The sequence below is a fragment of the Archangium sp. Cb G35 genome (assembly GCF_001896145.1).
GTDB lineage: Bacteria > Myxococcota > Myxococcia > Myxococcales > Myxococcaceae > Archangium > Archangium violaceum.
This window is the reverse complement of record NZ_MPOI01000013.1, coordinates 1-56347: the sequence shown is the minus strand read 5'-3', so window position 1 is coordinate 56347 and position 56347 is coordinate 1. Positions and strand designations below refer to the sequence as shown.

Below are 56347 nucleotides of genomic sequence, written 5' to 3'. Positions count from 1 at the left end.
GCTCATCTACATGGTGGGGGTGCCCTACACGGACTTCCACCTGCACCCGGTGCTGATGCGCCGCACGCTGGACGCGGCCATCGCCGAGGGCGTGGAGCGCCTGGTGATGATCAGCACGGTGTACCCGTTCGGACGCCCGCGCACCGAGCGGGTGACGGAGGATCATCCGCGCGAGCCCCACACCTTCAAGGGGCGGATGCGCAAGGAGCAGGAGGACCTGGTGCTCGAAGCGGGGGCCTCGGGTGCCATCCAGACCACCCTCCTCCGGCTGCCGGACTTCTACGGGCCGGGCGTGGAGCGCAGCTTCCTCTACCGGGCCTTCCGCGCCGCGCTCGATGGCAAGCGGGCGCAGCTCATCGGGCCCATCGACACCCCGCATGAGTTCGTCTTCGTGCCGGACGTGGGGCCGGTGGTGACGGCGCTCATGGACGAGCCCCGTGCCTACGGACGGGCGTGGAACCTCGCGGGGGCGGGCGTCACCTCGCAGAAGGAGCTCGTCGAGCGCATCTACGCCGAGGTGGGCCGCCGTCCGAAGGTGATGGCGCTCCACCGCCCCCTGATGCGCGTGCTGGGCCTGTTCGACCCCATGCTGCGCGAGTTCGTGGAGATGGACTACCTGCACACCACGCCCGTCATCATGGACGACTCGGCGCTGCGCGGGCTCATCGAGGTGCGCAAGACGCCCTATGCCGAGGGCATCCGCCAGACGCTGGAGGCGATGCGCGCGAGCGACGCGGCCTCGCAGGTGCGTCCCGCCCTGGCTTCGTGAGGGGCGCCGCGCTTCGAGGGGGGTTGGTCTGCCCGGCCGGTTCCGGCCTATGATCGGGGCCCCACCGTCCCCCCTTGGAGGAGCGCCATGGCTGGCAGAGACCCCAATCGCCGCATCTACGGTACGCAGCCCCTGCGCCGCGTGGGTACGGGCCAGGACCGCTTCGACAAGGAGGCGCTGGAGGGCGCTCCGGAGTCTCCCGTCTCCACCGTGCGTGAGCAGCGTCAGATGAACGCGCCGCTCAACCCCGAGCGCAAGAGCTTCGCCGCGGCCCTCGAGCGGCTGGGCACCCCCGCCAAGAAGAAGTAGCCCGATGCTCGGCCTGCTCCTGCTCGTGCTCGCTGGACGCGCGGGGGCCGAGGCACCCACGCCCGACTCTCCCCCGCGCGCGCTGGCGTGCCTGGCGAAGTGGTACCCGGTGGAGCCGGTGAAGGTGGACGGCGCGTGGCACGCCCGGCTGGCGGGGACCACGCACCCGTGGGACGACGGGAAGACGAAGTCCTTCGAGCAGAAGCTCGAGTCTCCGGACCTGGAGGACATGTTCTCCATTCCGTACACCCCTGGCCCCATCCAGCCCGTGGTGCGCGAGAACGAGGACCCGGGGCGCATCCGCTTCGATGCGCTCTTCCACGCGGCCTACGGCGCCACCCAGGCCCGGGTGGACGTGGTGGACATCGACATCCTCGGGCAGACGCTGAAGGTGAACCGCAAGGTGGCCCCGGCCTTCGAGCGTGTGGCGAAGCGGCTCGACGCCGAGGTGGAGAAGGCGCCGTCCCTGCGGCCGTACCTGAAGAACCTGGGCGGCACCTTCGCGTGGCGGAAGATCGCCAACACGCACCGTCAGAGCGCGCACTCGTACGGGGTGTCCATCGACGTGAACGTGAAGCGCTCGCACTACTGGGAGTGGGCGAAGCCGAAGGCACCGGTGCGCTGGGCCAACCAGATTCCCCAGGCCATCGTGGATGCCTTCGAGGCCGAGGGCTTCATCTGGGGCGGGCGCTGGTACCACTACGACACGATGCACTTCGAATACCGGCCGGAGTTGTTGGATTCGTCATGCAGGTGACCAATCCATCGTCCGGCCGTCTGGTTTTGCTCTCTTGAATTCGTTTCTCCGGCTGGTGCTGTCCCGGCCGGAGTCTTATCCACTGGGCATGGCCATCCAGGATACGTGGAGGGGAGGGAATCCCGAGCTCGAGCGCCGCGTCCGGCAGTTGGAGGCGGAGCTCCGGCAATCCGAGGAGCGGCTCGAGCGCCGGGAGCGGCAGGTGGAGCTGCTGACGCACGCGGCCAGGCACTTCAACTCGGGGCTCGATGACCTGGACGTCATCCGGAAGCTCGTCTGGACGGCCATGGAGCTGGTGGATGCCACCGAGGGCGTCTGGGGCCGGGTGGTGGATGGCCGCATGGTCATCATGGAGTCCCTGTGGCGGGAGGGGCGGGACATCGAACCGCGCAACGTCTCCTTCGAGCCGGGCGAGGGAGTTCCCGGCCACGTGCTGCTCACCGGCGAGCCGTACATCTCGAACGACGCGGCCCATGATGAGCACGTCCTGCAGTGGCTGCGCGAGCTCCGGGGCTTCCAGAACCTGATCGACCTGCCCCTCTTCGACCGCTCCGGGGTGATGGTGGGGTGCTTCGAGCTGCACGACAAGAAGGGCCACCAGCCCTTCACCGAGGAGGACCTGCGGATGCTGGAGTCGCTCCGGGCCCTGGCCGAGGTGGCGCTGGAGAACGTGCGCCTCCAGGACAGGGTCCAGGCCGAGCGCAGGAGCCTCGCGGAGAGCGAGAACAAGTTCCGGCGGCTCTTCGAGTCCAACCTGATCGGCATCGTCTTTGGCGACATCCACGGCGCCCTCTACGACGTGAACGAGTACTACGCCCGGTTGCTGGGGGTGAGCCGGGAGGACGTCCTCGCGGGGAAGGTCCGCTGGGATGCCATCACGCCCGCGGAGGAGCTGGAGAAGGACCAGGCCGCGGCGAAGGAGATGCTCGAATCCCCCGAGGGCGTCTGCACGCCCTACGAGAAGCGCTACATCCTCCCGGATGGCCGCGTCGTCTGGATCCTGCTGGGGTGTGCCTTCATCGACGAGGGCCGATCCAGGAATGTCGCGTTCGTGCTCGACATCACCCAGGGCAAGGAGTCCGAGGAGCTGTTCGCGAGGTTCCTCAACAGCGAGCAGCTGGCCCGGGAAGACGCGGAGACCACCCTGTCGCAACTGCGGCTCGAGCGGGAGCTGCGAGATCAATTCGTCTCGGCCCTCAGCCATGATCTCCGCACGCCGCTGACCGCGGCGAAGATGAGCGCCCAGCTCATTCCCCGCCAGCCCAACCTGCCCGACAAGGTCTACTCGCTCGCGGCCCGGGTGCGGCAGAACATCGACCGCGCGGACCAGATGATCACCGACCTGCTGGACTCCAACCGCATCCGCGCGGGCCAGGGGCTGCCCATCGAGGTGGCCGATTGCGAGCTGCGGCAGGTGGTGGCCGACGCGCTGGAGGAGCTCTCGAGCGTCCATGGGGAGCGCTTCCACCTCCGGGGCGAGATGCGGATGGAGGGCCGCTGGGATGCGCGGGCCCTGCGCAGGCTCCTCGATAACCTCTGCGGCAATGCCATCAAGTACGGCGATGCGACGCGGCAGGTGACCGTGAGCCTGGAGCAGCACGGCGAAGAGGTGGAGCTCGCCGTCCACAACTGGGGAAACCCCATCCCCCCCGAGGAGCAGCGGACGCTCTTCCAGTACCTCGCCCGCGCCAGGAGCGCGGAGGTCAGTGGAAAGAAGGGCTGGGGAATCGGGCTGACGCTGGTGAAGGGCGTCGCCGAGGCGCATGGAGGCAGCATCTGTGTGGAGAGCACCCCGGAGAAGGGAACGTCCTTCCTCGTGCGTCTGCCCAGGATGACGAAGCCTCCCGCGTGAAGCGCCTGGGGGCCCATTGTTCTCCTGGCGGAACACTGTTTCCGCCCGGCCAGCCTTGGGCCGCCCCCGTGCCGGTGGTTAGACAAGCACGATGAGTTTCTCTACCGCGCCCCGGCGGCGCGCCCTGTTGCTGTTCGTGCTGGGCACCCTGACGGCCTTCGGTCCGCTGTCCATCGACATGTACCTGCCGAGCCTGCCCACCATCCAGGCCGAGCTGGGGACGTCCGCCTCCCAGGTCCAGCTCACCCTGGCGGCGTTCATGGCGGGACTGGGTATCGGCCAGTTCATGTATGGCCCTCTCTCGGACCGGTTCGGCCGCCGGAAGCCGCTCCTCGCGGGCATCGTGCTCTACATCCTCGCGTCCGCCGCCTGTGCCTTCGCGCCGAGCGTCCAGTGGCTCATCGCCCTGCGCTTCCTCCAGGCGGTGGGCGGTGCCGCCGGCGCCGTCATCGCGCGTGCCATCGTGCGGGACCTCTACAGCGGCCGGGAGATTGCCCGCGTGCTCTCCGTGCTCATGCTCATCATGGGCGCGGCCCCCATCCTCGCCCCGCTCCTGGGCGGCCAGGTGCTCCGTGTCGCCGGCTGGCGGGCCATCTTCGGGGTGCTCACGGTGCTCGGCACCCTGGCCCTGGGGCTCGCACTGGTGGCCATTCCCGGCACCTCGTCTCCTTCCCGGCAGCCCGGCGCCGGCAGCTCGCTCGGGGCGAACCTGCGCGTCCTCTTCACGGACCGGCGCTTCCTCACCGCCACGTTCGCCGGTGGCTTCGCGCAGTCCGGCATGTTCGCCTATATCTCCGGCGCGCCCTTCGTGTTCATGGAGGTGCTCCATGTCTCGCCGGAGCGCTTCGCCTGGCTCTTCGCCGCGAATGCCCTGGGCTACATCTGCGTGGGCCAGCTCAACCGGCGGCTCCTGGTCCGCCGCTCGCCCGAGCGCCTCGCCCTCTCGGCGACGCTCTTCATGGTCCTCATGGGCATCGTCCTCCTGGTGCTGGCCGTGAGCGGGCTCGGACGCGTCTACACGCTCGCCCCCGCCCTGTTCCTGTTCATCGGCAGCCTCGGCTTCGTGATGCCCAACGCGGCCGCGCTGGCCATGGAGGAGCACGGCGCCCGGGCCGGTGTGGCCTCCGCCGTCCTCGGCTCGCTGCAGTTCGCCGTGTCCGCCGTGGCCTCGGCGGGCGTGGGGCTCCTCAACGACGGGAGCCTGCTGCCCATGGCGGCCGTGATGGCCGTGTGCGCGAGCGCCTCGTGCCTGTCGGCCTTGAGCGTGCCCTTGAGGAAGCAGGACGAGGAGCAGGAAGCCCCCGCCGCCTCCGCGGCCTGAGGGCGCGTCACCCGCCGCGGAACACCTTGCGGAAGTGCTCGGTCATGAAGTCGACGAACACGCGCACCCGCTGGGGCAGGTGCTTGCGCTGCGGGTAGACGAGGGAGATGACGAGCGGCTCGGGCGCGTACGCGTCGAGCACCGAGAGCAGCCGCCCCTCCCGCAGGTCCGCGACCACGAGCGAGCGCGGCAGCCGCGCCAGCCCCAGGCCCTCGAGCGCCGCCTCGCGCAGCACGGCGATGTCATCCACCACGAGCGTGCCCGACACGGGGACGACGGTGGTGTGGCCCTCCAGCCGGAAGTCCCACTTGCTGTCCTTCAGGCGCAGGCAGTTGTGCGAGGCCAGGTCGTGCGGCGTGTGGGGGGGAGCGCGCCGGGCGAAGTAGGACGGTGCCCCGCAGATGAGCCGCTTCTCCGTGCCGAGCCGGCGCTCGATGAGGGAGCGCTCGTGGGGACGGGGGAAGAAGCGCACCGCGACGTCGACGTTCTCGGTGAGCGGGTCCACCCGCCGGTCCGATGCGGACAGCTCCACCTGGACGCGGGGGTAGCGCTCGGCGAACTTCTCCAGCAGGGAGGGCAGCGGGTGCAGGGCGAGGCCCACCGGCGCCACGACGCGCACGGTGCCCTCGGGGAGCGTGCCCACGTTGCCCAGCAGGTCCGAGGCCTCGTCCGCCACCGAGAGCAGCTGCGCGCAGCGCTCGTAGAGCTGGGCGCCCTCGGGCGTGACGGACAGGCTGCGCGTGGTGCGTTGCAGCAACCTCACCCCGAGCCGGCGCTCGAGCCCGGCCACGCGGGTGCTCACCGCCGACTTGGACAGGCCGAGCCGGGCCGCCGCCCCCGAGAAGGAGTGCGCCTCCACGACGCGGGCGAACACCGTCATGGCCACCAGGTCATCGAGGGATGCGCCCACGATTGTTCTCCTGCCAGAACAGTGCGTGGGCGTCGTGCCGCCGCTCAGTACCCGTCTGGCTTCTTGCCAGGGTAGGCCGACCAGTAGCCGTCGGGAAGCGGATTGGTCCCGAGATCACTTCGCACGCCGTCGCCGTCCGGAATCTCGCCCACGCCTCCGCAGGCGGCTTCCTCCTCGGCCTCCTCCTCACAGCGCTTGTGGAAGTCGTCGGGGGGCTCGTGCCGGGGTATCTGGTGCGCGCCTTGTTGCTCGCGGGTGGGCTCCCGCTCTTCCTGTTCGTTCCGCACGTCCGTGGGGCGTCCGAACATGTCCTCGGCGGGCTGCGGGGGTGGCCGTCTGTCCTGGTTCGCCATGATGGAATACCTCCGAACCTAAACGGTCATGACGTGCCCGCCCGGCGGCAAGGAAGCAGCCGGGTCAGGCTGGGGGGCAGACGGGCGGTGAGGCGGTCGTGCCCCCGCGGGCTCTCAGCGAGCCATGGCGGGGGCGGCGGTTGAGTCGGCGGGCGCGGGCTCCGGCTCCGCCACGGGGGCGGCGATGCCCTCGGGGAGGAACTTGAGGAGCACGAGCGCCGGCAGCGCGAGCACCACCGTGAGGCCGAAGAAGCCGGCCCAGCCCATGCCCTCGGCGAGGAAGCCGGAGGTGGCGGTGAGCATGCGGCCGCCGAAGTTGGCCAGCGCGGACAGCAGCGCGAACTGGGTGGCGCTGAAGCGCTTGTTGCACAGCGACATGGTGAAGGCGCCGAAGGCCGTGGTGGCCATGCCGCCGCATACGTTGTCCGTGCAGATGGCCACCGCCAGCATGAGGTGGTTCTTGCCGATCAACGCGAGCGCCATGAAGGTCAGGTTGGTGAGGGCCTGGAGCGCGCCGAAGATGAAGAGGCTGCGCCGCATGCCCAGCTTCGCGAGCAACGCGCCCCCGAAGAGCGCGCCCACGATGGTGGCCGCCATGCCCACGCCCTTGCTGATGGTGCCGACCTCCAGGTTGGAGAAGCCCAGCTTGAGGAAGAAAGGCGTGGTCATTCCACCGGCCACGGCATCCCCCAGCTTGTAGAGGAGCAGGAAGAGCAGGGCGAGCAGGGCGCCATCGCGGCGGAAGTAGTCGACGAAGGGGACGACGGCGGCCTCGGTGAGGGTGCGCGGCGGACGCTGTCCCTGGGGCTCGGCGGCGAGCACCGTGGCCACCACGCCCACCAGCATGAACGAGGCCATGATCCAATACGTCTGGGACCAGCCGATGAACTGCGAGAGGCTGAGGGCCACGGCACCGGAGGCGATCATCCCGAAGCGGTAGCCCATGACGAAGGTGGCGACGCCGAAGCCGCGCTCGGCCTCGGAGAGGGTGTCGGTGCGCCACGCGTCGGAGACGACGTCCTGGCTGGCGGAGAGGAAGGATACCAGCAGGGCGAGGCTCGCCATGGTGAAGGGGTCGTCCTTCGGATTGACGAAGCCCATGGCGGCGATGGCGGCCATGAGGCCCAGCTGCGTGAGCATCATCCAGCCGCGGCGCCGGCCCATGAAGGGCGGGGCGAAGCGGTCCATCAACGGCGCCCAGATGAACTTGAAGGTGTAGGGCGAGGAGACGAGGGTGAAGATGCCAATCGTCTTGAGATTGACGCCCTCGTTGGTCATCCAGGCGGAGAGGGTGCCACCCACGAGGAGCAGGGGCAGACCGGAGGCGAAGCCGAGCGCCACGAGGAGCCAGGCACGCGGGCTGCGGAGGACCTGGAAGATGGAGGGCTTGGACATGGGCAGGGGCACACAATACCGGTCCCCGGGCGGATTCCATCCTTTGTGTCGGGGCTCCAGCCGGGACAGTGTCCGCCCGGCTGCTGTCCGAGCCCGCGGGTGTCATCCTCCGGGCGCTCGGGGCCCTCGCCCGCCCGCCCGGGAGCCGGAGGCAGGAGGGCCCCGCTCATGGCTCGCGTCCGCTGGGGAGCTGGCGTATAGGGGGCCCCTCCCTTCCCCAGGAGAAACACCATGAAGCTCTACGAGCACCCGTTTTCCAGTGCCGCTTTCAAGTGCCGCGCCGTCGTCCACGAGCTCGGCCTGCCCGTCACCCTCGTCACCGTGGACCTGATGAAGGGCGAGCACAAGGCGCCCGAGTTCCTCGCGAAGAACCCCAACGGCAAGGTGCCCACGCTCGTCGATGACGACGGCTTCTGTGTCTGGGAGTCCAACGCCATCCTCTGTTACCTGGCCGCGAAGAAGCCCGAGAGCGGGCTGCTCCCCACCGACGCGCGCGGCATGGCCCAGGTGCAGCAGTGGCTCCAGTGGCAGGCCACCACCTTCGCCCTTTCCACCGGCGAGGTGATGAGCGAGACCATCTACGCGAAGTTCTTCAACCGCTCCAAGGACGAGGCGAAGTACGCCGCCGGCCTGGAGAAGGTCCGCAGGGATCTCGCCCTGCTGGAGACGACGCTCACGGGCAGGGAGTTCCTCGGCGGGAAGCTGACGCTCGCGGACTTCTCCATCGTGTCCGGCCTGTTCCTGCGCACCCCCATGGGCGTGGACCTCGAGGCCTTCCCGAACGTGAAGGCCTGGGTCAATCGCATGGAGTCCCGCGAGAGCGTCCGCAAGTCCCTGCCTCCTCTGTAGTGGGCAGGGGAGTCCGGGGTGGGGCTCACGGTTCCAACCTGGGAACCGGATACCCTCACCCCGACCCTCTCCCGAGGGGAGAGGGAGTGGTGCGTATTACCAGCCCCGGCGCGACTCGCGGCGGTCGTCGCGGCGGTCCTCGCGGCGCTCCCGGTGGTCCTCGCGCAGCTCCTGCTTCGTCTGCTGCACCTCCTGCCGGGCGATCTGCACGAGCTGCACGATGAGGTTGCGCTGGCGCTGCAGGTCCGAGTAGTTGCGGTTGCCCATCACCCAGTTCAGCTCCCGGGCGATCGCCATGCGCGTCTGCAGCGTGGCCGCCTCGACGCGCGCGTCCCGGACGTCGTCCCGGCGGTCGCGCCGGTCATCCGCTCCCCCACGGCCCCAGTTGCGGTCCCGGCGCACCTCGCGGTTGCTCCGGTGGATCTCGCGCTTGTCCTTCTCCAACTCGGCGCGGCTCTCGGACAGCTCCTTGCGCAGCAGCTCGCGCAGCCTCCCCTCCACCGCCGTCATCTCGCGATCGTCCTGCCGCGACCACGCCTGGTCGAAGCGCGCCAGCACGTTCTCCAGCTCGGCCACGTCACGGCGGTCGTCCCGGAGCTCCTGCCGGTCCGAGCGGACCTCGTGGCGGTTCTGGGCACGTTCGCCCCGGTTGTTGCCCCACTGCTGGGCCTGGGCGCTGCCGGCGAGAAGGAGGGAGGCGAGAAGGGCGGAGGAAATGCGGTTCATGGTGTTCATCCTTGGGTTTGTTTTGGGGTCGTTTTCGTCGACACCGCTTCAGACGGGGGCACGCGGGATTTATTCGAGCACGGTTGGCCCCCGGATTTCAGGGACTCCGGGTGGATGTAGGATGAGGCCATGAGTGCCTCGTACCGCGTGATGCTGCTGTTGATCCTCCCCCTCGTGATGGCCCCCGTGCTGGTGCTGGATGGGTGGATCCTCCACACCCTCGCGCGGCAGAGCCTCTCGGCGTTCCATCCCAGCGCTTCCGGCACCATCACGCACAGCGAGGTGGTGAGAGATGAGGACAGCTACGGCTTCGAGGCGCGCTACGCCTATGAGGTGGGGGGGCGGGCGTACGAGGGCTCCCGGTACAGGCACGGCGCGTGGAGCTCCTCGAACAGGGGCAGGGTGGAGGACCTGGCGCGGCGCTTTCCCGTGGGGGCCAGCGTCCCGGTGTTCTACGACCCGGAGTCGCCTGGGGACGGGGTGCTCATCACCGGCGTGGATGGGATGTATCTCTTCCTGCTGATGTTCATGACCCCGTTCAACATGGTGATGCTCATGGGGGTGCGGCATGTGCTGCGCGGCGGGGAGGAGGGCCGGTTGGGGGTATTCAAGCGCGCTGGCCGCGTGCACGTGCGGTTGACGGACGAGATGAGCCCGCTGGCCGTGGGAACCATTGCCGTGGGGTGTGCATCCTTCGTGTCGATGTTCGTGCTGGCGATCGTGATGTCGGTCTATCCGTCGCTGATGGTCGCGGTGCTCGCCTGGGTGGCGGTCATCGCCACGGGCGTGATCTTCGCGAAGAGGCAGCACTCGAAGCTGGCCGCGCTCGATCCCGATTTGATTCTCGACGAGCGGAACCAGATGCTCTCGGTGCCGTCGTGCGATGGCCGGAGGAATCGGCTCAGCGTGCCGTGGAGCAAGGTGAAGTCCGTCTTCCTCGACCAGCGCCCCTATGAGTACAGCGATGAGGGCACGATGACGGTGATGACGCTCTGGTGCCCCACCCTCGAGATCTCCGCGAAGCCGAACCAGACCCTCGCGCAGTGGAGCGATAAGCACAAGGCCGCGCTCCTGGTGAAGTGGCTGCAGGCGCGGCTTCCTCACGCCAAGGGTGTCGAGAAGGTGTGACTCCTCGCGTGAAATCAAGACTGGAGGGAGGCGCAGCCGCTATGGTGCGAGCATCCTGGCCGGTTGGTTCCACACGAGGCAGGGGGGCGACAGTCATGGCGGAGTGTCTCCTCAACATCGATCTGGGTGAGCTGCCCGAGGAAGACGAGCGGCTCTACGCGTCCGCGCAGGTGGCGAACATCGCCTGCGGCGGGCACGCGGGTGACGAGCGGTCCATGCGCCGGGCCCTGGAGGCCTGTGCCCGCAATGGGACCCGGGCCGGGGCGCATCCGTCCTTCGAGGACCGCGCGAACTTCGGCCGGCAGGAGCTCCAGGTGGCCCCGGAGGAGCTCCGCGCCCAGGTGGCCGCCCAGTGCGCCCGCCTGGTCGCCCTGGCCTCCGAGGTGGGCGTGCCCGTGCGCTACGCCAAGCCCCACGGCGCCCTGTACCACGCCGCCAACCGCGACCCCGCGCTCGCCCGCGCCGTCGTGGAGGGCGTCGTCGAGGCGCTCGGCCCCGGCATCACCTTCCTCGGACCGGGCGCGGGGGCGCTGCGCGAGGCCGCCCGGGCCGCGGGGCTCTCCTATGCGCGTGAGGGCTTCGCGGACCGTGGCACCCGGCCCGATGGTTCCCTCATTCCGCGGGGGCAGCCGGGGGCGGTGCTGAGCGACCCCTCGGTGGCCCGGGACAACGCGCTGCGGCTGGCGCTCGGTGGAACGGTGGACACCCTGTGCGTGCACGGGGATTCGCCGGGCGCGGTGGACATGGCCCGCGAGGTGCGCGCGGTGCTGGAGGTGCTGTCCCTGCGCTCCGAGTCCCTCGGCGAGGGCGCGTTGCGGCTCGTCCTGCCCGTGCGGCTGGAGCGGCGCGCGGTGCTGGAGTCCCTGAAGGCCGAGCCCGGGGTGGTGGACGTGGTGGTGGGCGAGGAGCACGCGTGCGTGTACTTCGACCCGGCGGCGCCTCCCGAGGATCCCCGGCGGGTGCTGGGCCGGTTGGCGGTGACGCCGGCGCTGAAGGAGGAGCCACCACTCGTCACCGTGCGCGTGCGCTACGACGGGCCGGACCTGGAGGCGGTGGCCGAGCGCGTGGGCCTCTCGGTGGACGACGTGGCGCTGCTGCACGCCTCGCATGAGTACACGGTGCGCAGCATGGGTTTCCTCCCCGGCTTCGCGTACCTGGGCGAGGTGGATGGGCGAATCGCCGTTCCCCGGCTGGCCACGCCGAGGCCCCGCGTGCCGGCCTTCTCGGTGGGGCTCGCCGGGCGCCGTACGGGCATCTACCCGTTCGCCTCGCCGGGCGGGTGGAACCTGATTGGCACCGCCGTGGACTTCACCGCCTTCCAGCCCGGCTCCGGTGCGCTGCTGCGCCTGGGGGACCGGATCCTCTTCGAGCGGGTGGACTGAATGGACGCGTGGCTGGAGGTGCTCGGCGCCGGTGGGCTGGTGATGGTGCAGGACGCGGGCCGCATGGGCCTCATGCACCAGGGTGTGCCACCGGGAGGCGCGCTGGTGCCCGAGTGGCTGGCGGCGGCGAACCGCGCGGTGGGCAACGTGTGGAGCGCGGCGGCGCTGGAGTGTTACGGGCGCGTGGAGCTGCGGCTGCATGGGCGCGGCGCGTGGGTCTCGGTGGGCGGCGAGGCCTTCCGGGTGGAGGCGGGTGGCCACTTCACCGTACCGGCGCCCGAGGCGGGTGTGGTGCGCTACGCCGCGGTGGACGGTGGATTCGATGTGCCCGAGGTGCTCGGAGGCCGGGGCACGCTGCCGGTGGCCCGGTTGGGAGGACTCGAGGGCCGGGTGTTGAAGGGCGGGGATGTGCTGCCGCTCGGTGCGGGAGGTGGCGCGCGCGAGGCACCGGGCCAGGAGCTGCCGCTGGAGTCCGAGGTGCGCGTAGTGCTGGGGCCGGACCTGGGGCGCTTCGGCGCGGACGCGGTGGAGGTGTTGCTGGAGGGAGACTTCACCGTGTCTCCCACGAGCGACCGCGTGGGCATGCGGCTGCGGGGGCCGGCGCTGTCCCAGGCGGATGAGGGCTCGGGACTCTCGGGGCCCATGGTGCGCGGGGCCCTCCAGGTGCCGGCCTCGGGTGAAATCATCGTGCTCGGGCCGGACCATCCCACCATGGGGGGCTATCCGGTGCTCGGTGTGGTCATCCGCGCGGATTGGGGCTCTCTGGCCGCTCGCCGGCCGGGCGCGCCCGTGCGGTTCCGCGCCGTGCGCGTGGAAGAGGCGCGTGAACTCTGGCGCCAGCATGCGCCGGTGTATGGTGCCGCGCCGGCTTCGTCCGGGTGACAAGGGGAGTGAATGAAGCGCGTGTTGAAGCGTGTGGGGCTGGGGTTGGTGGGGCTCGTGGTGGTGTTGACGGTGGTGGGCCTGTTCCTGCCGAGGCAGTGGAAGGTGGAGCGGTCGATCGTCATCAACGCCTCGCCCGAGCACATCCATCCGCTCGTGAATGACCTCAAGGCCTGGCAGTCGTGGGCCGCGTGGACCAAGGACATGGACCCCGAGGTGAAGAACGAGTACGGCGGTCCCGCCTCGGGCGTGGGCGCGTGGTGGGCGTGGCAGGGCCCGAAGATGGGGCTCGGGAAGATGACCATCACGAAGAGTGATGTGGCCTCGGGCGTGTGGGTGGACGAGATGATCGAGACGCGCGAGGAGGTCAACGCTCACGGCTCGCTCACGTGGACGCAGGAGGGCGGCGGGACGAAGGTGACGTGGGTGGACAGCGGCACGCTGCCTCCCATGGGCGGCTACTTCGTCGGGATGATCAACACCATGCTCGGCAACAACTTCGAGCAGGGCCTGAAGCACCTGAAGACCGAGGCCGAGAAGCGCCGGGCCGCGGAGCAGGAGGCCATGCAGGCCGCGCCCGCGGTGCCGTGAGCGGCTTCTAGAATCCGCTCGAGACGAGACGGCCCACGAGCCTCGTGCCCGTGGGCCGTTTCATTTCAAGCCGGGCCCGAGCTGTCACTGCATGGGGTCGGTGCTGCGCTCGGTGTCGTTCATGTCCTCATTCGGCACGGGCTGATTGGCCGGCGCGCCCGGGCCGAGCGGCTCATCGGTGGTCTCATCGCCGAGCGGGTCGTTCGCGCGGTCCATGGGCTCCGGCTCGAGGCCCGTGCCACCCGTGCCGGGCTGGGCGGGGATGTCATCGTGCACGCCGGGCTCCATCTCACGAGTGCCCTCCTGCGGAAGCGGATCCACCTCCTCGCGCTCGCGGTCCATGGGGTCCGCGCCCGCGCCGCCCGTGCCGGCATCCGTCGGCATGCTGGACGTGTCCGTGCCGGTATTCGTATTGGCGGCGCCCTTGTCCGTCTTGCACCCGGTCCCGAACGCCACCGCACCAGCCAGGAGACCCGCCAGCAGAAGCTTCGTCTTCGTCATGGTGTCTTCCCTCCCTTTGGGTGTTTCGTTTGCGGTCGGGAAGCTGAGGCGCGTTTCCGGTTCGTGCAGCGGGCGCTTGCCTGCCAGGCCGCTGGGCTCACGGGTCCCATAGAGAAAAAGAGAAGGCCTTTTCCCAGGGGGTTACGCGCATGGGCCAGGGTGGAGAGCACAGGGACCACGGCTTCCTGGAGGGCAGGCGTTACAGTGGCGGGCCATGACGACTCCGGACCTGCGCCTGGTTCCCGCCCTGCCCGAGCACCTGGACTTCTGGATGGCCCTGCGGGACGAGCCCGTGTCACGCAAGCTCGTGCCGATGGAGCCCTCCACGCGCGAATCCCTGCTCAAGCGCATCACGGAGGCGGCCAGCGACCTGTCGGACCCGAAGGCCACGAGCTTCCGGTGGATGGTGGAGCTCGACGGGCGCCTCGTCGGCACGGTGGCCGCGAAGGACTTGTCCCGATTCCATGGGCGCATCGAGATCGGCTACATGCTCTCCAGCGCCTACCACGGCCGGGGCATTGGCACGCGGGCGGTGGGGATGGTGCTGGAGCGGCTCTTCGAGTGGCCCTTCCTGCACCGGGTGTGGCTCACCACCGCGCCGGACAACCTCGCGTGCCAGGGACTGGCGAGGAAACTCGGCTTCACGCTGGAGGGCGTGATGCGCGAGCACTTCTTCGTCGACGGTCAGCGCAAGGACCAGCAGGTGTGGGGCCTGTTGCGCTCCACGTGGGAGGCGAGGCGGACCAGCTAGGGGTCAGGGCTGCGCTTCCTGATCTTCGGGACGGATGCGGCCCTGGCGGCGCATCTCTCGTTCCAGGAAGGGAGCGTGCTCTCTCAGGTGCCAGAGCGGTACGGGTTTGGAGGGCTCCTTGGGCAGCCAGTAACTGTTGAAGAACCTGATGCGCATGTTTCGGCACTCGCGGGAGTTGAGTCCCAGCCGATCGATGGTGTTCCGCACGCGCTCGGACAGCGGTTCATCGAGGCCCTGAGCGGGACGGACCTCGAACGTGCCCAGGTTGAGCTCGAACCAGCCATCCTCGACCTCGAATGGATCGAGTACGTCCTGGAAGTCTCTCTTCCTGGCGTTCATCAATGAAGAGGCAAGCCGGTAGTTATCCCATTCATAGGCCTGCCTCGGGTCGGCGCTCACCATGGCGGCGAAGTGATCGACGGTCGGTCCGCAGATGGGCGCGATGTAGAAGCATGAGTAGGCACAGATGCCCTGGTAGGCGTCGTGGAGCACATCCAGGGCCCGGGTCCAGTAGTCATACTGGCGAAGCACCGCGGGGCCGAGATCCTCGAGCCGCTGTGCCCTCTGCTGGATTCGAGGTCCGCGGCGGCGCAGGGTGGGCGGCTGGCCGGTCAACTCGGCCAACGCGCTCAACCCAGGCTGGCGTACCTCCTGGTCGAAGTCGAAGCCAGGTGGGCTCGGCTCGGGCTGCTTCTCGACGTGAATCATTCCTCGAGCCCTGCCTCCTGAGCCCAGAACCTCCACCGCAGCCAGAAGGGATCGACATCTGGCAGGCTGGCGCACAGCCCGTTCCGGACCCTTTCGTACTCCTCGAAGTCCACGAGCCGCTCCTGGCCCATCAGCGCCTCGGCATCGTGGATGGCCTGCTCCGCTTCCAGGGAGCGGGGCTCGCCCAGTTCGAAGACATCCGAGATGAGCCAGGAGTTGGCGTCACCGCGCCGGCGCCAGACTTCCCGTTCCAGGACGACCCTGTCGTTCTTCAGGTTCAGATGCCACAGCGCGTCCCTTTGCGCGTCGAACAGGGGTTCCAGGGACGCCAGGAGCAGCGGCGAGTGCGTCACGGCGAGCACCTGGACTTGCACGTCCCCGGTACCGGTGAGTGCCGACATGACACGGAGCAGTGAGCGCAAGACCGTGCGTTGCCACCGCGGGTGCAGGTGCGCTTCAACCTCATCAATCAAGAAGATGATGGAGCGGGTGACCTCCTGGTTCAGGAGGCGGCTTGCCTGGAGGTGCTCCTGCCACGTCCAGACGAGCAGATACGCGAGTGAGATGACGCGTTTGACACCCGCGGAGGCGTACACGACTGGCACCTCCTGGCCATACGGGGCCTTGAGCGTCGGCATGTCCCGCACGTCTTCCAGGCTGATGCGGGTGAGCTCCCCTGGCACGAGCGGCTCCTGCTCGGAGGGGGACAAGGCCTCGAGGGCCTGGAGGAGTTGATGGTAGGGCTCTCCGTTGCGGCCCTGCCAGGAGGCCCAGTCACGGATCAGTCCATTGCAGAGATACTTGCCGGCCTGTTCCAACCCGTCCCATACCTCCCGGGGCCCGAAATGATAGGCGGCGGGACGGTCTGGCGCGTCTACTCCCAGGGAGGGGGCGTTCCTCCAATAATTGCGCGCGGGGTCCCAGACGGAGAAAGAGCCATCCACCCGGGCATAGAGCACCATGCCTGGATTCGCGGGCCGCCCACCCTTCGAGGTCCATGCCTGGGCCTGGAAATCATAGGAGCTGGAGTAGCTGACAGGCTTCCGCTTGCCCTCGAACTGGACGGAGATGGCCGGTCGGATGCCTTGGCCCCGGTGGGGGGACGCGGGATGACTCACCCAGGTTCGCGTCAATGCCCACCAGGCAACGTCGAGGACGAAGGTCTTTCCTACTCCGTTGTCGCCCGTGACGAGGTTCAACCGAGGAGCAAAGTCGAAGATGAGCTCCGGGGCTGGCCCGACATGGTGGAGTTCCAGCCGTTCGAGCATCGTCTCCTCCGGGCGCGTTCAAGAGCGCCCAGCGGGTGGTATAGGACAGGTTGGATGCGTGGACAAATACGCGCCCGGGCCCATGAATGAGCCCGGGCTTCGTGCTCGGTGACTACTTCTTCGCCTGCTCGATGACCTCGCGGGCCACCTTCACCACGTTCTCCACGGTGAAGCCGAACTTCTGCTGCAGGGCCTTGAGCGGCGCCGAGGCACCGAAGCTGCGCATGCCAATCACCGCGCCGCGCAGCCCCACGAAGCGCTCCCAGCCGAACGTGGATGCCTTCTCCACCGCCACACGGGCGTGCACCGACGAGGGCAGCACCTGCTCGCGGTACGCCTCGTCCTGCTGCTCGAACAGCTCCCACGAGGGCATGCTCACCACGCGCGCCTTCACCCCCTGGCCCTCGAGCTGCTCCTGCGCCTGCAGGCACAGCGACACCTCGCTGCCCGTTCCAATCAGGATGACGTCCGGCGTGCCCTTGCTGTCCGACAGCACGTAGGCCCCCTTGGCCACGCCCGAGGCCGGCGCGTACTTCGTCCGGTCCAGCGTGGGCACCGCCTGCCGCGTGAGCACCAGCACCACCGGCTGGTGCCGCAGCGGGGCAATCACCTTCCACGCCTCCGTCACCTCGTTGGCGTCTCCCGGGCGCAGCACGATGAGGCCCGGAATCGAGCGCAGGCTCGGCAACTGCTCCACCGGCTGGTGCGTCGGGCCGTCCTCGCCCAGGCCAATCGAGTCATGCGTGAAGATGTGGATGGCCGGCAGCTCCATGATGGCCGACAGGCGGATGGGCGGCCGCTCGTACTCGCTGAAGATGAGGAAGGTGGCGCTGTAGGGGCGCACCTTGCTCAGCGCCAGGCCGTTGATGATGGAGCCCATGGCATGCTCGCGCACGCCGAAGTGGATGTTGCGCCCCGACTGGTCCCCCGGCTTCATCGCGCCCGAGAACGACAGGAACGTCTTCGTGGACGGATTCAGGTCCGCCGAGCCGCCCACCAGCCACGGGTAGTTCTTCGCCAGCGCGTTGAGCACCTTGCCGCTCGACTCGCGCGTGGCCACGCCCTTGGCGTCCGCCGGGAACACCGGCAGCTCCTTGTCCCAGCCCTCGGGCAGCTCGCGCTTCTGCATCCGCGTGAGGTGCTCCGCCAGCTCCGGGTGCTTCTTCTGGTACTCGGCGAACCTCGCCTCCCACTCCGTGCGCAGCTTGCGGCCCCGCTCTCCCACGCGCTGGGCGAAGCGCTCGCGCACGCCCTCGGGCACCAGGAACTGCGCGTCCTCGGGCCACCCGTACTTGCGCTTGGCGCCCTTGATTTCCTCCGCGCCCAGCGGCTCGCCGTGGGCCGAGGCACTTCCCTGCTTCTTGGGCGCGCCGTAGCCGATCTGCGTGGTGACGATGATGAGGGTGGGCAGGCCGCGGTCCTGCTTGAAGGTGCGGAAGGCCTGCGAGAGCGCGTCCAGGTCGTTGGCGTCGGCCACGTGGAGCACGCGCCAGCCATAGGCCTCGAAGCGCTTGCCCACGTCCTCGGTGAAGGCCAGGTCCGTGCTGCCGTCGATGCTGATGCGGTTGCTGTCGTAGACCCAGCACAGGTTGGGCAGCTTCAGGTGTCCGGCGAGCGACGCGGCCTCGCTGGCCACGCCCTCCATCAGATCTCCATCACCGCAGATGGCCCACACGTCGTAGTCGAACAGCTCGAAGCCGGGGCGGTTGAAGTACCCGGCGAGCCAGCGGCCGGCGATGGCCATGCCCACGGTGTTGGCCACGCCCTGGCCCAGCGGGCCGGTGGTGGTCTCCACGCCGCTCGTCCAGCGGTACTCGGGGTGGCCGGGAGTGGAACTGTCCAGCTGGCGGAACTTCTTGATGTCCTCCAGGGCGATGGCCACCTGGTCCTCGACGGTGTACTCCGAGGTGACGCGGCGCGAGCCGGCCAGGTGGAGCAGCGCGTAGAGGAGCATGGAGGCGTGCCCGTTGGAGAGCACGAACCGGTCCCGGTTGGGCCAGATGGGCTGGGTGGGGTCGTAGCGCAGCTCCTGTTGCCACAGCTGGTAGGCCACGGGCGCCAGCGCCATGGGCGCGCCCGGGTGGCCCGAGTGGGCCTGTTCCACCGCATCCATGGCGAGGGTGCGGATGGTGTTGATGCAAAGCCAGTCGGTCGGATCGTGAGTCATGTCTGGGAGTCCTCGTGCCCTCGGACGGTGCACCATGCCCCAAGCGGGGCGGGAGTGCCGCAGCATTCGGCATGGGATGCGAGGAGGTGGACGGAGGGGGGGACGTGGCCGGGTCGACAGAGAAGGGGTCCGAGGGACTGGCGGTAGGGCCTACTGAGTGGCATATGGTGCGCGCATGTCGATCGAAAAACCGTTGCGGGAGATGGTCCAGGCGGAGTTGAGGGGGCGGCTGGCTCCCATGCACAAGGCCATCACGCGAATGGATGAGCGGCTGGCGGTGGTCGAGGACCTGGTGGACATCCTCAAGAGCCTGGCGCCGTTGACGAAGCGGATGCAGTCGCTGCAGCTGGCGTTGCCGGGACTCGCGGCGCCGGCTGCCCCGAGGGGCCGGAGCGCGGTGGTGCCGGCGGCGCGGGGTGCTCAGGCGGCCGCGGTGGTGCCGGCGCGCCGGGGCCGTCCCCCGGCGATGGAGGGCAAGCGGTGCGCGGTCATCGGGTGCAAGAGGCCGTCGCGCTCGAAGGGGTACTGCTCGGCGCACTACCAGAAGCTGCGTTTGCTGGTGAAGTCGAACCGGCGGCCGGACAAGTGGGTGGACGACGCGTCGCCGCAGTCGGTGCCGGACGTGGTGTTGCCGAGGGGCCGCGCGGCGTCGAAGGCGCTGGCGGAGGCGGCGCCGAAGAGGCCGGAGCCGGCGGCACCGCCGAAGCCGAAGGCCTGGGTGCGCAAGAAGGGCGGCAAGGAGCGCGTCGAGCTGCGCTGAGGGGGGCCGGGAACCCCAGGTTCACTCCCGTGTGAATCCCCTCTCCCTCTGGGAGAGGGTCAGGGTGAGGGTCTACCCAAGAACGTTCCCCCCGTCCCCCGGTGCCTGTCCGCCCGGCGGACGGGTTGGCCGGAGCCTCCCAGCCCCGCGGAGTCGTTGACACGGTGGGGCGGGAGTGATTTCCGGCGGGGATGAGCGATCAGGGTTATCCGGTGACGGTGGCAGTGAGGCGCCCGGACGGGCGCGTGGAGCAGGTGCGGGTGGGGACGGCGGTCCGCAATGGGGACGGTTTCTCGCTGAAGCTGGGGGAGATGAGCATTGGCGCGACGCCGGACGCGGCGGCGGCGCCGAGGCGCGCGTCCTCCTCGAGCGGTGGCGGTGGCGGCGGGGGGGGCGGCGGCGGAGGAGAGGTGTTCCCCAACTACGGCCGCAGCAAGGGCGCGCCCATCCGCGGCGCGAGCATGGGAGACCTCGAGTTCTACGCGAATGGCGCGAGGCGTTCGCTGAACGATCCGAGCAAGTCGCGGTGGCACGACCGGGAGCGCCAGTTGCTGGCGGCCATCGAGGCGGAGATCGCCCGGCAGCGGGGCGGTGGCGACGGCGGTGGTGACGAGCCGCCTCCGCACGGCGACGACGACTACAGCGGCGGCGGGGACGACGAGGGCAACATCCCGTTCTGACGCGGGGCTCAGGCGGCGGAGCGGGAGGCCTCGGCCAGGGGCAGGAGGACGATGAAGGTCGTCCCCTGGCCCGGGGTGGAGTGCACCTCCACGGAGCCGTGGTGGGCCTCGACGATGCGCTGCACGATGGCGAGCCCCAGGCCGGTGCCCGAGGCCTTGGTGGTGTAGAAGGGCTCGAAGAGACGGGCCATGACCTCGGGAGGGATGCCCGGGCCCGAGTCGGTGATGGAGACGTGGGCCTGGGGCACGCCGCCGCGAGCCGGGACCTGGCCGAGCCCGATGTGCAGGGTGCCGCCCTGGGGCATGGCCTGCAGGGCGTTGGTGAAGAGGTTGCTGAGCGCCAGGTGGAGCAGTTGCGCGTCCAGCGGGGCGTCGGGCAGGGCCGCCTCCATGTCGCGCGTCACCTGAACGCGCGTGGCATGGGGCTGGGTGCGCGAGGCGGCCTCGAGGGCGCCGTCCACCACGGGGCCGAGCGGCTGCGGTAGCAGCCGGGGCACCTGGGGGCGGGCGAAGTCCAGCAGCCCGTTGATGAGGTGGTCCAACCGGGCGACCTCCTCGCCCATGACGCCGAGCAACTCCCAGGAAGTGCCGTGCGTGGGCTCCACCATGCGGGAGAGGGCGGCCACGGAGTTGGCGATGACGCCCAGGGGGTTGCGCACCTCGTGGGCGACGCTGGCGGACAGCTCGCCGAGGGCGGCCATGCGCTCGCGGCTCACCAGCTCCTGCTGGGCGGTGGCGAGCGCGTGCAGGGACTGGCGCAGCTCGCGGTTGAGGAGGGTGGCCCTGTCCTGGGCGCGGCGGCGCTCGTCGAGGGCGGCGGCCAGCAGCAGCCCGGTGACGCCCACGGCGGCCAGGAAGGACTGGAGGAAGACGAGGCGCGCGGTGCTGGAGCTGCCCGGGGGCCCGACGGCGAAGGGGCCATTGCCCGCGAGGGTGTGCTGGAGGGTGACGGCGGTGAGGGCGATCATGGCCGCCGAGGTGCCGCGGACCTCGAAGCGCAGGGCGGCCCAGAGGATGAAGGGGAAGGCGAGGTAGCTGACGGGGTGGTAGGCGTTGGCGGCGTCGGGGCCCACGTGGAAGACGAGGTCCACGGCGAGGACGAGCGCCCCCAGCAGCACGGCGAGCTCCACCTGGCGGGCGCGGCTCCAGCCCTCGAGGCCGCGGGTGGACCAGGAGAGCAGCGCGGGAGTCACGAGCAGCACGCCCATGGCATCACCCACCCAGTAGACGCGCCACTCGCCGCCCCAGTGCTGCCAGGGGATTTCGCCCTGGAGGGCCAGGAGGGTGACGCCGGGGGTGGCGCCGAGCATGGTGCTCGCCAGGGCGCCGAGCACCACCAGCAGGAGCACGTCACGCACGCGCTCCAGGGAGGGGCGGAAGCCGGCGTAGCGGCGCAGGAGCAAGGCGCCAGCGAGGGCCTCCAGGGCGCTGCCGGTGGACAGGAGGAAGCCTCCCAGGTCCGGCATGCGCCCCGGGAAGGAGACGAAGGGCTTGAGGAGGACGGCGGCGAGCAGGAGGGCGGGCCAGTCGCGGAAGCGGGAGAGCAGCAGCGCGGCGAGCAGCACGCCACTGGGCGGCCACAGGGTGGAGAAGTGCTCGTCCGGGGCGTTGAGCCGCATGCCCAGGGCGGTGCTGGCGCAATACACGAACGCGAACAGCCCCAGCCGTCCGAGCGGATGCCAGCGTTGGAGGATGTGCTTGGAGTCGGGCACGAGGGCTCGCCGAGGAGTCCACGGTGGCACGAAGCGAAGGGTGGCGGAAAGCCCCCCGGGTGGTGGGCGCGGGAGGCGCGTGTCGATGATATGACATGCGGCCATGTTTCCCTTGCGAGCGGATGCGCGGTGGGCCCGGAGGGGCGTGAGCCCGGCGGTGGCGCTGGCCCTGGTGCTGTGGATGGTGCCGATGACGTCGCGGGCGGCGCCGGAGTCGGCGCGGCTGTTGCCGGCGGGGATGATGACGGAGCAGCCGCTGAAGTGGATGGCGCTGGAGCTGGGCACGGGGGCGGGGGCGGCGGTGGTGGCGGTGCCTGCGACGCTGGCGCTGAGCGCGTGGGTGGGCTCGTTGTCGTCGGACCTGGTGCTGGCGGCGGCTCCGGCGATGGTGCTGCTGTTGGCGGTGCCTCCGCTGGCGGTGACGGGGGTGCAGTGGCTGGTGGGCAATGCGTTGCAACCGGGCAGCGTGCGCTTTCAACCGGCGGTCTGGGTGGCGCTCGGGGTGCACGTACTGGCGGTGACAGGGGCGGTGCTGCTCGGGGCGACAGTGGATGACCTGGGGGACGCGGCGTTGTTCACCCTGGTGGAGGCGCTGGTGTTGCCCACGGCGGTGACGTTGACGATGCGCGCGACGGCGCCGGTGCCGCCGCCCACGTTGTCGCGGGTCCCCGAGCGTCCGCGCTCCGTGGTGGAGGCGACCGCCTCGCGGGCCCTGGTGGTTCCCCTGTTCCGTCATGCGTTCTGATGTCGTCCCCTCTCCTTTGGGAGAGGGACTTCCCCGAGCTCCCATGCGTCGAATCCACAAGAAGCTCACCTTGCCGGCACTCGTGGCCATGGCGCTCTCTTCCGCGCTCCCGGCCCGTGCCGCTGACTGTTCCACCACCGGCTGGCCCACGGAGGACTGGCCCGATGCCCGCGCGGAGGTCGCCGCGGCGAGGGCGGCTGAAATCCAGGCGCTGGAGGACTACGCCTTCACGCTCCAGGGGAAGGACGAGGAGCGCAAGGGCCTGCGCACGGATGGAGTCGTCATCATCCACAAGGGCCGGGTGGTGTACGAGCGCTACGGGCGCGGCTTCGACGCGAGCAAGCGGCACCTGTCCTGGTCCATGTCGAAGAGCTTCACCAGCGCGCTGGTGGGCATCGCGGTGAAGGGGGGCGCCCTGTCGCTGGACGACTCCATCTGCGAACACGTGAAGTCCTCGCGGCAGGACAACTGCGCCATCACGGTGCGCCACCTGATGGAGTTCGCCTCGGGGCTGGACTGGCGCGAGGACTACGAGAACGGCGGCTCGTACCAGACGTCCTCGGTGCTGGCGATGCTGTACGGAGAGGGCCGCCAGGACATGGTGTCCTTCATCACCGCGCACGAGCGCAGTGACGCGCCGGGCACCTCGTGGAGGTACTCGTCCGGGGACGCGACGCTGCTGGCCGGGGTGCTGGACGCTGTGCTGCGGCCCGAGCTGGGCAGGGACTGGCCCTGGGTGTTGCTGCTCGACAAGCTGGGCATGAAGAGCGCCACGTGGGAGCGGGACGGCAAGGGCGTGGTGGTGGGCTCCTCGTACCTGCACGCCACGCCGAGGGACCTGGCGAGGTTCGGCTACTTCTACCTTCGCAACGGGTGCTGGGCGGGTGAGCAGATCCTCCCCGAGGACTGGGTGGCGCGGTCGACGCGGGTGTCCGAGCCCATCAAGCTCAAGTCCTACGAGCGGGGCCGGGACGACGTGCAGGGCTGGCAGTGGTGGCTCAACCGCCCCATCCCCGGGGTGCAGACGGAACTGCCCTTCCCCAGCGTGCCCGAGGGCGCCTTCGCGGCACGGGGGCACTGGGGCCAGTCCATGTCCATCATTCCTTCCAAGGAGCTCATCGTGGTGCGGACGGCGGATGACCGGGACGGCTCGTTCTCGTTGGACACCTTCCTGAAGCTGGCCATGGCGGTGGTGGAGGAGCAGCCATGAGCCCGAGCCGTGCGCTGGTGGTGCTCGCGTGTGCCGCGGCCCTCTCCTGCGGGAGGGGCGACACGGTGCAACGCCCCTACGACAACAACGACTTGCAGCTCGTCACCTCGTACACGGCGAAGGACTTCTGCTCCTGCGTCTTCGTGATGGAGATGAGCGAGGAGTATTGCCGGCGCTGGACGGCGGCGAGTCCGGCGGTGGCCACGGTGACGGTGGACTACGAGGAGCGAAGCGTGCAGACGGCCGCCGCGCTGCTGTGGGGCGAGAAAGCCCGCTTCGTCAGCGAGCGCGACGGCTGCGTGCTGGAGTAGCGCCCGTCAATTCCCCGCTCCCTCTTCATGCAGGGTCTCGTCCCGTCGCGGCCCGGCGTCACAAATAGCCGATCTCCGTCGGACCCTATGGGGACACCATGGGGGTGCCCCCCTGCGAACTCCATCAGGGGCGGTTCATATGCGGATGACGGAAACGGTTTGGACGGATGAATTCCTGGACAAGAAGCGCACCGAGTGCGACCCGGAGGCGGACGAGGCGGTCCGGAGCCTGACCGAGCGTGAGGTGACGCTGGCCAACGAGTTGATGACGCGGCTCATCATCAACGAGCAGCCGGTGCCCGAGGATCTACCCCCGTCCCTGCGCCGTTTCTTCGACGATACGGATACCCTGCCGCCCTGGGCGCAGAGGCCCCTCATCCTCGAGGGGCAGCGCTTCTTCAACCGCTGCGCTCCCCAGATGCTCCTCGCGCTCTTCTGCGCTTCGCTGCCGTCCTGCTACGCGGCCAGCAAGGGAGTGAAGGTGCTCCATCGCACCGGAAAGATGGGGCGTGATCCTGCCGCGAGGGCCCGGCAGCGTCTTTTCACGAGCCCGCGCCCGGGCCGTTCCGGGGGCCTGCTCCCGATTCTCGTGCACGCCCTCCAGGAGCGCTTCGGGGGCTTCATGCGCTCCAGCGCTGGACGCGGACTCCCCACCAACCTCTATCGCCGCATCCTGGAGACGGCGCAGATGGTGGTGGATGTCATGGCTCCGGACCAGGGACCCGGCAATCCGGCGGGACTCGAGCCGGGAGGGCGTGGCATCCGGACGGCGCAGAAGGTGCGCCTCATGCATGCCGTCGTGCGCCGCCTCTTCGCCCAGGAGGGCCGGTGGAGCCCGGCGCTGGGCCAGCCCATCAACCAGGAGGACATGGCGGCCACCATGTTGGCGTTCTCGGTCGTCACCCTGCGCGCCCTGCCCAAGCTGGGGTGCGATAGCTCGCCGCGCGAGCGGCAGGCCTACTATCACTCCTGGCGGGTGGTGGGGCACATCATGGGCATCCAGGGCGAGCTGCTGCCCGAACGCTACGAGGACGGCGAGCGTCTCTACGACAAGATCGCTCAGCGCCACTTCCACTGGAGCCGGGAAGGTGCGGAGATGACCGGGGCGCTGTTGGCGTTGTTGGATCATGTCACGCCCGGCAACCTCTTCGACGACCTGGGAGAGGTGCTCATCCACCACTTGTTGGGCGATGCCACGGCAACCGCCGCCGGCGTGCCCCGCAAGCGCGACTTGATGAGCGCCCTGGTCATGGGTCCGTTGATTGGCCTGGGGTGGGTGACCGATGAGACGAACGATCGGAACCTGTTCTCCGCGAGGCTGTGCGAGCTGCTCGGGCGCAAGCTGATGGAAGGCATCGTCTGGGCGGGCCGAGGGAAGAACCGCCGGCCCTTCCGGCTCCCCGACCAGTTGCGCGAGACGTGGGGAGTCCAGGGCTGGGAGCGTGCCCCGGAGCCCGAGGACGAGAAGGCTACGGCATAGCCCAGACGCATAGGATGCCCAGGGCCTGAAGCGCCAGTCCAATGGCCAGGTGATGCCGCCTGCGTTCCAGGAAGGCCAGCAGCTTCAGGCCCGCGTAGCCGAGCACCACGTACGGCACGAAGATCTCCCACGTGGAGAAGTGCTGCAGGTCGCCTCGGAAATAGAAGAAGAAGAAGGACTGGAAGAGGCCGAGCGAGAAGACGTTGACGCAGATCTCCAGCAGCATGGTGTCCACGGCGAGCAGCAGCACCTTGGGGCCCTCCCTGTCGAAGGGGCGCAGCCGGGGGTTGGCGCGCAGCGCCTGGTGCAGGAAGTAGAGGAAGCCCCCATAGAGGGGCCAGGTGAAGAGCCCGATGGCCGAGGTGTAGCCATGGTTCACCGGCCAGACGTGGTAGAGCCAGAGGGGCCGCTTCAGCAGCGCCACGGAGAGCGAGTCCGTGCCCACCTCGCCGAGCGTCGCGCACAAGCAGGTGGTGCCCATGTAGAGGACGAGCGTGTCCACGCGGGGGCGGAGGAAGCGCCGCGCCAGCGCGCAGGTGGAGAGGTACAGCACCGGCGCGAAGACGAGGAGCAGGCTCGTCAGCAGGAGGGCGTTGCGCCCGGTGGAGAGGGGCGTGGGGGTGATGTCGAGCACCTCCCAGAGCAGCCACCCGCCCGCGGCGCTGAGCGCCTTCAGCAGGACGTAGGCGAGGAGCAACCCGGATAGGATGCGTAGCACGAGCCGGGCGCGGAGCCAGGCGGCCGTGGGCCGGCGCACGGCTGGCTCCAGCCGGCGTGTGAGGGGGCGGATGAAGGGCGTCTCTCCTTGCGCTTCCCACCGGGGTCGGGCCATGCCCGCAATGTGTGCGTGCCTTCACGGCGCGCCCACCCGCGCCCGGGTTCATCCCAGCCGGGCGGACAACTCCCGGGCCTCTCGCTGGTCGGGGGTGTCCCAGCCCTCGGTGAAGCCGCTCAGCACCGCGTCCAGCGTGGTGCGCGCCTGCTCGCGCTCGCCCAGGTGCAGCAGCAGCCGGCAGAGGCTGAGCGCCGTCTGCAGTTCCAGCGAGCGGGCCCCCTGCCGCCGGGCCACGGCGATGGACTGGTGGAAGCTGGCGAGCGCCTGCTCCGGGGCGGCGCCTCGCGCCCAGAGCAACTCTCCCCGCACGCGGTGGAACTTCACCTCGGTGCAGCGCTCGCCGTAACGCTCCTGCAGGGTGAAGGCCTCCTCCAGCACGCGCCAGGCGTCCTCGTGCCGTCCGGCCATCAGGTATGCCTCCGAGAGCAGGGTGAGATGGGTGGCCATCCCCGTCTCCGAGCCGGAGGCCCGCCAGCCCTCGAGGCCCACGCGCAGCAGGGGCAGCCCCTCTTCCGCGTCTCCTCGTGCCACCAGGGCCCAGCCCTTGAGCAGGGTGGCCCAGGCTTCCCAGGGCGGGAAGTGGTGCTCCCGGGCGAACGCGATGGCCTTGTCCGCGCACCTCAGCGTGTCCTCGGTCTCGCGCCGGAACTGGTGGAAGTTGCTGGCGTAGCAGTAGGTGAGGGCCGACGTGTGCGGGTGGGCCACCTCCTTCGCCATGCGCAGGGCCGCCTGATGGTCGCGCCACGCCTGGTCCGCGAAGCCGAGGTACCAGCGGATCCACGACACGTACGACATGGAGACCACGGCGGGGTCCACGCCGTGCACGAGCGCCAGCGAGCGATGCCGGACGCGGTCATAGCGCGCGAGCGTCTGTTGGAAGTGCTCCAGGGCGGCCGCGGGCTCGCCGATGGCGAACAGCGTCGTGCCCATCATCCGGTGGCCGAGGACGAGCACGTCCACCGTCTCCGGGTTCTTGTGCCCCAGGCCCAGCAACTGTTCCGCGAGCTGGCGTGACTTCTGGAAGCGGGCGCGGGCGAAGTAATACAGCCACAGTCCGTGCAGCGCCGGAGAGAGCTGGGGCGTGTCCCCCATCGCGGTGCACAGGTCATGGGCCCGGCTGTATGCGCGCTCCACCTCCGGGGCCCCATAGCCCCGCGTGGCCATCAGGTTGTTGCCCAGTCCCAACTGCAGACGCAGCTCCTCGTGCCGCTGTTGTGCCAGGTCCGGCAGGTGCTTCACCAGCCGCAGCGCGGCCTGGAAGTGGCCCACCGCCTCCTGATTGGTGGAGCGCTGACTGGCGAGTGTCCCCGCCTGGGCCCAGGAGTGGATGGCCTGCTCGTATTGTCCCGCCGCCGCCTGGTGGTAGGCGAGCAGCTCGGGGTTGTCCTGCGCCGTCTCCGGGAAGAGCTTCGCGAGGACCTCGGCCACGCGCCGGTGGTACTGCCGCAGCCGGCTGCGCGGGAGCGACTGGTAGGCCGCGTCGCGGATGAGGGCGTGGCGGAACTGGTACTGGAGCTCGGGGCCGGGGCCCTGCTTGTGCAACAGGCCCGAGGCGAGCAGCGTGGCCAGGGCCTGTTGCAGGGCCGGCGGCTCCCAGCCACTGACGGCCGCGAGCATGTCGGGAGTGAAGCTGCGGCCGAGCACGGCGGCCACCTGCGCCAGTTGTCTCGGTTCCGGGGGGAGCCGGTCGAGCCTCGCGGCGAGCAGCGCCTGCAGGGTGATGGGGACGAGCAGTTGCTCGAGGTCGCGCTTGGGGACGCCCCCCCGGGTGGAGCGCAGCTCGAGCATCATCCGGGTCAGCTCCTCCACGAAGAGCGGGACGCCATCCGTCCGGGCCACGAGCTGGTCGATCAGCTCGTGGGAGAGGGGCTCCTGCCGCGCCACCTTCCGCGCCAGCGCTCCGGTGTCTTCGGGGGACAGCCGCTCCAGCCCGAGCTGATGGAACCAGGGACGGGGAGGAAGGGGGGAGCGGAACTCGGGGCGGGCGGTGAGCACCAGCAGGGCCCGGGTGGTGGGGATGCGCTCCTGGAGCAGGGCGAGCAACTGGAGGGTGGAGGGGTCCACCCAATGGAGGTCTTCCACCACGAGCAGGACGGGGTCGTGCCGGGTGAGGTGCAGGAGCAGCTCGGTGAGCACCTGGAGCACCTCCTCCTTCGTCCGTTTGGGAGACAGGGCGGGAGGCGGGTACCGGTCGAGCAGTGGGACGGAGAGCAGCGGGGCCAGCAGGGGCAGGGCGTGGGGCACCTCGAGCTCCAGGGCCGTCAGCATCTGCTCCAGCCGCGCCAGCTTCGCCTCCGGGGTGCGCTCGCGCTCCAGCCGCATGGCGCGGCGGATGACCTCGAGGACGGGGTAGAAGGCGCTGTCCTTGAACTGGGGCCAGCACTGGCACGTCAGGTGGGTATGGGACTCGCCGGTGAGGCGCTCGCGGAGGGCCTGGACCACGCGGGACTTGCCCATGCCCGCCTCGCCCGTGAGCAACAGCAACTGCCCCTGGCCGTTCCGGGCCCGGTTCCAGGACTCGAGCAGGAACGCGAGCTCCTCCGTCCTTCCAATCAACGGGGTGAGTCCCTGGCGGGAGGCCCGCTCGAAGCGGCTCGTCACCTCGCGAGCGCTGAGGACGCGGTGGACGTCCAGCTTGTGCCGGCTGCCCTCGAGGCGCTGGGGGCCGAGGGACTCGGTGGCGAAGATGCCCCGGGTCAGCCGGTGGGTCTGCTCGCTGAGGAGGACGGTGCCGGGCCGGGCGTGCGCGGCGAGCGCGTTGGCGATGGTGGGGGCCTCGCCCTGGAGGGTGAGCCCGCCGGACTGGGCCTGCACGGCCAGGTAGTCGAGGGTGACGGGGCCGGTGTGGAGGCCGAGCTGGGGGAGCAGCCGCTGCTCCTTCATCACGTCCAGCAGGTGCTCCGCCGCGCGCACGGCGCGCTCCGCGTCGTCCTCCCTCGCCGCGCCGCAGCCGAAGCAGATGAGGAGTTGGTCGTTGACGGAGGTGATGAGGGTGCCGCCCCACTGTCCGGTCTCGAGGATGCAGCAGTGGTGGAACATCTCCAGCACCTCGCTCCGGTCATCCGGGGTGAGCGAGGACGGCAGGGCGTTCAGGCTGCCCAGGCGCGCGGACAGGAGCGTCACCTGCCGGCGCTGGATGGCGGCGTCCGGGCGGGCCGCGGCGCCTCGCCGGAGCGGGGGCGGAGTGGCGGGCCGGGCGAGGAGGGACTCCACCGCGTGCAGGGCCTGCCGGAGCTCCTCGGCGCTCTGGAAGCGCAGGTCCGGATCCTTCTGCAGCGCGCGCTGGAGCACCTGCTCCAACTCCTCGCGCAGCTCGGGGGCCTGCGCGCGGGCCGAGGGGACGGGCTCCCGCGAGGTCACCTGCGCGCGCAGTCCCCGGGGCTGTGGTGCCTGGTAGGGCAGCACGCCGGTGAGCATCTCGAAGAGGATGACGCCCGCGGCCCAGATGTCGGCGCGTCCGTCCTGCGGCTCTTTCCGCCACTGCTCGGGCGCCATGTACGCGGGCGTGCCGGCCTGGGGATGCGAAGGGGTGTCCCCCGCCATGAGGTGTGCCAGCCCGAAGTCCAGGAGCTTCGCCCGCCCGTTCTCCAGGACGAAGACGTTGCTGGGCTTGAGGTCCCTATGGATGATGCCCTGCTGGTGCGCGTGGGCGAGGCCCGCGGCGATCTGCTCCATCAGTTGGACGGCGCGCAGGGGCTCGAGCCGCTCCTGCTTCATCAGCGCCTGGAGGGAGCGGCCGCGCAGGTACTCGATGACCAGGTAGGGGATGTCCTTCCAGGTGCCGACGTCGAAGATGCGGACGATGTTCTCGTGGTCCAGCCGGGCGGTGGCGCGCGCCTCGGTGAGGAACAGGCTGTCGAGCCGTTGGCGGGGAATGCGCTCGTGCTGGAGCAGGAACTTGATGGCGGTGGTGCGCTCGAGGAGGAGATCCTTCGCGCGGAACACCTGGCCCATGGCGCCGGTGCCCAGCTCGGTGAGGATTTCGAAGCGTTGGCCGTCCTCGCCGCCCAGCCGGGTGCCGGGCGCGATGAAGAGGGGCGCGGTGCTCACCTGCTGGGAGGAGAGCGCGGCGACCTGCACGAGGAACGAGTCTCCGAAGTCCGACTCCAGGGGGTCCTGGGCGGAGGGCGTGTCCTCGCCCGGAGGCTCTGGATGAATCGGGAGGGGCTCGGAGGGCGAGTCCCAACTGGAACCGTCTCCTGGAACCATCTCTTGGCTGGGAACCATGGCCGCTCCTTCGCCGTCCTCGGGATGAACCCGAGAGCCAGGTGTCCTTGTCCCCTCAAGGTGTGATGCCGCTCGGGAGCCGGCCACCCGGGACGGAAGTCCCTCCTGCTCGCCCCCTTCCCCTGGCCCTCGTTACCCGGCCTTCATTGCTCTTTATCGAGCAGCCCGTGGCGCCGCACCCGGCGGCCGAGCGTCACGGGGTCCATCTCCAGCGCGGCGGCGGCGCGGCGGACCACGCCCCCGTGGCGCTCGAGGGCCTCGCGGATGATTTCCTTCTCCATCTGCTCCAGCCTGTCCTTCAGCGAGCCCGCGCTGTTCACGCGCACCGTGTGGCGGGAGGAGCTCTCCGCGAGGTGGACGAGGGCGGGGGGCAGGTGGCGCCGGCTGATGAGTTCCTCTTCTCCAGAGAGCAGCACGGCGCGCTCGATGCAGTTGCGCAGCTCGCGCACGTTGCCCGGCCATTTCGCGGCCACCAGGAGCTGCTCGGCCTCCCCGGTCAGCCCGCTGGCCGAGCGCCGCAGGGTGCGGTTGAAGTGGCCGAGGAAGTAGCGGGCCAGGTCCAGGATGTCCTCGGGGCGCTCGCGCAGCGGGGGCAGGTCGATGGTGAAGCTATTGAGCCGGTAGAAGAGATCGCTCCGGAAGCGGCCGGCGCGCACCTCCTCGGCGAGGTCCCTGTTGCTGGCGGCGATGATGCGCACGTCCACCCGGCGGATCTGCGTGCCGCCCACGGGGCGCACGTCGCCGCTCTCCAGCACGCGCAGCAGCTTGGACTGGAGGTTGGGGGTGGTGTTTTCAATCTCGTCCAGGAAGATGGTGCCGCCGTCGGCGAGCACGAAGAGGCCGGGGTGGTCGGCCACGGCGCCGGTGAAGGCGCCCTTCACGTGGCCGAAGAGCTCGCTCTCCAGGAGCGTCTCGGTGAGGGCGCCGCAGTCCTGCACGACGAGGGCCTGGTTGCTGCGGCCGCTCAGCCGGTGGATGACGCGGGCGAGCACCTCCTTGCCGGTGCCCGTCTCGCCTTGCAGCAGCACGGCGACGCGGTGGGGCGCGGCCACGCGCACCATGTCCAGCACCTCGCGCATGACGGGGCTGCGGAAGCCGGGCTCCTCGGTGACGTCGGCGCCGGGGGCGGGCCGGGGGGCCTCGCGGGCGCGCTCGCGCAGCAGGTTGCGCTCCAGCTCCAGGGCCGCGCGCCGCTGCTCGGTGCGCAGGCCCAGCTCGCGGCTGGCCTGGAGCACGGCCTGCCGGAGCGCCACCGGCTCGAAGGGGGGCACGAGCGCCCTGAATATCTTCCCCTGGTTGAACAGCTCCACCAGCCGCGAGGGCACCGCGGGGGCGCAATAGAGGATGCGGGGGGACAAATCGCTGGCGGGCCCGGCGCCGGTGGGGTCCGCCTCGGCGCGCCGGGTGGCCAGGCGCTCCACGAGGGCGATGGCCCGGGCCTCGTCGCGTCCGCACACCAGCAGCGCGCTGATGTCCCCGCGGCCCAGCAGCGTGTCCAGGTCCTCGGGCGTGGGGACGAAGCGCAGCCGCACGTGTCTCTCCAGCGCCTCGCGCAGCACGCGCAGCTCCGACTCCTCGGCGTACACCGCCGCCACGTAGAGCTGGTGGTCCAGCAGGTAGCGCTTGAGCGTCACCCCGTCGGAGCCCTCGAAGCCGTGGAAGCTCACGCCCAGCGCCGTCACCGCCGCCTCGTCCCGCTCCTCCGGATCGTGCCTCCAGCGCACGATGCCCCGCACGCGGATGCGCGCGCGCGACTCCGGCAGCGTGAAGGCCATCTCCAGCTCCTGCCCCTCGCGAGGGCCCTCGGCCGGCCCTTTCGGGGTGCCTATCAACCCGATGCCCGTCTCGCTGATGTTGACGGCCCAGCACCCATGAAGGGGAGGCTGGGTGACCACCTGCACGTACAGGGGCTTGCGTTCGCTGCGCGGGAGGGTGGAGGTGTCCTGGGTGACCGTCATCTCTGATGTGCTTCCACGTCAATTCTGAAGCCGTGTGGGATTTCCAGAGAAATCAAGAAAATGCCCTTTGGTCCAGAGGGGGGGAAGGAGAGGAAGAGGGTTGCCGGGCCGTGGGGCGACGAGGCACCCTGCTTCAATTTCGAAGCAGGGAGCGGGAGGGACGGGGTGGTGGAGAGGGCTCGAGGCGTCGCACACAGTGAGAGCCATTGTAGGCGTGATGGAGCCGAGCCGGGGGAGAGGGGGCCGAAGTGTGAGGGATTGGGCAAAGGGGAGAGGGGAGGCGTCGGCCAGCGGACGGGGGTGGAGGTGGGTGAGGGGGCTGGGGGGAGGGGTGCTTAGGGTGATGACCGGAGGGGCGGAGCCATGAGCGTGAGCGCGTGCGAGGCCGAAGAGGCCGAAGTGGTGGAAGCGCAGGATTTGCGCGAGGACCTGGAGCAGCGGCTGGGGCTGGCGACGCCGGCGGACACGGTGAGGGGCACGTTCTTCCTGGGGGTGCTGGAGGAGGTGAGGGAGCTGGAGGGGGAGGAAGGGGTGCGCCAGTGCATGGAGGCGGGGGGAGAGCCGCGCTTCGTGGAGTTCTTCAACTACCCGGTGGGGGCGTGGCTGAAGGTGAGCGAGACGGCGGCGCGGGTGATGGAGCCGCGGTGTGGAAGCTGGGCGGAGGCGCAGCGGCGGTTGGGGAGGAGGGCCACGGCGGACCTGTTGAAGACGGCGGCGGGCAAGGCGCTGCTGCTGCTGTCGAAGGGGGAGCCGTGGCGGCTGCTGACGAACATGCCGTCGGCGTACCGGGCGGCGGTGAATTTTGGAGAGCGCACGGTGACGTTGGAGGGGCCCACGAGGGGGTGGGTGATGATGAAGCGCGACTTCATGCCGTGCGCCTGGCACGAGGGGGTGTTGCAGGGGGCGCTCGAGGCGATGAAGGCGCGGGGCGTGCGGGTGAGTGGCTCGAGGCTGGAGGTGCTCGACAGCGAGTACCTCGTCTCGTGGGAGTGAGCGCGGGGCGGTGACGCGCAGGATTTTCGCCTGGGGGTCGAGCGGTACCGCGCAGGGTTTGCGCCCCGGGAAGCCAGGAGTGTGCCGGACTTGGGCCTGTGGGTGAGGGGACCCTGTACCGCGGGACGAGCGAGTGTGGAGCGGTGGACGGAAGAGGTGCGCGGAGGGGGTAGCGGCATGGCCGGTGCACCCCTGGGTCGCGCGTGACGCCGAGAGGTCATCACGGACTTCCTCACAGCATCGGGGTACGGCCAATGAGCATGCAGGCGGTGGCGCTACTGGACACGCCGGGCGGGAGCGATTGGGAGCGGGACCTGGCGTGGAGGATGGAGCGGACGAGGCCGGGGGACACGGCGCGCGGGGTGATGTTCAAGGGCACGCTGGAGGCGGTGCGAGGGCTGGGGGACGGGGCGGCGGTGCGCAGCTGCCTGGAGGCGAGTGGCGAGGAGCGCTTCGTGGATGCCTTCAACTACCCCATGCATTCATTGCTGAGGATGCTGGGGTGCGCGGCGAGGCAGTTGGCGCCGAGGTATGGGGGAGGGGAGGAGGCGCTGAAGGAGTTGGGGAGGAGGACGAAGGCGGACTACCTGTGTTCGCCGTTGGGGAGGGTGGTGAAGGTGCTGACGCATGGGAGTCCGAGGCGGATGATGGAGAGTGCGCCGGACATCCATCGGCAGACGATGAGCTTCGGGACGTGGTCGGTGGAGTGGACGGGGCCGAGCAGTGGGCGGGTGGTGAGCCGGGGAGACTTCCTGCCGGTGGCGTGTCAGGAGGGGGAGTTGGAGGGTTTGCTGAGGGCGACGGGGGGGAAGAGGGCGTGGGTGAAGCGCGAGTGGGTGGACGGATTGGACGGAGGGTTCGCATTCGCCTGGGAGTAGGCTGAGCCCCAGCCCCAAGAACCCACGAGTACCCCCCAAGAACCCCCAAGAACCCCAGGTACAACACAGAGCACCAACCCCTCTCCCCCCGGGAGAGGGACGGGGTGAGGGTATCCGGGCCTGGGGTTCCCCCGGAGAGGGCCAGGAGAGAATCGGACATGAACCCGGAGACAGCGAGCGACGAGGAGTTCCTCTCCGCGGTGGAGTCCGCGCAGTGGCCGGGGGAGCACTTCGGTCACCGGGAGCACGTGAGGCTCGCCTGGCTGTACCTGCGCCGGCACGGACCGGCGGAAGGCTACGAGCGGATCCGCGGCACCATCCAGAGGTACGCGACGGCGCTGGGAGCGCCGGGCAAGTACCACGAGACGGTGACGCGGGCGTGGAGCGCGCACGTGTACCGTGCGTTGAAGGAGACGCCGGAGCTGGAGCCCTTCAGCGCGTTCCAGGAAGCGCACCCGGGACTGAGGGATAGCAAGCTCCTGTCACACCACTACCGCAAGGAGACGCTGGATGCGGAGGGGGCGCGGCGGGAGTGGGTGGCCCCGGACGTCTCGCCGCTGCCCGCGTTCCCCTAGCGTCAGCTCAAGGGCTCACATCAAGGGCTCACATCAAGTAGGACGACTCGGTGGCCATGTCCTGGACGGAGCCATCGCCCTCGCGAGGGAGGTCGCGCGAGACGTCGCGGCGCTTGGAGCGCTTGCCGGCGCGAGGAGCGGGAGAAGGCGAGAGCCCTTCTGCCTTGCGGCGAGCGGCGCGCAGGGCGTCCTTGCCCATGTCGAGCACGGCGGACACGGCGCCGGCGACGAGGTTGCCGGGCGGGGTATCCGGGGCGCGGGGATGGGGCCGGGTGGGAGCGGCGCGTTTGGCGAGCATCAAGGCCTCGGCCATGTCGCGGAGCTCTTGAGGGCTGAAGGCCTTGCGCACCTGGGGGAAGAGGGTGCGTTCCTCTTCGGTGACGTGGGTGCGGATGTTCTCGATGAGGACCTTCACCTTGGCGTCGAAGCGCTCGGCCTCTGGGGGGAGGTTCTCCAGCTCCTTGAGGAGCCACTTGGCGACGTGGTGTTCCTCGAGGGCCTCGAGGACCTGGTCCTCGAGGGTGGTGGCCCGGGTGCGAATCGAGGGATAGAGGATCTGCTCCTCGATGAGGGCGTGGATGGCGAGCTCGCGGACGATCTGATCCACGAGCTTGCGCTTGAGCTTCTTGGCGTTGCGGCCGGCCTGTTCGAACTTGCGGAAGAGCGTCTCCACTGTCTTGTGGTCCGCCTTCAAGAGCGCGATGGCATCCATTCCCATCCCTTCCTTGGTTGGACTGTCCCGCTCGGAAGGGTGGCGATGGTGCGGGCTTCGTGCCGGGAGGGAGTCGTCCCATCCGCCCTGGCAGGCCGGAGGGCAGGCGGGCACCTTCCGGGCGCGGTCCGTACGAACTTGTCCAACAGTTGGACAAGTTGCGCGAGACCGCGCCCGGGAGGGTGTCCGCCGTGCGCCGGCCAGGGGCCATCGGGGTGCACGGCTTGACGTTCCGAGGACCGGGGTGTGAAGGGATGGAGCAGGAGCCCCCCGCACATGAACAAGCCCTTCGCCCTTCTCACGAGCCTGTTGTTGCTTCCCGCCTGCCAGACGACGCGTACGGTGACGCTGGTGGGGATGACGGACTACCACTCGCACGCGGTGCCCTTCTATTCGGAGGGTGAGCCGGGACAGGGGGGCGTGGCGAGGGCGTTGGCGTACCTCCGGGAGGCGAAGACGAATCCGGACACGCTGGTGGTGTCGGGAGGGGACACGGTGAACAAGGGCGTGCCCACGTGGAGTGACGAGTACGGGTGCGTGGAGTGGCCGTGGTTCAACGGTGTCCTGGACGTGATGGCGCTGGGCAACCACGACCTGGACTACGGGGCGGAGGCCTTCGAGCGGTGCCGGGCGAGCGTGAGCTACCCGGTGCTCTGCGCCAACCTGGTGGGGGCGGACGGAGCGCCGTACCTCCAGGTGGAGGGGAAACCCTACGTGGTGCGTGAGGTGGGGGGCGTGCGGGTGGGCTTCTTCGCGGTAGCGGGGCCGGACATGCAGCGCCTGGTGAAGGCGGAGAACCTGCCGGCGGGGACGCGGTGGACGGACGCGACGGAGGCGGCCCGGGCGGTGGTGGAGGCGCTGCGCACGGAGGAGCACGTGGACGCGGTGGTGCTGCTCGGGCACCAGCTGCGCGAGGACGACGAGGCGCTGGCGCGGGCGGTGCCGGGCATCGACGTCATCATGGGCTCGCACTCGCACCAGAAGACGGAGCTGGGCCTGCTGCCGGGGACGCGCACCTGGTACCTGGCTCCGTACCAGTACCTCGCCTACCTCTCCGAGGTACGGCTGCGTTTCCAGGGCGGGAAGCTGGAGCGGGTGGAGGGCGGGCTGGTGAAGATGGACGGCACGAAGCGGGAGGAGCCGGAGACGGCGGCGGAGGTGGGGCGGCTGCAGCGGGCGCTGGTGGCGAAGCATCCGGAGCGCTTCGAGGTGCTGGGCCATCTAAACAGGCCGTTGCGGGACGAGGGCCTCACGACGGGCCAGGCGGAGGTGGGCACCTGGGCGGCGGAGGTATGGCGGCGGGCGGCGGGGGTGCACGCCTTCTTCGCGCTGTCGGCGAGCTTCCGGGGTGGGCTGCCCGCGGGGGAGGTGACGGTGGAGGACTTCCTGGGGGCGATTCCGTACCGCAACCAGCTGGTGACGGCGGAGCTGACGGGGGCGCAGCTGGCGGACTGGGTGGCCCTGAGCGAGTCCAAGCGGGGGACGGACAGCTACAGCCAGCGCAGTGGCATCCGGTACGAGGTGGAGGACGGGCGGCCGGTGCGTCTGCGGGTGCTGAAGGAGCCCTCCCACCCCGAGGCGGGGGACGAGCCGGTGAAGCCGGAGGCGGTGTACCGGGTGGGGACGCTGGACTTCCAGGCCTTCGTGGCCGGCGGCTACAAGGAAGCGCTGTCTGTGGCGGGCAACGTGCGTCGCACGGAGCTGAATGCACACACATTGCTCATGGACGCACTGCGCGGGGGCGCCACGGCGTCAGGGATTGAGCAGCCACACGGCAAATAATTGATTGCCATGTAATTATCGTCGCAATGTGTGGCGCGGTGGTAGGGATTGCACAACCCCGCGGCAAATAATTGATTGCGGTGGAATTCTCGAACCAGGCGCCGTGCCGTCTCGCGGAGGGCGGGCGCTTGAGGGAGAATCGCGCTGTCTCGTGTTTGAGTAATGCTCGCGAGAGCCAACTTAAGGAGTGGTCATGACGCGCAACGCATCCGCAGGTCATGTCGAGGTGTACGGGAAGAGCGTACAGGCGCTGATCAACGCCATGGAGTTCCTCAAGCTCAAGGCGCAGCGGGTGCTGGCCTCGCACGGCATCGAGCCGTTGGACCCGGAGAAGTGGTACCCGATGCCGAGTGTCCTCGACAGCTTCGATGACATCCTCAAGCAGGTGGGGCCCAACACCACGCGGGCCATTGGCCGGGCGGTGCCCAAGAGCGCCGTTTTCCCTCCGGGAATCGACTCGTTCGGCTCGGCGCTCAACTCGCTGGACGTGGCCTACCGGATGAACCACCGCGGCAAGGGCGACATCGGCAGCTACCGCTTCTTCCCCGAGGCCGAGCGCTCCGCCCGCATGGTGGCCGACAACCCGTACCCCTGCGAGTTCGACCAGGGAATCATGGAAGCCCTCTACGACCGCTTCCAGCCCAAGGGCTCCATCCGCCTGCGCATCGACCACGACCCCGCCAGCTGCCGTGGCAAGGGGGGCCGCTCCTGCACCTATCACCTCAAATGGTGAACCGGACCCGGTAGGTCAGACAGGCCAATGGTAGACAGACGGAGACAATGGTAGACAGACATCGCTCACGGTGAGAGCGAAAAAGGAGACTTCCGGTTTGTTTTTCGCGCCCCACGCTGAATTTGCATAGACATTGGATTCAGGGGGTGGCATAAATCTTTGCGAACAACGAAACCGGGAGTGCCCATGTTCCGCCACGCTCACCTCAACCGCATGCTGGTCCTTGGCGTTGTCGCTCTGGCGGGTCTGATGACGGCTTGCGGTGGCGAGCTTCCCCAGGGTGGCGAGGCGGAGCTGGCGAGCGCGGAGGCGGAGCTCGGTGGGGGTTCGTCCCGTCCGAAGGCGATGATCGTCTACCCGCTCAAGGGCAAGGTGCGCGACGACGGCTTCGTGAACCTGGGCTCGCCGGAGAACCTGGGTGGCCGGGTGCTCGAGGGCAACCCGAAGATCTACGCCCGCATCGACTACTCCAGGGGCCCCGTGGCGGCCGGCCTCTTCAAGGCGACGAAGGGCAAGATCCGCATCACCTTCCCCTTCACGGAGCACGCCACCATCCTCGAGGGCGAGGTGACGCTGACGGACGAGGCGGGCAACACCCACAAGTACAAGGCCGGGGACAGCTACTTCATCCGCCAGGGCCAGGTCATCCTGTGGGAGGTGAAGGGCAAGGAGGTCATCAAGTCGTTCTTCAACACCGTCGAGGCCGAGTAGGACCCCCGGGAGGCCGGGCGGGACGTGCCGCCAGCGGCCGTTGAAGCAACGAAGGGTGCGCAAGGCTCACACACCCGGACGACGTACAGCGGTACCGCGAGCGCTCAGCGAGCGGGGCTGGCCTACAGGGCCGGCTGGGAAGTGACAGCGGGCTGCGGACGCCACTCGGGCTTGACCGCGGGACGCTGAGATTCGGGCTGGAAGCCGTCGAACATGGAGTGGAAGGCCGCATACACGCGGTCCACCAGCGCGATGGCCTCGGCGCGCAGCTCCGGGGTGAGCTCCATGCCCAGAAGCATCGACTCCATCTGCTCCTCGAAGACCTCGTGCTGCTCCTCGGCCTCCATGTGGTGGTTGGAGAAGTACTTGAGGCTCTGGCCCTGGCTGAGCGTCTGGGGGAGGTTGGCGGTGCGGCTGAAGAAGGCGTGGCTGGTGGACTCCAGCGTCAGCACCAGGATGATGCGCAGCCGGTCGTCCAGCGGGCGCATGGCCTCGGCGAGGATGGCGTAGCTGGCGTCCCGGGTGGCCTCGTGGGTGCGGCCCCACGGCTCGGTGAGGTTGAAGGGCCGGCCCATCAGCTGCGCGGCGTCCTCGAAGAACCAGTGGTCGTGCCCGCGCTCCTCCTGCCGGTGACGCAGCATGAGCATGGCCAGCTCCGGGTCCTGCATCCGCTGGGCGTTGAGCCGCAGCACGTCCTGGAAGCTCATCACCCAGAAGGCCAGCCGCGGAGCGAACGCCAGCACCTGCTCCAGGGGCCCGTCCTGCTGCAGTCCGTCGAAGACGTGGTGCTCGGCGAAACGGTTCTGACGCTCGGTGATGTGGTTCAGCACTGCCCTCATGATGCCCTCCCGCACTCCCTGTGGAGTGCTCCTTCACGAGACCGTTGATGTGACGGGGCCGGAGTGGATCGCCTCGAAGGATTCATTCCCTGGCATCCTCGACTCCTGCATCCAGAGCGGAAATCTTTCACTTCGTTTCATCCGCATCCGGCCCGCGTGAACTCACGCAGGTAAAGCAATACAAATTCTCAGCGGCAAATACAAATGGAATGTTGCTGCTGAAATCTTGCATTTTTGTTCGTCATTGAAGGCCGCGGAAGTGTGGCGTTGATACATCTTTCCACGCGAGGGGCGCGCGGCTGGGCGGTCTGTGGGACGATGGCGGACGGAGGGGGAGACGCGGGATTTTCAGAGGGGAAATGCCGCGTGGGAGGGGTGGGGAGCGACCCTGGTGGGTGGCGTCTGACCGGCCCTGGGGGGCCCGCTGCGAGAGGCGGGCGCCCGGTGTGTGGTTCTTCCAGGGCAGAAGACTTGTCTGGCTCTGGAAGGAAGATGAGAGGAATTGCGGAAAGACTTACGCTCCCTCGATTCCACGCTCTTTCATGTATTTGTCGAGCGAGCGGCGGGCCTGGGCCTGGACCTTGTTGCGGAGGAAGGGGGACCAGCCGAGCAGGAGGCCGGCGGGGCCGATGGCCTGGCGGGCCCAGGTCCAGAAGGGGAAGTGGTCGGTCTGGCGGAGGATCTTCCCGTCCTTGAACTCGAAGGTGGAGGAGACGCGGTTGAGGACCTTCTTGCCGGACATGCTGAAGGTGTAGCGGGCCTCCCAGCGGGCGTGGCCGGTGCGGTCATCGGCCTGGGCGTCGACGAGGGTGAGCTCGAGGTCGGTGCCGCGCTCGCAGAGCATGCGCCACATGGAGGTGACGCGGGGGCCGCGCAGGCCGGGGAAGGCGGGGTCGGAGAACTCGGCGTCGGGGTGGTAGTAGGAGGCCATGGCGTCGCCGTCGCGGCGGGCGAAGGCGGCGTAGAAGTCGGTGAGGCGCTGGGCGTTGGGGTGCATACGGGGGGTGTAGCAGACCCGTACCCGCGGCGCTCGGGGGTGGGGGAGTCGGGGTTGAGACAGGTGGGTGAGAGTCGGGGGTGGCGAGCGGGCGGGCCCGGTGTAGAAGGGCGGTTCACTCGCTCGAGCAGGGAGAAGAGAAACGGAATGGCACGGGACATCGTCATCTGGCCGAACAAGGTCCTCAACACGCCGACGAAGCCGGTGACGGACTTCGGAGACACCCTCACGAAGCTGCTGGACGAGATGTTCGCGTCGATGAAGGAGGCGGAGGGGATTGGGATCGCGGCGAACCAGATTGGAGTGTCGCAGCGGTGCTCGTGGGTGGGGAGGGAGGACGGGACGTTCTTCGAGATCATCAACCCGCAGATTCTGGAGAAATCGGGGCCGGTGACGCTGGAGGAGGGGTGCCTGTCGGTGCCGGAGCAGTACGAGAAGACGCCGCGGTTCCACAAGGTGAAGGTGAAGTACCAGGACCGGGTGGGGGAGTGGCACGAGCTGGAGGCGGAGGGGAGGCTGGCGCACGTGCTGCAGCACGAGATCGACCACCTGGATGGTCACGTCTTCGTGGAGCACCTGTCGAACCTGAAGAGGAGCCTCATCCTGGAGAAGATGAAGAAGCTGCAGAAGGCGCTGAGCCGGCGCAAGGAAGCGAAGAAGGAGTAGCGCCAGCAGTGCCGAGCCAGGTCCACGGACCAGCGAACCCACACCGGCGAACCCACACCAGTGAACCCACTCCCTCGCCCTCCGGGAGAGGGTCGGGGTGAGGGTATCCGGGCCCTGAGCTGAACCCCACTCGGACCCCTCACTCCGCGCTCACCCCGCGGAGCTGTTGAGGCTGGTGCGCAGCGCTGTCCGGGTGGAGGCGAACAAACGGTCGGAGAGGGCGACATATCGCTCGTGGTCCTGACCCTCGAAGGACATGTCATTCCAGGAGCCCATGCCGCCGAAGACATCGGAGGCGGCGGCGCAGAGGGCGAGCTGGATGGCGGGAGTGGGCAGCCCGTTGAGGAGGAGCAGCTCGACGAGGTCCTCGAGGGGTTGGGGCTCGAGGGAGAGCCGGAGCAGGGCGCGGCGGAAGTGCTTCTCCCACGAGCGGAGCGAGTGGGCGTGGGCGAACGCCTGGACGGCCTCGATGGAGGCGGCGAGCTCCGCGCGAGCGGAGTCGAGGTCGCGCTCGAGGTCGGACTCGAAGCCGGGCCCGGCGTAGAGGAACTCGAAGGAGAGGCTGGAGGAGGCGGGGGAGGGGGAGAAGAAGGAGTTCCAGGTCTCGACGTCGGCGGAGTCGGGCCCCGCGTCACCGGAGGCGGCGTACTCCACGTCGGAGCCGGAGGACATGAATCGGGGGATGACGTCCTGGAGGTCATCGGGCGAGAGGGAGGCGATATGGCCTTCCAGCGCCTCGGGGGCCACGGCGAGCTCGGTGGCGAGCACCTCGAAGAGGGCGGAGGGGTCGTGGCGGCCCAGGATGAAGGCATGGAGCTGGGGGCCGGAGATCTCGTAGGTGGGGGGCTGGATTTCGCGGGGGACGAAGCGCTCGAGGCGTTGACCATCCGAGTAGACGAGGAAACCCAGGCCGCCGCTGTCGATGGCCTCGTGGATGTCCTCGGGGAGGCCCTGGAGGGAGGAGTCGGAGGAGGGGCCCTTGGGGAAGGGGGCGAGCCAGAGGCGGGCGGAGGGAGCGGGGCGGTTCTCCAGCCACTCCTCGAAGGAGACGTGCTCGCCGCCGACGTCGACGAAGGTGACGCGGGAGTCGAAGGGGCTGTGGGGGCGGAGTCGGAGTCCGAGGAGCTCCTCGACGGCATCCCAGCGGGCCTTGGCGGGCTCCCGGAGGGCGCGGTTGCCGGTGGTGACGAGGACCGCGGTGCAGATGTCGATAGGACGCATGGTGAACAGGCTACACCAGGGGGAGAGGGGGGGATGGCCCTGGCGCGGGGGGCGCTGGGCGTGCTGGAGTCTGGCTCCCCTGCCTGGAGCCAATCCGACGTGGAACTGCCCATCCTGCTAGCGATTGCTGGAGTCGCGGCCGCCTGTGTGGCGTGTGCCGTGGTGTTGCTGACGAGCTACCGCCGGGTGGGCCCGGGAGAGGCCTTGCTCATCGAGAAGGCAGGGGGCCCGACGCGGGTGAGTTTCGGGAGCGGGCTGGTGTTGCCGATGGTGCAACGGGGAGAGGTATTGGACCTGTCGGTGCGCAAGGTGGTGGTGGAGCGGAGGGGGAAGCAGGGGTTGTCGTGCCGGGACGGCATCCGGGTGGACATGAGGGGAACGTTCCTGGTGAAGGTGGAGCGGGAGGAGGGGGCGGTGCTGCGGGTGGCGAGGGAGGTGGGGTGCGCGAGGGCGAACCGGCCGGAGGAGGTGCAGGCGCTGTTGGAGGAGCGATTCGCGTGCGGGCTGGCGAACGCGGCGAGCACGTTCAACTTCGATGAGCTGCTGGCGGACCGGAGCCTCTTCATCGACCACGTGATGATGGAGGTGGGGGACGAGCTGTTGGGCTTCAAGCTGGAGCGGATGTCGCTGGGGAGGCTGGAGCAGACGCCGCTGGACCAGTTGGATCCGACGAACGTGGTGGATGCGCAGGGGATCCTGAAGCTGACGGAGCGGACGACGCGGCTGGCGCTGGAGACGAGCGGGCAGCTGAGGCAGCAGCGGGAGGTGGATCAGCTGCCGTGGGAGGCGCCGAGGAGGGAGGAGGCGGCGGAGTTGGAGGGGGAAGTGGAGCGGGTGTTGGCGGACCGGGCGAGGGGCTGAGCATGAGCGGGGGGCCTGGAGTGGCCGAGGCGCGCCCGGTGGATGCGGGTGAGCGGCTGGAAGTGCTGGACGTGCTGCGCGGGTTCGCGTTGGGAGGGGTGTTCGTCTCGAACGTCTATGTGTGGATGAGCGGGTGGGTGTTGATGCCGAGGCCGGCGGTGCAGGCGCTGACGGCCACGTGGGTGGACCAGGCGGCGAGCGAGCTGTTCCAGTTCTTCGTGAACGGGAGGTTCATGCCCATCTTCTCGTTCCTGTTCGGGCTGGGCTTCTGCGTGCAGCTGACGAGGGCGGAGAAGCGGGGCACGTCGGTGGTGCCGGTGTACAGGCGGCGGCTGATGGTGATGTACCTGCTGGGGCTCGTGCACCTGTACGGGGCCTGGTACGGGGACGTGCTGAACATGTACGCGATGGCGGGGCTGTTGCTGCTGTTGTTCCGGGAGAGGAAGGACCGGACGCTGCTGATCTGGGCGGGCGTATTGATGTTCGGGCCGATGCTGGTGGGGCAGGGGCTGATGAGGTTCGGGACGCTGCTGTTGCACGGGCCGGAGGCGCACGCGGCGGCGAGGGAAGCGGCGCAGGCAGCGGCGAAGGGGATGGCGGAGACGAAGGCGGGAATCTTCGAGGGCCTGTCGAGCGGTGGCTACTGGAGGTGGCTGCGAGCGAATGCGGAGGCGTACTTCCTGCTGTTCTTCAGTCCGATGATGCTGACGCACATTGGGACGACGGTGGGGCGTTTCGCGCTGGGACTGTGGGCGGGGAGGAAGGGGCTCTTCCACGACGTGGAGAAGCACGGGGCGACGTTGAAGAGGCTGTGGGGATGGGGATTGGGAGTGGGGCTGGTGGGGAGTGGGGTGGGGGTGGTGACGAGCATGCTGATGAGGAAGAAGCTGCTGGACTTCCAGGAGCCGTGGACGCTGGTGTTGACGCCGGTGAGGGAGTTGGGGGCGGTGGGGCTGGCGACGTTCTACGTGACGAGCCTGGCGTTGCTGTTCCAGCGGGAGAGGTGGAGGAAGGCGCTGAGGTTGCTGGCACCGGCGGGGCGGATGGCGGTGACGAACTACATGTCGCAGTCGGTGCTAGGCATGCTGGTGTTCAGCGGGGTGGGATTGGGGCTGATGGGGAAGACGGGCCCGGCGGTGACGATCGCACTCACGATGGGCCTGTTCTGCGTACAGGTGGCATGGAGCCACTGGTGGCTGGCGAGGTACCGATTCGGGCCGGTGGAGTGGGTGTGGAGGTCGCTGACGTACGGGAAGGCGCAGCCGATGAAGAGGAGCGCGGATCCGCGCCCCGAGACTGAGCCGGTAGCGTGAACAAATCCCCTCGCCCTCCGGGAGAGGGACGGGGTGAGGGTGCCGAAAGTCGCGGGTTCCCCCAGAACCCCTCTCCCTTTGGGAGAGGGACGGGGTGAGGGTCAGCGGTACCAGGGTTCCCGACTGACGCCTGGAGGCCGGTGGCACTAATCTGCGGGCCATGAAAGCCAAACACCCACCGGGGCCGAAGGGGAACGCGTTGCTGGGGAACATCCTGGCGGCGGCGAAGGGAGAGCTCGACTTCTTCAGGGAGCTGGGAAGCTACGGGGACGTGAGCAGCTTCCACCTGGGGCGCAAGCGTTTCTATTTCGTGAACCATCCGGAGCTGATCCGGAAGGTGCTCACGAGCCAGAACTTCGTGCGGACGGCGATCTCCCGGGAGCTGATGGCGTCGTTCCTGGGGAGGGGCCTGTTCTCGCAGGAGGGGGAGAACCACCTCCAGCAGAGGAGGCTGATGCAGCCGGCCTTCCACCACAAACGGATTGAAGGCTACGGCGCGGTGATGGAGCGTTACGCGACGAGGATGTTGGAGGGGTGGAAGGACGGGGAGACGAGGGACATCGCGCACGACATGATGCGGCTCACGTTCGAGATCGTGTCGAAGACGCTGTTCGACGCGGACACGGGGGAGCAGGCGAGCCAGGTGAGCGAGGCGTTCACGGGCATCATGCAGGCGATCAACAAGGAGTACCCGGTCTACACGGTGCTACCGGAGTGGGTACCGGTGAAGCGCTGGGGGGCGAGCCGGCGGGCGGTGGACGCGCTGAATCGCATCACGAAGTCCATCATCCAGGAGCGCCGGGCGACGGGAGAGGATCGGGGAGATCTGCTCTCGATGCTGCTGTTGGCGAGGGACGAGGACGGCACGAAGATGACGGACGAGCAGGTGGGGGCGCAGACGCTCTCGCTGCTGTTCGCGGGGCACGAGACGACGGCGAACCTGCTGAGCTGGACGTGGCTGTTGCTGTCGAGGAACCCGGACATCCGCCAGAAGCTGCAGCAGGAGGTGGACACGGTGCTGGAAGGCCGGGCGCCCACGGTAGGCGACCTGCGGCAGCTCAAGTACACGGAGAGCGTGGTGAAGGAGACGCTGCGCATCTACCCGCCGGCCTGGTACGCGGAGCGAGCACCGCTGACGGACACGGAGCTGGGGGGCTACACGATTCCGGCGAACGCGCCGATCGTCATCAGCGTCTACGTGACGCACCGGGATGGACGGTTCTTCGAGCAGCCCGAGCGCTTCTGGCCCGAGCGGTTCCTGGGAGTGGAAGACCGCCAGCTGCCGGCGTACCTGCCCTTTGGAGGGGGCTCGCACCTGTGCATCGGCAACCGCTTCGCGCTGATGGAGGCGCAGTTGCTGGTGGCGGCGATCGCGCAGCGTTACGAGCTGGAGCTGGAGCCTGGCCTGAATGTGAAAGCCAGGCCACTCATCACGCTGGGAGTCGAGGGCTTGAGGATGAAGGTGAATCGGCGTCAGACAGGGGCGGCGTCGCCGCGAGCGAACCCGGCGAGCACCGCGAGCGACTCCTCGGCGCGAGCGGAGGGGACGAAGAGGTGATCGTGGAAGTACGCCGACACGGGATTGACGCTGATTCCCCGGGCGGCGAGCCGGTTCGTGATGGCGGCGAGGAACCCCACGGCCTCGAGGCTAGAGTGGACGGAGAGGGTGATCATCCGGAAGACGGCGCTGTACGGGAGTCCGGCGGCGTCGGCCTTCTCACGGGGGAGGATGAGCGTGAGCCCTTCCTCCTCGTGGAAGAGCCCGAGGGGCTCGAGGGGAACGGCCTCGAGCAGGGAGTGCCGGGTGGTGAGGAAGACGAACTCACCGCCGCGCAGCACGGGCTTCATCGACTTCAGCAGCACCTCGAGGTTCGTCTCACCGGACATGGCGGCGTCCTAGCCCCGGAAGCGTGAGCAGTCGATCTCATACTTGGAGACCTTGTAGTTGATGATGCGCTCGGTGGTCTGGAGGAGCCGGGCGGCCTTGGCGCGGTTGCCGCGGGTGGTCTTCAAGGCATCTGCGATGAGGTCCTTCTCGAACTGCTGGACGGAGTCGGTGAGCGAGCTGCTGGTGACGGTCTCGGAGGCCTCGGCGGTCTGGAGGGTGGGAGGCAGGTGGTGGCCGTGGATGGCGTTGCCGTCGCAGACGAGGACGGAGCGCTCGATGATGTTCTCCAGCTCGCGCACGTTGCCGGGCCAGTGGTAGCTGACGAGCATGTCGATGGCGGGGGTGGAGATGCGGCGGATGTTCTTGCCGTGCTCGCGGGAGTACTTGGCGACGAAGTGGTCGGCGAGCAGGAGGAGGTCGCTCTTGCGCTCGCGCAGGGGAGGGATGAAGAGGGTGAAGACGTTGAGGCGGTAGTAGAGGTCCTCGCGGAAGGACTTCTCGGCGATGGATGTCTCCAGGTCCTTGTTGGTGGCGGCGATGAGGCGGACGTTGGCCTTGAGGGTTTCGGTGCCGCCGACGCGCTCGTACTCACGTTCCTGGAGGACGCGGAGCAGCTTGACCTGGGTGGCGGGGTTGATTTCGCCAATCTCATCCAGGAAGAGGGTGCCGCCCTCGGCGAGCTCGAAGCGGCCGCGCTTGCGATTCTGTGCGCCGGTGAAGGCGCCCTTTTCGTAGCCGAAGAGTTCGGACTCGATGAGGGTTTCGGGGAGGGCGGCGCAGTTGACCTTGATGAAGGGCTTCTTGGCGCGGGTGGAGTTGTAGTGGATGGCGTGGGCGATGAGCTCCTTGCCGGTGCCGGACTCGCCGCGGATGAGGACGGTGGTGGTGGTGCGGGCCACCTGGTGGATCTGCTCGTACACCTGGCGCATGGGGCCGGAGGTGCCGATGATGTTGGAGAAGTCGTAGCGCTGGCGCAGCTCCTGGCGCAGGGTGGTGTTCTCCTCGAGGAGCTTCTTGCGTTCGTCCTCCAGGTGCCGGTGGGCGGCGAGGGCCTGGCCGATCATCGAGGCGACGACGCCGAAGAGGCGGCTTTCCTCCTGGTAGTCGCGGTCCTTGTGGAAGAGCAGGTCCACACCGAGGGTGCCCACGGGCTTGCGGTGCAGGACGATGGGGACGCAGATGAAGGAGTGCTCCTGGGTGCCGGTGCGCCGGCCGAGGTAGGCGCGGTGGAGGAAGAGGGGCTCGCGGCTGATCTCGGGCACGACGATGGGCTTGCCGCTCTGGACGACGCGGCCGGTGATGCCCTCGCCGAGCTTGTAGCGGGCCTTGCGGCCCTCGGCGCTCAACCCGATGGAGGCGTCGATATAGAGGTCCCCGGTGTCGGGGTCGGTGAGGGTGACGGCGCCGCGGACCACACCGTGGTAGCGCTCGAGCCGCTCCAGCACGCGGTGGAGGGCGGCGCGGAGATCCTGTGCGCCGGCCAGGGCCTGGCTGACCTCCAGGAGGCTGGCCAGGGTGGCGTGCTTGCCCGTCTGCTCATCTGTGCGTTTCGCCATGCGAGGGTGCTCCGAGGTGCTGCTCCTGTACCGGTCCCGAGGGGCGTCCGGGCGGTTCCGACATTTTTGTCGGTTCCTGGCCGAAGACCTACAAAATTGTAAGCGACGCGGGAACGCCCTGGGAGAGCAGGCGAGCGGCGAAGCGTCCAGGGGTCTACTGTTCGAGCGGCATCGTTCGTCGGATTCCGGTCAAACCGGGGGGAGACGGTGCCACGCGAGGGTCCGGTGGTGCTCGCGAGCGGGCTGGGCCACGGGGGCGGGCGGAACACTTCCGACAAATTTGTAGGAAGCGAGCGCATCTCCTACAAAATTGTCGGAGTACCGGGAGGGCCTCCTGAGGGACTGGAGAGGCCTTGCGGGACCTGTTCCGAGCCATTTCGAGGGTTTCCGTCGAGGCCCCCGGTGGGCGGGGGCGTTGGCATCGCATCTGCAAAAGGGTTCTGGCGTGAGGCCCGGTGAGGGCCGCGAGAAAACTGGCCCGCTGGGGCGGGCTTCTGGGAGGACGTGGCGAATGAGCAAGGTGATGGCGGAGTACATCTGGATCGACGGGCAGCGGCCGACCGCGAAGCTGCGCTCGAAGATGAAGGTGGTGGAGGTGGCGGAGGTCCGGAGTCTCTCCGATCTTCCCGACTGGAGCTTCGACGGCTCCAGCACCTACCAGGCCGAGGGCAAGAAGAGCGACCTGATGCTGCGGCCGGTGCGCTTCATCGCGAACCCGCTCAAGCCGGGGACGAAGGACATCCTGGTGCTGTGCGAGGTGATGAATCCGGACGGCAGCCCGCACTGGAGCAACACGCGCGCGCCGCTGCGGCAGGTGGCGGAGAAGCACGCCGCCGAGGACGCCTGGTTCGGCCTGGAGCAGGAGTACACGCTCTTCGAGGGCAACCGTCCGCTGGGCTGGCCGGACAAGGGATTCCCGGCGCCGCAGGGTGGCTACTACTGTGGCGTGGGCAGTGACGAGGTGTTCGGCCGCAAGCTGGTGGAGTCGCACGCCGAGGCGTGTCTGCGCGCGGGCATCAAGCTGTGCGGCACGAACGCCGAGGTGATGCCTGCGCAGTGGGAGTTCCAGGTGGGCCCCCTGCCGGCGCTGGAGATTTCGGACGAGCTGTGGCTGGCGCGCTGGCTGCTGTACCGGATGGGCGAGGAGTTCGGCATCAGCGCCACGCTGCACCCCAAGCCGGTGAAGGGTGACTGGAACGGCACGGGCTGCCACACCAACTTCAGCACGAAGTCGATGCGCGAGGCGGGTGGCATCAAGGTGATTGAAGCGGCGATGGAGAAGCTGCGCGCGAGGCACGAGGCGCACATCGCGGTGTACGGCGCGCACAACGTGGAGCGTCTGACGGGTCAGCACGAGACGGCGCCCATCACCGTGTTCCGTTACGGCGTGAGCGATCGTGGCTCGTCCATCCGCATCCCGCTGGGCACGGCGAACGATGGCCGCGGCTACTTCGAGGATCGCCGTCCTGCGGCCAACTGCGACCCGTACGAGGTCTGCCGCATCATGCTCGAGACGGTCTGCGGCTGAGACCGTTTCAAAAGTCTCCTTGGGGAAGGAGCGCTTGGCCTGGCGGACGGGAGGTGTCGGGCTTCCCGTCCGTCGGGCACGGCGTATGTTCAGGGAGACGTATGGTTTTGAAGGAGTGGACCGGGCCCTGGCGGAAACTGAGCAGGGGGCCGCTCGCGCTGACCGGAGCGCAAGAGTGCGGCGCGCCGAGGCCCGTTCCACTTGCCGTTGACCGTTGAGGCTCAGCCTCCGGAGTAGGAAACGCGAGTCCTCGAATCCGAGCGGGTTTCCCTGCGGGTCGAAGCGGACGCGGACGGCGATGCCGGGCATTCAGGCGAGCGAGCGCTCGAGGAGTTCCCGTGGCTCCCTCCGGTACCTAGCTTCAGGGGTGTCTGTGATTGGACACAGGGACAGCAAGGAGGGAAGCCATGGGTGAGTGGACGGACAAGCTGAAGGGGCGTGTGAAGGAGACGGTGGGGACGGCCACGGGAGACCGCGAGCTGGAGGCGGAGGGGAAGAAGGACACGCTCAAGGGAGCGGTGAAGGAGAAGATCGAGGACGCGAAGCGGGTCATCAAGGACGCGGATGACGAGGTGAAGGGACGGCGGTAGGCGGGGCGTCGAGGCCTGGAGTGCTCGGGCAGTCGGGCGGGCTGCGGGGAGGGATACCCCGTGGCCCGTCTGTCTTTTCGGGCGGGACCGGAGGCGGCCTTGGCGGGTTGGAGCGGGGGCATCACCTTTCGGCGGGACGCGCACGTCCTCAGGGAGGTTTCGGCATGGATGCCAGGCTGGAGCAGCTCCTCATGCCTCGGGGCGGCCGGGAGCGCCGCCACGGGCCCGGGAAGGCGAACGAGGAAATCCTACGGGAGATGCGGGAGCGCATCGCCAGCTACGCGAGCCGTCCCCAGGACGAGGTAGAGGGGCGCCTGGACGAACTGGAGCGCGAGTGGGACCTCGAGCGTGCGCTGCAGGTGAACGCGGCCGTGCTGTCGCTGGCGGGGCTGGTGTTGGGCGTGACGAGGGACCGGAAGTGGCTGTGGGTACCGGGAGTGGTGGCGGGCTTCCTATTGCAGCACGCGGTCTCGGGGTGGTGCCCGCCGGTGGAGATGCTGCGCAGGTGGAAGCTCCGCACGCGTGGGGAGATCGACGCGGAGAAGTTCGCACTGAGGGTGCAGCGGGGAGACTTTCGCGGAGCGGAGGTGGGGCACTCGGCGAGCTCGGAAGGGCCGGGATGGGGGTGAGGACCACGTACCCAAGGGCGGGATGAACGAAAGCCCACACTGAGGGTGTCCTGGACGGCGGGACACGGAGTGCGTCACGTCTGGATGGAGGAAACTCGGATGGCGGCTGGCCCGACAATGGAGGGCACCGCGACTTTCGGGTCCGCGCCAGAGGAGACAACGTGAGCACGTCCAAGATCAACCAGCCCCCGAAGAGTGCGGTTCCCAGCACGAAGAACGAGGCTCCATCCACGAGCAGCCGGGAGGTCCGCAAGGAGACTGCGGCGGTGGTTCCGGAGAAGGCGGGTCAGAAGCCACCTGCGGGAGGGACCGAGGCGCGGGACGCCTTCGAGGCGAAGTCCCGGGCGGGGACGGGGCGCGGCAAGGACTCGGCGTTCGAGACGGCGGTGCGCCCGGCGGCCGCGCGGGGGGCGGGCTCCACGTTCGGTCCCACGAGCGCCGGTGCGGCGATGAACGTGCTCGGCACGAGGGCCGCGGGGGCGGTGGGAGCGCCGGTGAAGCGCTCGGTGACGCTGGTATACGACGCGGGACCGCACGCCGAGCTCACGAACCTGCAGGTGAAGGGGAGCTGGGACGCTGCGGGCCGCTATAGCGCGCAGTGGAACGAGCGCACCATTCCGATGAAGCCGTTGGGGGACGGGAAGTGGGCGGCGACGGTGGAAGTGCTGGACGATGGCCAGCCGCACGACTGGGAGTGGGGCGTGCTGGCGGATGGCCCGACGGGGAAGGGCTCGTGGGCGGTGATGGGCGAGGGCAACCTGAAGCTGGACGTGAAGAAGGGGACGTCCACGTACGCGCCGACGACGTACCACGAGATGGGCTCGATGAAGTCGGGAGAGGACGCGACGTTCAAGTTCTGGGCGGGGAACGCGAAGAGCGTGCAGGTGAAGGTGACGGACGCGGAGGGGTGGGAGCAGCGCTTCCCGATGGAGCGGGGTGAGGACGGCAACTGGTCGGCGAGTGTGAAGGGGGGCTGGAAGGAGCTGGTGGGCAAGTCGTACGTCTACGAGGTGGTGGACTCGGAGGGCGTGACGAGCGAGCGGCCGGACCCGTACGCGCGGGAGATGATGGGTGAGCAGCGGGGCCTGTCGCGGATGTACCTGGACGCGAAGACGGGCAAGGAGGTGAACCGCTACGCGGGGGACAGCGTCGAGCTGATGCGCTTCGACGTGGATGACGAGGAGGACGCGCACAGTGCGTACCTGGTGTTGAAGGACGCGAGTGGGCGGCAGCTGGGCCGGGACGAGCTCCTGGCGAGGCTGGGGAACTTCGACGCCACGCTGGTGGACAAGCTGCACGACGGGAAGTTCAACGACCTGTGGTCGAAGAACGTGGAGGCGGACGGGCGCATCCGGATGACGAATCAGGATGGGGCGTGGACGGCACTGGTGAACGACCCGAAGAAGCTGGCGGGGTTGCAGTACGAGTTCCAGGTCTACGAGAAGGACGCGAAGGGCAACCTGCGGTTGAGGGATGACGGGAACGGGGACGGGAAGCTGGGCGCGGGCGAGCGTCTGAAGTCACCGAACAACGATCCGTGGAGCAACGTCATCACGGAGGCGAGCGGGGTGACGTTCCGGGGCTCGGTCATCACGGATCCAACGACGCACACGTGGAAGAACGACAACGCGCCGCGGGAGAAGGACCCGAGCAAGTGGGTGGTGTACCAGCTGCACGTGGGAAGCTTCCTGGGCGAGGCGAAGAACGCGGACCGCTCGACGCTGGAGGACCTGACGGCGAGGCTGGACTACTTCAAGAAGTTGGGAGTGAACACGCTGGAGCTGTTGCCGGTGAACGAGGTGGAGGGGAACCGGAACTGGGGTTACCTGGGGGTGAACAGCCTGGCGGTGGAGAGCTCGTTCGGCTTCGAGGACGCGGACGGGAAGTGGGTGAGCGGGACGGAGGCGCTGAAGCGCTTCATCGACGAGGCTCACGGGCGAGGGATGAACGTCATCTCGGACGTGGTCTACAACCACGTGCACGGCGACTACAACGGGATGTGGGGGTTGGGAGGGCAGGACAACCCGTTCTTCAACTGGTCGGAGGAGCCGGGGAAGTTCGAGCAGCGGGACACGCCGTGGGGAGCGGTGCCGGCGTATTCGAACCCGAAGGTGAAGCAGTTCTTCGTGGACCACGCGGTGGCGCAGGTGCAGGAGCTGCACTTCGACGGGCTGCGGTTCGACTTCACGGAGCCCATCAAGGGAGCGGGAGGGAAGGACGGGTGGGAGATGCTGCGGGAGATCAACCGGCAGGTGCACTTCTTCAACCCGGACGTGTGGACGGTGGCGGAGCAGTTTGACTACGACCCGAGCATCACGAAGCCGGCGCAGAAGGACGGGACGGGAGGGGGCTTCGACGCGCAGTGGTACACGGAGTTCCAGCACCGGCTGGTGAACGACAACAGCAAGCCGGGGCTGATCCAGGCGGCGGCGCGGGGGTTGAAGACGGACATGGACGCGTTCATGTCCATGCTGACGGGCCCTCGAGGACTGGACGGGTGGAAGAAGGCGCTGACGATCATCTCGAACCATGACGAGGTGGGGAACGCGCAGCGGACGATGAACACGGCGGAGGGGGACAAGCCGACGGACTTCCCGGAGCAGTGGTCGAGGAGCGCGGCGCGGTTCGCGGCGGGGCTGGGGTTGGCGGGGCCGGGCATTCCGATGTTCTTCCAGGGGGACGAGTTCGGAGCGCAGAACGACTTCCGGTGGGGCAACCCGTCCACGTGGGACAGTGACTGGAGCTGGGAGTCACTGGGGAAGGACTGGAACTGGGACAAGGTGACGTTCGACGACACGAGAAAGGCGTCGTACGAGCGGCTGTTCGCGCTGCCGCCGGAGGCGAGGGCGAAGGATGGGGAGTACCGGGGGCTGTCGGCGGAGGACCGGAAGGTCTTCGAGAGCCTGGCGGCGATGCCGGCGGAGCAGAGGACGGAGGCGATGCTGGACATCACGCGCCGGCAGAGCTTCCGGTTCTACCAGGACGCGATCGCACTGAGACACTCGAGCCCGGCGTTCCGCGCGGATGCGGAGGTGAACCGGGTGTACACGCACAACGACGACTCGGTGGTGGCCTTCACGAGGAAGGCGGGAGGCGAGGAGTACTTGGTGGTGGGCAGCCTGAACCGGGAGAACCTGGAGGGCTACACGATGCCGTTGCCGCCGGGGAACTGGAAGGAAGTGCTGAACAGCGACGCAGCCGTGTACGGAGGGAGCAACTTCGGCAATTACGGGGCGACGCTGAGGGGCGGCAACACGAAGGTGAACATCCCCGCGGCGGGCTACGTGGTCTTGAAGAAGGAATAGAGGGCCAGTGGCCGCCACTGCGGAGAGGCGAGGGGCACGCGACTGCTGAGGCGGTCGCTCCCCTGCCCGCCGGATGAACCTGCGATTCGGGCGGGTTCACCAGGAGGCTGGGGCTGCCGGTCCATCCGTGAGATCGACGGCGGAGGCCGCGAAAATCTTTTTCGTGGGAAGGGGGGACCCGTACTGGAGGGTTATCCCCAATGAAACCCGACGCTGAGCAGCTTCTCGGGATCAATCCTCACGAAGAAGGTTTGACGGGAAGACAACAAAGCGCTAGGTATCGGTTCCCTTCGCCCGACGGGCTGGCGCCACGGCGCCGCACGCTCCCGAGCAGAGGGAATAGGGAGGAAGTACGGGGTTGACTCCCAACGCGGTGGTGGTAGAAGCCGCGCCCCTTCGGACGGAAAGGCGACGTCGCACTGGCGACGGAGATCCCCGGCCGAAGCAGTGAAAGACGAAATAAAAAAGTCGGCGAGCGAAGTTGACTCCCAACGCGGCGGTGATAGAAGCCGCCTCCCCTCGAAGCAGCGAAGTCGCTCAGGCGACAGAGCCGAAGCGAGGCGGAAGAAAGAGTCGACGAAGCAAGTTGACACGAGACGCGGWAACGAAGTAGGTTCCGCGCCCCTCGGCAGGAAGCAGCAAGGCGCCACGGYGCCAGGTTGAATCCAGACGAGGCGGAGCAGCGAAACGGAGCGGCAACGGCCGCTTGACAGAAAAGCAGCTCCGAAATAAAGAATGCGGCCCCCGAGGTTGAACGGGGTGCAGCGAAGAAGTGGAAACACGGTAGCACACAAGTCGCGGCAGCAACAAGCGGCTCGGTCTTTGAAAACCAAATAGCAAGCCCAAGAAGAAGACGATTGCGGAAACCGCAGTCAATTCTAAACGGCACCTCAAGAGAGTCGGCGTGAGTCGATTCCGGGGTGCCCTGAACAGCGAGTCGGGAGTTCCTTAGCCGGACCCCGATGATGCCGGTTCAAAACACTTCAAATTAAAATTGGAGAGTTTGATCCTGGCTCAGAACGAACGCTGGCGGCGTGCCTAACACATGCAAGTCGAGCGCGAATGGAGCAATCCTAGTAGAGCGGCGCACGGGTGCGTAACACGTGGATAATCTGCCTGGGTGTYTGGGATAACCAGTCGAAAGATTGGCTAATACCGGATAAGCCCCCGGGAGCTTCGGCTCCTGAGGGAAAAGGTGGCCTCTGTATACAAGCTATCACATCCAGATGAGTCCGCGGCCCATCAGCTAGTTGGCGGGGTAATGGCCCACCAAGGCAACGACGGGTAGCTGGTCTGAGAGGACGATCAGCCACACTGGAACTGAGACACGGTCCAGACTCCTACGGGAGGCAGCAGTGGGGAATTTTGCGCAATGGGCGAAAGCCTGACGCAGCAACGCCGCGTGTGTGATGAAGGTCTTCGGATTGTAAAGCACTTTCGACCGGGACGAAAACCCGTTGGCTAACATCCAACGGCTTGACGGTACCGGGAGAAGAAGCACCGGCTAACTCTGTGCCAGCAGCCGCGGTAATACAGAGGGTGCAAGCGTTGTTCGGAATTATTGGGCGTAAAGCGCGTGTAGGCGGCTTTGCAAGTCGGGTGTGAAAGCCCTCAGCTCAACTGAGGAAGTGCGCCCGAAACTGCAGAGCTTGAGTGCCGGAGAGGGTGGCGGAATTCCCCAAGTAGAGGTGAAATTCGTAGATATGGGGAGGAACACCGGTGGCGAAGGCGGCCACCTGGACGGTAACTGACGCTGAGACGCGAAAGCGTGGGGAGCAAACAGGATTAGATACCCTGGTAGTCCACGCCGTAAACGATGAGAACTAGGTGTCGTGGGTGTTGACCCCCGCGGTGCCGTAGCTAACGCATTAAGTTCTCCGCCTGGGAAGTACGGTCGCAAGACTAAAACTCAAAGGAATTGACGGGGGCCCGCACAAGCGGTGGAGCATGTGGTTTAATTCGACGCAACGCGCAGAACCTTACCTGGTCTTGACATCCTTGGAATCCCTCAGAGATGAGGGAGTGCCCGCAAG

General features: G+C 68.5%; 49 protein-coding genes and 1 rRNA gene (1 of these 50 cut by a window edge). 32 read left to right on the top strand and 18 right to left on the bottom strand.

Annotated features, from left to right (window positions below; translation table 11 throughout):
• The 5 genes from BO221_RS34950 to BO221_RS34930 form a co-directional block, all read left to right on the top strand.
• Positions 1-769 carry the 3' portion of an NAD-dependent epimerase/dehydratase family protein gene (locus tag BO221_RS34950; RefSeq protein ID WP_073565206.1) on the top strand. The gene continues 218 nt to the left of window position 1, outside the view, so the window shows 769 of its 987 coding nt (coding positions 219-987); its start codon lies beyond the left edge, outside the window; the stop codon is at positions 767-769.
• A gap of 87 nt (positions 770-856) precedes the next feature.
• On the top strand, positions 857-1078 hold the full coding sequence (locus BO221_RS34945; RefSeq protein ID WP_073565205.1) for a hypothetical protein: 222 nt from the start codon (positions 857-859) through the stop codon (positions 1076-1078).
• A gap of 4 nt (positions 1079-1082) precedes the next feature.
• Positions 1083-1835: a M15 family metallopeptidase gene (locus BO221_RS34940; protein ID WP_073565204.1), complete on the top strand. Its 753-nt coding sequence runs from the start codon at positions 1083-1085 to the stop codon at positions 1833-1835.
• A 34-nt stretch (positions 1836-1869) separates the two neighbouring features.
• The gene (locus BO221_RS34935) at positions 1870-3687 is read left to right on the top strand and encodes an ATP-binding protein (protein ID WP_158079964.1); all 1818 of its coding nucleotides are present in this window, start codon (positions 1870-1872) and stop codon (positions 3685-3687) included.
• A 91-nt stretch (positions 3688-3778) separates the two neighbouring features.
• Positions 3779-5008: a Bcr/CflA family multidrug efflux MFS transporter gene (locus BO221_RS34930; protein WP_073565202.1), complete on the top strand. Its 1230-nt coding sequence runs from the start codon at positions 3779-3781 to the stop codon at positions 5006-5008.
• Between the two features lie 7 nt (positions 5009-5015).
• Here the strand turns inward: BO221_RS34930 and BO221_RS34925 are convergent, their stop codons facing one another.
• From BO221_RS34925 to BO221_RS34915, 3 genes are all read right to left on the bottom strand, one after another.
• On the bottom strand, positions 5016-5918 hold the full coding sequence (locus tag BO221_RS34925) for a LysR family transcriptional regulator (RefSeq protein WP_083681828.1): 903 nt from the start codon (positions 5916-5918) through the stop codon (positions 5016-5018).
• 44 nt (positions 5919-5962) lie between these two features.
• Complete coding sequence (locus BO221_RS34920; RefSeq protein WP_073565201.1) at positions 5963-6271, bottom strand: hypothetical protein; 309 nt, start codon at positions 6269-6271, stop codon at positions 5963-5965.
• Between the two features lie 114 nt (positions 6272-6385).
• Positions 6386-7666 carry an MFS transporter gene (locus BO221_RS34915; RefSeq protein WP_073565200.1) on the bottom strand — a complete coding sequence of 427 codons (1281 nt, stop codon included), beginning with the start codon at positions 7664-7666 and terminating at the stop codon, positions 6386-6388.
• A 231-nt stretch (positions 7667-7897) separates the two neighbouring features.
• On the opposite strand from BO221_RS34915, the gene BO221_RS34910 reads away from it, so the two are divergent.
• Complete coding sequence (locus BO221_RS34910; RefSeq protein ID WP_073565199.1) at positions 7898-8515, top strand: glutathione S-transferase family protein; 618 nt, start codon at positions 7898-7900, stop codon at positions 8513-8515.
• Positions 8516-8611: 96 nt separating this feature from the next.
• Here BO221_RS34910 and BO221_RS34905 read toward each other — a convergent pair whose 3' ends face one another.
• Positions 8612-9241 (bottom strand): hypothetical protein, encoded by a 630-nt coding sequence (locus tag BO221_RS34905; RefSeq protein ID WP_073565504.1) that lies wholly within the window; start codon positions 9239-9241, stop codon positions 8612-8614.
• A gap of 129 nt (positions 9242-9370) precedes the next feature.
• Here BO221_RS34905 and BO221_RS34900 point away from each other — a divergent pair, with 129 nt between their 5' ends.
• The 4 genes from BO221_RS34900 (at position 9371) to BO221_RS34885 (ending at position 13224) form a co-directional block, all read left to right on the top strand.
• Entirely contained in the window at positions 9371-10369 is a 999-nt protein-coding gene (locus BO221_RS34900; RefSeq protein WP_073565198.1) for a DUF3592 domain-containing protein, read from the top strand.
• Between the two features lie 95 nt (positions 10370-10464).
• A complete protein-coding gene (locus BO221_RS34895; protein WP_073565197.1) occupies positions 10465-11751 on the top strand; it encodes a LamB/YcsF family protein in 1287 nt (428 codons plus the stop codon).
• Positions 11752-12633 (top strand): biotin-dependent carboxyltransferase family protein, encoded by an 882-nt coding sequence (locus BO221_RS34890; protein ID WP_073565196.1) that lies wholly within the window; start codon positions 11752-11754, stop codon positions 12631-12633. It begins immediately after the preceding gene.
• Between the two features lie 12 nt (positions 12634-12645).
• Complete coding sequence (locus BO221_RS34885; protein ID WP_073565195.1) at positions 12646-13224, top strand: SRPBCC family protein; 579 nt, start codon at positions 12646-12648, stop codon at positions 13222-13224.
• Between the two features lie 84 nt (positions 13225-13308).
• On the opposite strand, the gene BO221_RS34880 is transcribed toward BO221_RS34885, so the two are convergent.
• Entirely contained in the window at positions 13309-13725 is a 417-nt protein-coding gene (locus BO221_RS34880) for a hypothetical protein (RefSeq protein ID WP_073565194.1), read from the bottom strand.
• Positions 13726-13939: 214 nt separating this feature from the next.
• Here BO221_RS34880 and BO221_RS34875 point away from each other — a divergent pair, with 214 nt between their 5' ends.
• Positions 13940-14476 carry a GNAT family N-acetyltransferase gene (locus BO221_RS34875; RefSeq protein ID WP_073565193.1) on the top strand — a complete coding sequence of 179 codons (537 nt, stop codon included), beginning with the start codon at positions 13940-13942 and terminating at the stop codon, positions 14474-14476.
• A gap of 3 nt (positions 14477-14479) precedes the next feature.
• Here BO221_RS34875 and BO221_RS34870 read toward each other — a convergent pair whose 3' ends face one another.
• From BO221_RS34870 to tkt, 3 genes are all read right to left on the bottom strand, one after another.
• Positions 14480-15184: a hypothetical protein gene (locus BO221_RS34870; RefSeq protein WP_073565192.1), complete on the bottom strand. Its 705-nt coding sequence runs from the start codon at positions 15182-15184 to the stop codon at positions 14480-14482.
• The gene (locus BO221_RS34865) at positions 15181-16452 is read right to left on the bottom strand and encodes an AAA family ATPase (RefSeq protein ID WP_073565191.1); all 1272 of its coding nucleotides are present in this window, start codon (positions 16450-16452) and stop codon (positions 15181-15183) included. Before BO221_RS34865 ends, BO221_RS34870 begins: the two co-directional genes overlap by 4 nt.
• Before the next feature lie 112 nt (positions 16453-16564).
• Positions 16565-18619 (bottom strand): transketolase, encoded by a 2055-nt coding sequence (gene tkt / locus BO221_RS34860; RefSeq protein WP_143195867.1) that lies wholly within the window; start codon positions 18617-18619, stop codon positions 16565-16567.
• 175 nt (positions 18620-18794) lie between these two features.
• Between tkt and BO221_RS34855 the strand changes: the two genes are divergently transcribed.
• Together BO221_RS34855 and BO221_RS34850 are read left to right on the top strand one after the other, a co-directional pair.
• A complete protein-coding gene (locus BO221_RS34855) occupies positions 18795-19379 on the top strand; it encodes a hypothetical protein (RefSeq protein ID WP_073565189.1) in 585 nt (194 codons plus the stop codon).
• A 191-nt stretch (positions 19380-19570) separates the two neighbouring features.
• Positions 19571-20059, top strand: a complete 489-nt coding sequence (locus BO221_RS34850; protein WP_073565188.1) for a hypothetical protein — start codon at positions 19571-19573, stop codon at positions 20057-20059.
• An 8-nt stretch (positions 20060-20067) separates the two neighbouring features.
• Here the strand turns inward: BO221_RS34850 and BO221_RS34845 are convergent, their stop codons facing one another.
• The gene (locus BO221_RS34845) at positions 20068-21771 is read right to left on the bottom strand and encodes an MASE1 domain-containing protein (protein ID WP_073565187.1); all 1704 of its coding nucleotides are present in this window, start codon (positions 21769-21771) and stop codon (positions 20068-20070) included.
• Positions 21772-21874: 103 nt separating this feature from the next.
• On the opposite strand from BO221_RS34845, the gene BO221_RS34840 reads away from it, so the two are divergent.
• From BO221_RS34840 to BO221_RS34825, 4 genes are all read left to right on the top strand, one after another.
• Entirely contained in the window at positions 21875-22516 is a 642-nt protein-coding gene (locus BO221_RS34840; RefSeq protein WP_083681822.1) for a hypothetical protein, read from the top strand.
• 43 nt (positions 22517-22559) lie between these two features.
• Complete coding sequence (locus tag BO221_RS34835) at positions 22560-23726, top strand: serine hydrolase (protein WP_073565185.1); 1167 nt, start codon at positions 22560-22562, stop codon at positions 23724-23726.
• Entirely contained in the window at positions 23723-24037 is a 315-nt protein-coding gene (locus BO221_RS34830) for a hypothetical protein (protein ID WP_073565184.1), read from the top strand. The genes BO221_RS34835 and BO221_RS34830 overlap by 4 nt, the downstream gene beginning before the upstream one ends.
• Before the next feature lie 145 nt (positions 24038-24182).
• Positions 24183-25517 carry an oxygenase MpaB family protein gene (locus tag BO221_RS34825; protein WP_158079963.1) on the top strand — a complete coding sequence of 445 codons (1335 nt, stop codon included), beginning with the start codon at positions 24183-24185 and terminating at the stop codon, positions 25515-25517.
• Here BO221_RS34825 and BO221_RS34820 read toward each other — a convergent pair.
• The 3 genes from BO221_RS34820 to BO221_RS34810 form a co-directional block, all read right to left on the bottom strand.
• Positions 25507-26274, bottom strand: a complete 768-nt coding sequence (locus BO221_RS34820) for a hypothetical protein (RefSeq protein ID WP_073565182.1) — start codon at positions 26272-26274, stop codon at positions 25507-25509. The two genes, BO221_RS34825 and BO221_RS34820, sit on opposite strands and share 11 nt — an antisense overlap.
• A 123-nt stretch (positions 26275-26397) precedes the next feature.
• On the bottom strand, positions 26398-30579 hold the full coding sequence (locus BO221_RS34815; RefSeq protein ID WP_073565181.1) for a TOMM system kinase/cyclase fusion protein: 4182 nt from the start codon (positions 30577-30579) through the stop codon (positions 26398-26400).
• Between the two features lie 143 nt (positions 30580-30722).
• Entirely contained in the window at positions 30723-32537 is a 1815-nt protein-coding gene (locus BO221_RS34810) for a sigma 54-interacting transcriptional regulator (protein ID WP_073565180.1), read from the bottom strand.
• 363 nt (positions 32538-32900) lie between these two features.
• Here BO221_RS34810 and BO221_RS34805 point away from each other — a divergent pair, with 363 nt between their 5' ends.
• The 3 genes from BO221_RS34805 to BO221_RS34795 all read left to right on the top strand — a co-directional run bounded on the left by BO221_RS34805 (position 32901) and on the right by BO221_RS34795 (position 34983).
• Positions 32901-33530 carry a DUF2378 family protein gene (locus BO221_RS34805; protein WP_073565179.1) on the top strand — a complete coding sequence of 210 codons (630 nt, stop codon included), beginning with the start codon at positions 32901-32903 and terminating at the stop codon, positions 33528-33530.
• A 254-nt stretch (positions 33531-33784) separates the two neighbouring features.
• Positions 33785-34408, top strand: a complete 624-nt coding sequence (locus BO221_RS34800; protein WP_083681818.1) for a TIGR02265 family protein — start codon at positions 33785-33787, stop codon at positions 34406-34408.
• Positions 34409-34566: 158 nt separating this feature from the next.
• The gene (locus BO221_RS34795; protein WP_083681816.1) at positions 34567-34983 is read left to right on the top strand and encodes a hypothetical protein; all 417 of its coding nucleotides are present in this window, start codon (positions 34567-34569) and stop codon (positions 34981-34983) included.
• A 28-nt stretch (positions 34984-35011) separates the two neighbouring features.
• Here the strand turns inward: BO221_RS34795 and BO221_RS34790 are convergent, their stop codons facing one another.
• Positions 35012-35695 carry a hemerythrin domain-containing protein gene (locus tag BO221_RS34790; protein ID WP_083681814.1) on the bottom strand — a complete coding sequence of 228 codons (684 nt, stop codon included), beginning with the start codon at positions 35693-35695 and terminating at the stop codon, positions 35012-35014.
• A gap of 276 nt (positions 35696-35971) precedes the next feature.
• Here BO221_RS34790 and BO221_RS34785 point away from each other — a divergent pair, with 276 nt between their 5' ends.
• From BO221_RS34785 to BO221_RS34775, 3 genes are all read left to right on the top strand, one after another.
• Positions 35972-37477: a bifunctional UDP-sugar hydrolase/5'-nucleotidase gene (locus BO221_RS34785; RefSeq protein ID WP_073565177.1), complete on the top strand. Its 1506-nt coding sequence runs from the start codon at positions 35972-35974 to the stop codon at positions 37475-37477.
• Between the two features lie 193 nt (positions 37478-37670).
• Positions 37671-38210 (top strand): hypothetical protein, encoded by a 540-nt coding sequence (locus BO221_RS34780; protein ID WP_073565176.1) that lies wholly within the window; start codon positions 37671-37673, stop codon positions 38208-38210.
• Positions 38211-38396: 186 nt separating this feature from the next.
• A complete protein-coding gene (locus tag BO221_RS34775; protein ID WP_083681812.1) occupies positions 38397-38921 on the top strand; it encodes a cupin domain-containing protein in 525 nt (174 codons plus the stop codon).
• A 122-nt stretch (positions 38922-39043) separates the two neighbouring features.
• Here the strand turns inward: BO221_RS34775 and BO221_RS34770 are convergent, their stop codons facing one another.
• Together BO221_RS34770 and BO221_RS34765 are read right to left on the bottom strand one after the other, a co-directional pair.
• On the bottom strand, positions 39044-39760 hold the full coding sequence (locus BO221_RS34770; RefSeq protein WP_143195866.1) for a hypothetical protein: 717 nt from the start codon (positions 39758-39760) through the stop codon (positions 39044-39046).
• Positions 39761-40274: 514 nt separating this feature from the next.
• On the bottom strand, positions 40275-40757 hold the full coding sequence (locus BO221_RS34765; RefSeq protein ID WP_073565174.1) for a nuclear transport factor 2 family protein: 483 nt from the start codon (positions 40755-40757) through the stop codon (positions 40275-40277).
• Positions 40758-40904: 147 nt separating this feature from the next.
• On the opposite strand from BO221_RS34765, the gene def reads away from it, so the two are divergent.
• A complete protein-coding gene (def, locus tag BO221_RS34760) occupies positions 40905-41423 on the top strand; it encodes a peptide deformylase (protein ID WP_073565173.1) in 519 nt (172 codons plus the stop codon).
• A gap of 150 nt (positions 41424-41573) precedes the next feature.
• Here def and BO221_RS55050 read toward each other — a convergent pair whose 3' ends face one another.
• On the bottom strand, positions 41574-42644 hold the full coding sequence (locus BO221_RS55050; protein WP_073565172.1) for a hypothetical protein: 1071 nt from the start codon (positions 42642-42644) through the stop codon (positions 41574-41576).
• Between the two features lie 33 nt (positions 42645-42677).
• Here BO221_RS55050 and BO221_RS55045 point away from each other — a divergent pair, with 33 nt between their 5' ends.
• The 3 genes from BO221_RS55045 (at position 42678) to BO221_RS34740 (ending at position 46376) form a co-directional block, all read left to right on the top strand.
• Positions 42678-43505 carry an SPFH domain-containing protein gene (locus BO221_RS55045; RefSeq protein ID WP_073565171.1) on the top strand — a complete coding sequence of 276 codons (828 nt, stop codon included), beginning with the start codon at positions 42678-42680 and terminating at the stop codon, positions 43503-43505.
• A gap of 2 nt (positions 43506-43507) precedes the next feature.
• A complete protein-coding gene (locus tag BO221_RS34745) occupies positions 43508-44818 on the top strand; it encodes a DUF418 domain-containing protein (protein WP_073565170.1) in 1311 nt (436 codons plus the stop codon).
• Between the two features lie 160 nt (positions 44819-44978).
• Positions 44979-46376, top strand: a complete 1398-nt coding sequence (locus tag BO221_RS34740) for a cytochrome P450 (RefSeq protein ID WP_073565169.1) — start codon at positions 44979-44981, stop codon at positions 46374-46376.
• Here the strand turns inward: BO221_RS34740 and BO221_RS34735 are convergent.
• Positions 46292-46705 carry an ACT domain-containing protein gene (locus BO221_RS34735; RefSeq protein ID WP_073565168.1) on the bottom strand — a complete coding sequence of 138 codons (414 nt, stop codon included), beginning with the start codon at positions 46703-46705 and terminating at the stop codon, positions 46292-46294. The two genes, BO221_RS34740 and BO221_RS34735, sit on opposite strands and share 85 nt — an antisense overlap.
• Positions 46706-46714: 9 nt before the next feature.
• Positions 46715-48262, bottom strand: coding sequence for a sigma 54-interacting transcriptional regulator (locus BO221_RS34730; RefSeq protein WP_073565167.1), 1548 nt, complete (start codon positions 48260-48262; stop codon positions 46715-46717).
• A 511-nt stretch (positions 48263-48773) separates the two neighbouring features.
• Between BO221_RS34730 and glnII the strand changes: the two genes are divergently transcribed.
• From glnII to BO221_RS34705, 5 genes are all read left to right on the top strand, one after another.
• Entirely contained in the window at positions 48774-49790 is a 1017-nt protein-coding gene (gene glnII / locus BO221_RS34725) for a glutamine synthetase GlnII (RefSeq protein ID WP_073565166.1), read from the top strand.
• Between the two features lie 407 nt (positions 49791-50197).
• Positions 50198-50380 (top strand): CsbD family protein, encoded by a 183-nt coding sequence (locus BO221_RS34720; protein WP_047853824.1) that lies wholly within the window; start codon positions 50198-50200, stop codon positions 50378-50380.
• 164 nt (positions 50381-50544) lie between these two features.
• Positions 50545-51009, top strand: a complete 465-nt coding sequence (locus BO221_RS34715) for a DUF2892 domain-containing protein (protein ID WP_198956248.1) — start codon at positions 50545-50547, stop codon at positions 51007-51009.
• A 161-nt stretch (positions 51010-51170) separates the two neighbouring features.
• The gene (locus BO221_RS34710; protein WP_073565165.1) at positions 51171-54314 is read left to right on the top strand and encodes an alpha-amylase family glycosyl hydrolase; all 3144 of its coding nucleotides are present in this window, start codon (positions 51171-51173) and stop codon (positions 54312-54314) included.
• A gap of 991 nt (positions 54315-55305) precedes the next feature.
• Positions 55306-56347: ribosomal RNA gene (locus tag BO221_RS34705) — 16S ribosomal RNA — on the top strand; the annotation flags it as partial.

Coding starts and splice junctions, on each gene's coding strand:
- BO221_RS34920 (WP_073565201.1), bottom strand. CDS start 6,271: ATGGCGAACCAGGACAGACGGCCACCCCCGCAGCCCGCCGAGGACATG.
- BO221_RS34730 (WP_073565167.1), bottom strand. CDS start 48,262: ATGGCGAAACGCACAGATGAGCAGACGGGCAAGCACGCCACCCTGGCC.
- BO221_RS34865 (WP_073565191.1), bottom strand. CDS start 16,452: ATGCTCGAACGGCTGGAACTCCACCATGTCGGGCCAGCCCCGGAGCTC.
- BO221_RS34830 (WP_073565184.1), top strand. CDS start 23,723: ATGAGCCCGAGCCGTGCGCTGGTGGTGCTCGCGTGTGCCGCGGCCCTC.
- BO221_RS34885 (WP_073565195.1), top strand. CDS start 12,646: ATGAAGCGCGTGTTGAAGCGTGTGGGGCTGGGGTTGGTGGGGCTCGTG.
- glnII (WP_073565166.1), top strand. CDS start 48,774: ATGAGCAAGGTGATGGCGGAGTACATCTGGATCGACGGGCAGCGGCCG.
- BO221_RS34930 (WP_073565202.1), top strand. CDS start 3,779: ATGAGTTTCTCTACCGCGCCCCGGCGGCGCGCCCTGTTGCTGTTCGTG.
- BO221_RS34945 (WP_073565205.1), top strand. CDS start 857: ATGGCTGGCAGAGACCCCAATCGCCGCATCTACGGTACGCAGCCCCTG.
- BO221_RS34805 (WP_073565179.1), top strand. CDS start 32,901: ATGAGCGTGAGCGCGTGCGAGGCCGAAGAGGCCGAAGTGGTGGAAGCG.
- BO221_RS34900 (WP_073565198.1), top strand. CDS start 9,371: ATGAGTGCCTCGTACCGCGTGATGCTGCTGTTGATCCTCCCCCTCGTG.
- BO221_RS34775 (WP_083681812.1), top strand. CDS start 38,397: ATGTTCCGCCACGCTCACCTCAACCGCATGCTGGTCCTTGGCGTTGTC.
- BO221_RS34790 (WP_083681814.1), bottom strand. CDS start 35,695: ATGGATGCCATCGCGCTCTTGAAGGCGGACCACAAGACAGTGGAGACG.
- BO221_RS34825 (WP_158079963.1), top strand. CDS start 24,183: ATGACGGAAACGGTTTGGACGGATGAATTCCTGGACAAGAAGCGCACC.
- BO221_RS55050 (WP_073565172.1), bottom strand. CDS start 42,644: ATGCGTCCTATCGACATCTGCACCGCGGTCCTCGTCACCACCGGCAAC.
- BO221_RS34800 (WP_083681818.1), top strand. CDS start 33,785: ATGAGCATGCAGGCGGTGGCGCTACTGGACACGCCGGGCGGGAGCGAT.
- BO221_RS34735 (WP_073565168.1), bottom strand. CDS start 46,705: ATGTCCGGTGAGACGAACCTCGAGGTGCTGCTGAAGTCGATGAAGCCC.
- BO221_RS34910 (WP_073565199.1), top strand. CDS start 7,898: ATGAAGCTCTACGAGCACCCGTTTTCCAGTGCCGCTTTCAAGTGCCGC.
- BO221_RS34890 (WP_073565196.1), top strand. CDS start 11,752: ATGGACGCGTGGCTGGAGGTGCTCGGCGCCGGTGGGCTGGTGATGGTG.
- BO221_RS55045 (WP_073565171.1), top strand. CDS start 42,678: ATGGCCCTGGCGCGGGGGGCGCTGGGCGTGCTGGAGTCTGGCTCCCCT.
- BO221_RS34770 (WP_143195866.1), bottom strand. CDS start 39,760: ATGAGGGCAGTGCTGAACCACATCACCGAGCGTCAGAACCGTTTCGCC.
- BO221_RS34720 (WP_047853824.1), top strand. CDS start 50,198: ATGGGTGAGTGGACGGACAAGCTGAAGGGGCGTGTGAAGGAGACGGTG.
- BO221_RS34905 (WP_073565504.1), bottom strand. CDS start 9,241: ATGAACCGCATTTCCTCCGCCCTTCTCGCCTCCCTCCTTCTCGCCGGC.
- BO221_RS34915 (WP_073565200.1), bottom strand. CDS start 7,666: ATGTCCAAGCCCTCCATCTTCCAGGTCCTCCGCAGCCCGCGTGCCTGG.
- BO221_RS34870 (WP_073565192.1), bottom strand. CDS start 15,184: ATGATTCACGTCGAGAAGCAGCCCGAGCCGAGCCCACCTGGCTTCGAC.
- BO221_RS34765 (WP_073565174.1), bottom strand. CDS start 40,757: ATGCACCCCAACGCCCAGCGCCTCACCGACTTCTACGCCGCCTTCGCC.
- BO221_RS34940 (WP_073565204.1), top strand. CDS start 1,083: ATGCTCGGCCTGCTCCTGCTCGTGCTCGCTGGACGCGCGGGGGCCGAG.
- BO221_RS34715 (WP_198956248.1), top strand. CDS start 50,545: ATGGATGCCAGGCTGGAGCAGCTCCTCATGCCTCGGGGCGGCCGGGAG.
- BO221_RS34875 (WP_073565193.1), top strand. CDS start 13,940: ATGACGACTCCGGACCTGCGCCTGGTTCCCGCCCTGCCCGAGCACCTG.
- BO221_RS34835 (WP_073565185.1), top strand. CDS start 22,560: ATGCGTCGAATCCACAAGAAGCTCACCTTGCCGGCACTCGTGGCCATG.
- BO221_RS34795 (WP_083681816.1), top strand. CDS start 34,567: ATGAACCCGGAGACAGCGAGCGACGAGGAGTTCCTCTCCGCGGTGGAG.
- BO221_RS34780 (WP_073565176.1), top strand. CDS start 37,671: ATGACGCGCAACGCATCCGCAGGTCATGTCGAGGTGTACGGGAAGAGC.
- BO221_RS34745 (WP_073565170.1), top strand. CDS start 43,508: ATGAGCGGGGGGCCTGGAGTGGCCGAGGCGCGCCCGGTGGATGCGGGT.
- tkt (WP_143195867.1), bottom strand. CDS start 18,619: ATGACTCACGATCCGACCGACTGGCTTTGCATCAACACCATCCGCACC.
- BO221_RS34855 (WP_073565189.1), top strand. CDS start 18,795: ATGTCGATCGAAAAACCGTTGCGGGAGATGGTCCAGGCGGAGTTGAGG.
- BO221_RS34785 (WP_073565177.1), top strand. CDS start 35,972: ATGAACAAGCCCTTCGCCCTTCTCACGAGCCTGTTGTTGCTTCCCGCC.
- BO221_RS34815 (WP_073565181.1), bottom strand. CDS start 30,579: ATGGTTCCCAGCCAAGAGATGGTTCCAGGAGACGGTTCCAGTTGGGAC.
- BO221_RS34740 (WP_073565169.1), top strand. CDS start 44,979: ATGAAAGCCAAACACCCACCGGGGCCGAAGGGGAACGCGTTGCTGGGG.
- def (WP_073565173.1), top strand. CDS start 40,905: ATGGCACGGGACATCGTCATCTGGCCGAACAAGGTCCTCAACACGCCG.
- BO221_RS34810 (WP_073565180.1), bottom strand. CDS start 32,537: ATGACGGTCACCCAGGACACCTCCACCCTCCCGCGCAGCGAACGCAAG.
- BO221_RS34895 (WP_073565197.1), top strand. CDS start 10,465: ATGGCGGAGTGTCTCCTCAACATCGATCTGGGTGAGCTGCCCGAGGAA.
- BO221_RS34840 (WP_083681822.1), top strand. CDS start 21,875: ATGTTTCCCTTGCGAGCGGATGCGCGGTGGGCCCGGAGGGGCGTGAGC.
- BO221_RS34880 (WP_073565194.1), bottom strand. CDS start 13,725: ATGACGAAGACGAAGCTTCTGCTGGCGGGTCTCCTGGCTGGTGCGGTG.
- BO221_RS34850 (WP_073565188.1), top strand. CDS start 19,571: ATGAGCGATCAGGGTTATCCGGTGACGGTGGCAGTGAGGCGCCCGGAC.